The organism is Actinoallomurus vinaceus, from assembly GCF_039542055.1.
Lineage (GTDB): Bacteria > Actinomycetota > Actinomycetes > Streptosporangiales > Streptosporangiaceae > Actinoallomurus > Actinoallomurus vinaceus.
This window is the reverse complement of sequence record NZ_BAABHK010000004.1, coordinates 57,153-114,008: the sequence shown is the minus strand read 5'-3', so window position 1 is coordinate 114,008 and position 56,856 is coordinate 57,153. Positions and strand designations below refer to the sequence as shown.

Genomic DNA, 56,856 nt, shown 5'->3' with positions numbered 1-56,856 from the left:
CTCCGCGACCGGCACCGTCCGATCGCCGACCTCGACGTCGTACACGAATCGATCGGCGGCCGGTGCCGGCTCGGGCACACCACCGAAGTCGATCTCGTCGACGAGCCGGGCCGCCGCAGGATGGTCCGCCGAGTCGATCTCTGCTCGGCGGACCATCCCGGCGAACCCGCCGCTGCGGGTGACCGCAACCTTCACGCGATCTCCACGCCGACGGTCGTCCACGCCGCGCGTACGGCGTCGCTCTCCGCGCTGTTCACGCCGAAGAGCTTGCCCGCCGTCTCGTGGGTCATGCCGGCGAACGTCTTGAAATCCGCATCCGTGGGCACTCGGCGGCTGGTGAGGGTCTCGTACCAGACCCGCCCGGCCTTCTCCCACGCGTGACCGCCGATCGCGGTCGCGGCGAGGTAGAACGCGCGGTTGGGGATCCCGGAGTTGATGTGGACGCCGCCGTTGTCCCGCGACGTCTTGACGAAGTGCGCCATGTCGGCGGGTTGCGGGTCCTTGCCGAGGTTCGGGTCGTCGTACGCGGTGCCCGGCGCCTTCATCGAGCGGAGCGCGACGCCGTGCACCGTGGCGGCGAACATGCCCTGGCCGATCAGCCAGTCGGCCTGGTCCGCGGTCTGGCCGAGGTGGTACTGCTTCACCAGCGAACCGAAGACGTCCGACAGCGACTCGTTGAGGGCGCCGCTCTGCCCCGAGTAGTCGAGCCCGCCGGAGTACTGGGTGACCCCGTGGGTCAGCTCGTGGCCCGTGACGTCGAGCGGCCCCGTGAACGTCGTGAAGACCTGCTGGTCGCCGTCGCCGTAGACCATCTGGGAGCCGTCCCAGAATGCGTTGTCATAGTTGACGGCGTAGTGCACGGTCGCGACCAGCGGCAGCCCGGCGCCGTCGATCGAGTCGCGCCCGTACGCGCTGCGGTAGAAGTCGAAGGTGACCCCGAGCCAGTCGTAGATCTCGTCGGCGGACTTGTCGCCCGTCGCGGGGCCGCCCTCGGACCGTACGGTCTTGCCGGGCAGCGTCTGCTGGTGCTTGGCGTCGTGGATCGTCCGCTTCGGCGTCGCCGGCCCGGTGGTCGGCTCCGCCTCGGAGATCAGCTGAGCGGCCGCGCGCGTCTGGCGCTGCCCTCGGTCGATGACCAGGGTGCGCTGAGCGAGCTCGCGCAGCCGCTCCTCGTCGTGGTGCTCGGCGATGTGGTCCAGGACGTGTGGCGGGATGATTGCGCATCTCATGGGGCCACGCTCCCACGTGCACACCCTCCCGGCCACGAACTACACAGGCCGCATCCGGTCACCCTCCGTCAAAGGACGCCTCCGCTGTGAAACGGTGGGCGCTTCGTCACCAATCGCCCCCGTAGTCACCGTCGTAGTCGTTGTCCTCATGCACGACGTGCTCGATGACCTCGACATGCTCGTGATCGTCATCGTCGTCCAACAGTTCGTTGACGACCATGCCGCCGACGAAACCCGCCGCGCCCGCGGCCGCAACACTGCCGAGGCCGTACTGGCGGCGCCCGTGGTGGTCGTCGTAGTCACGGTCCGGGTAGCCATAGGCCTGCTGCGGGTATCCCTGCTGGTAGCCGTGCGGCTGGGGGTACCCCTGCTGCGGGTAACCCGGTTGCGGGTATCCGCTCTGCGCCTGGAGGTACTCCATCCAGCGCTGCGCGCACGCCGCACAGCAGCGTACTGGGCGCGGCGACCCCCACTGCGGCGTCCACGTGATCTCCTGGGTGGCCGGACCGTGTGAAGCGTCGAAGAAGCAGGTCAACGTTGTCTCCTGATACGTCGGTCATGCCCGGCCTCGCGGCCGGACCGTCAAGTTAACGACCTTGGACCGTAGCGGGTTCCTGCCGGTTCCACCCGGCATCTGCGGGACAATGGACGGGTGAGTCTCTATCGTGACGAAGGCGTCGTCCTCCGTACCCAGAAGCTGGGCGAGGCAGACCGCATCGTGACGATCCTCACCCGCCGCAGCGGGCGGGTCCGGGCCGCGGCCAAGGGCATCCGCAAGACCAAGTCCCGGTTCGGCGCCCGGCTGGAGCCGTTCACACACGTCGACCTGCAGCTGTACGAGCGGCGCTCCCTCGACCTGATCACGCAGGCCGAGACGCTCCGCCCGTACGGCGAGCGCCTCGTCACCGACTACCCGCGCTACACCGCGGGCACGGCGATGCTGGAGACCGCGGAGAAGCTCACGCCCATCGAGAAGGAACCGGCGCTCCGGCAGTTCCTGCTGGTCATCGGCGGGCTGCGTACCCTCGTGGAGGGCGGGCACGATCCCCGCCTCGTCCTCGACGCCTATTTCCTCCGCTCGCTGGCCATCGCGGGTTACGCCCCGTCGCTGGAGGAGTGCGCGCGCTGCGGCGAGCGCACCGGCCGGGCGTTCGCGATCGCGGCCGGCGGTATGGTGTGCGGGTCCTGCCGTCCCCCCGGGTCCGCCAGCCCCGCCGAGGCGACGGTCGGTCTGATGATCGCTCTGCTGCGCGGCGACTGGGAGCGCGCGGACCGCAGCGAGTCGCGGCATCGGCTCGAGTGCAGCGGCCTCGTCGCGGCCTATCTCCAGTGGCACCTGGAGCACGGGATCCGCTCCCTCAAGCACGTGGAGCGCGAGACGCCGAACGAACGGAGTGGTCGGCCGATGGACGAGGCCGGCCGCGGAGTGAGTGAGAAGTCGAGTGCGGCCGTCGGGCCCGGGCCCGGGCGCGAGACGCCGAGCGAGCCGAGGGACGAGGCCGCGCCCTTCCACGGCCGACGCTGAACATGACCATCGAGTGAGGAGAGCACCAGACCATGAGGGGCGTACAGCCGCCGGAGCCGCACAAGAGCGGCGCACGGCCGCCCGCCATCCCCAAGGATCTGACCCCCCGGCACGTCGCCGTCGTCATGGACGGCAACGGGCGGTGGGCGAAGGAACGGGGCCTGCCGCGCACCGAGGGTCACAAGATGGGGGAGTACTCCCTCTTCGACGTGATCATGGGGGCGATCGAGCTCGGTGTGCCGTACCTGTCGGCGTACGCCTTCTCGACGGAGAACTGGCGGCGGTCGCCGGACGAGGTGCGGTTCCTCATGGGGTTCAACCGCGACGTCATCCGCCGCCGCCGTGACCAGCTGAACGCCATGGGCGTCCGCGTCCTCTGGGCCGGGCGCCGCCCGAAGCTGTGGCGCAGCGTCATCAAGGAGCTCGAGGACGCCGAGCGCATGACCGAGCACAACAAGGTGCTCACGCTGCAGTTCTGCGTCAACTACGGCGGCCGGGCCGAGATCGCGGACGCCGCCGCGGCCATCGCCCGCGACGTCCAGGCCGGGAGGCTCCGCCCGGAGAAGATCAACGAGAAGGTCTTCGCGCGCTACCTCTACCGGCCGGAGATCCCGGAGGTGGACCTGTTCCTGCGCCCGTCGGGTGAGCGGCGCAGTTCCAACTTCCTGGTGTGGCAGTCGGCGTACGCCGAGTTCGTGTATCAGGACATCCTCTGGCCGGACTTCGACCGCCGGCACTTCTGGAAGGCGTGCGAGGAGTACGCCCACCGCGACCGCCGCTTCGGCGGTGCCCTGCCGAACGAGGTGTCCCTGCCCGAGGCGGGCCTCGACGACGAGGAGCCCATCTCCGTGCGCTGACCGACCCGCCCGCCCCCGACCGTCCGCATCGCACCCCTCCACACACGTGGGACGCTCGCGGCTGAGACCGCGCCGTGGCGGCGAGCGGTCCCGTTTGCACACAAACGGCCCGGCACGAGGATCACTACCTGCGGAAACGGCTGGCTGGGCGGGAGTTTGTGTGCGAACGGGTCCAGGAGACGGCTCGGCGAGCCCCCGCTGGCGCACCGCACGGTTCCGCGCGCCTCAGTCGTCCCCGGCGCTTGGCGCGGAGGGGTTCACGTCTGATCGGCGTGTCTCGGCCGTCTTCCGGCGCTCCTCGGCCGCCCCCCCCCGGCGAGCCTCAGCCGACGTCGGCGCTCGGCGAGTTCCCGCGTCGACGCACCGTGCCGTTCCGCGCGCCCCAGTCGTCCCCCGGCGCTCGGCGCAGAGGGGGTTCGCGCGTCATCGGCGCTCCTCAGCCGTCCTCCGACGCTCCTCGGCCGACGCCCGGTGAGCCTCGACCGGCGTACGTCGTGGGCTCGGCGCGAAGAGGTGCCCGCTTCCGGCTTGGGCTAGCGGTCACCGGCGCGGTGCCGTTCGCACACAAACGGTCTTGTACGGAGATGGGCACCTGCGGAAACGGCCGGTTGGATGGGAGTTTGTGTGCGAACGGGCTCGGGTCGGGGCGGAACTTCGGGAAGCCGCACGATCAAGCGGTGCGGACACCATCCTGGTCGCTCGTGGATCCCGTCGACTTCCTCACCGCGCACGGCGGCGTGGCCCATCGCCGTACGATGCTGGCCGCCGGAGTCTCGAAGTCCGCGTTGACGCGGGCTCTTGCCGACGGGCGCATCTTGCGTGCACATCAAAAGGTGTACTGCCTCGGGACGGCAGGCGGCGTTGGGGTCACCAGGCTGGCGGTGCTGGCGACCGGCGGTGTGATCTCCCATGACGCGGCCGCCGCCCTGCACGGCATCGAGATGGCGCATCGCCCGGACAGCCACGTCACCGTAGGGCGAAACCGTGCCCGCGTCGCCCATCCCGGGTGCTTCGTCCACCGCTCCGACTTGGGCCCATCCGAGGTCATGCGGGTCGACGGCCTTCCCGTCACCGCGCCGCTCCGTACGGTCCTCGACTGCGCCCGAACGCTCGAGCCGGCCGAGGTGGTGGTCATCGCCGACTCGGCCGTACGGCAGGAGCTGGTCTCGTTCGCGGACCTGCGGCATGCGGCACACGAGGTGAGGGGCCGCGGGGCAGGGCGGCTGCGCCGCGTGGTCGACTGCTGCGATCCGGGTTCAGGGTCGGTCCTGGAGTCCGCCCTCCGAATGCTGCTGATCGAGCACGGGCTCAAGCCGCCGCGAACCCAGTACGAGATGCGCGCGGCGAGCGGCCGTCACCTGGCGACGGTCGACTTCGCCTGGCCGGACCTGCGTGTGATCGTCGAAGCGGACGGCTTCGCCTATCACCGTGGCCGCAAGGCGTACCTTCGTGATCGCACCCTCGGCAACGCGTGCACGCTCGCGGGCTGGCGGCTACTGCGCTTCTCCTGGGAGGACGTCTTCCAGCATCCGGCGTACGTCCTACGCTCGACGCAACGCGTCCTCCACCTCGCGGCGGAGGCCACACGCCCGCCCGGCCGATGAGCGGTCCCGCTCGCACACAAACCCTCCGGCCGTACCATCGCCACCTGCGGAAACGGCCGCGTGGGCGAGAGTTTGTGTGCGATCGGGTCCAGGGTCGTGGCTCGACGACTCCCCGCGCCGCCAGGTGTCCCGCCGCAGCACCGCCCGGTGCGCCGCTCCGTCTCCGGCGCTCCACACCGAGCGGAGCCGCTGACCGAGTGGCCGGCCGCGCGCCAAGCTGCCGGCGAAGGTGAGGGCCGCGGGCAGGCTGATCTCGGTAGCGGTCGTCCAGGCCGACCACCTTCCATGACACAACACGCCAGATGAAAACGCGCGTCAGGCCGTTGGCTTGGGACGCGGACTTCGCGCCTGCCCTACCGCGGCGCGGAGGTCTGCCCGGTCGAGCCGGTGGAGTTCCGCAGAGCGGACTCGTGGCCGAGGAACGCGACCGGGAGCAGGTCGCGGTCGTCGGAGACGACGAGCGTGGCCGGTCGGGGCGAGGGTTCGAACAGGCGCGGCACGGGCGGGCGGAGGTCCTTCCAGCCATCGAGCAGGATCAGGTCCACCGGTCCGGGCGCGTCCGTGGTCATTCCAGGCCTTTCTTGCCCGGGGTCCAGAAGGGTTTGGTGAGCACCGCTCGCCGGGGCCAGCCGCGGTCGCGGACGAGGTGGTCGCGGACGGCCTGGACGGTGCGTGCCTCGCCGGCGACGTAGGCGGTGCCCGGCTCGCCGGGCAGGTCGAGCTCGCGGACGGCCGCCACGAGGGTCGCCGAGGAGGCGGCGGGCGCGCCCTCGCGGTAGCGCCAGGTCAGGCGGTCCAGCGGCAGCCGGTTCTCGAGCGCGCCGACCTCGATCCGGTCCTGGTGTGTGTCGACCTCGATGACGCCGTACACGGGAGCGTCGCCGAGCGCCCGGACCATCGGCCCGAAGGCGACCGACGCGGTCTCCTCTCCCACGAACAGGTGGTACGGCGACGGCCGCGTCACGAAGGTGCCCTCCGGTCCGCCGAAGACGACGTCGTCGCCGGGCCGGACCGTACGGGCCCAGCGGGTGCCGGGGCCCTCGCCGTGCTCGAGGACGCGCAGTTCGAGGGATGCGCCGTCGTAGTCCCAAATCGAGTACGTGCGGCGGGTCAGGAGCCCGTCGGCGGCTACGCGGATCTGCTGGCCGGGCGTCCAGGTCAGGCCGGAGGCGGAGACGGTGATCCGGCGCATCCGCCGGGTGATCTGGTCGACGTCCTCCACGGTGCCGCGGACGAACAGGCGGTCGGCCAGGGCGCGCCCGACGCCTCGGGCATGGCTGAGCGGCATGGTCTCACCTCCATACGAGATATATCGCGACTTTAGATCATTTCTCCGCCGGCCGGTACCAGAACGCGACCACGAAGGCGGCGGCCAGCACGATGAGAGCGATCACGCGGTACCCGGCCGCCATGGCGTCGGTGAACGCCGACACGACGCGGGCGTGCGCGTCCGGGCCGGACCGCGCGAGCGCCTGGCCGATCGTGCGGGCGTGTACGCCGGCCGGCAGCCCTGCGGCGAACCGGGTGCTGAGGATCGTGCCGAGCACGGCCACGCCGAGCGCGCTGCCCACCTCGCGTGCCGCGCCGTTCAGGCCGGAGCCGAGGCCCGCTCGCGCCGGCGGCAATCCGCCGATGACGGCGGTGGACAGGGCGGGGACGGCCAGCCCCATGCCGACCGACATCAGTACCAGGTAGGCGGCGTACCCGGCGTACGGCGTCTCGGGATCGACGGTCGACAGCAGGCCGAGGCCGCAGGCGACGGCCAGCATCCCGGCGAGGACGACGCGCCGGCCGCCGAACCGGGCCGCCAGCGCGACGCTGCGCCGCGAGACGACCATCATGCCGAGCGCGAGCGGGCCGATGGCCACGCCGGTCAGCAGCGGCGAGAAGCCCTTCACGTACTGCAGGTACTGCGCGTTGACGAAGAACAGCGCGAACAGGCCGAAGAACGTGACCGTGACGCCGGAGACGCCGGAGCGCAGCCGGGCGACCCGGAAGATCCGCGGATCGATCAGCGGGTGCGCGGCGCGCAGCGCGTACGCGACGAAGAGGCCGAGCACCAGTGCCGACGCGGCGAACGCGCCCAGCACCGGCGAGGACGACCAGCCGAGTTCCGGGCCTTCGATGATTCCGTAGAGCAGGGCGACGAACGCGAGGACCAGCACGCCGCAGCCGACGAGGTCGAGGTCGGCGGGGTGCCGTTCGGACCGGGGCGCGATCCGCGCGGACAGCGCCAGCAGGATCAGCATGACCGGCGCGACCGCCCAGAACAGCCCCTGCCAGGGCAGGTACTCCAGGACGAGACCGCCGCCGATGTTGCCGACGATCCCGGCGATGCCGGTGGCCGCGGTCCAGGAGGCGATCGCCTGTGCCCTCAGCCGCGGCGGAAAGGCCTGGACGGTGAGCGACAGCGTCGCCGGCATGACGAGCGCCGCGCCGAGTCCCGTGACGGCGCGGCCGGCGATCAGCGCGCCGACGTCCGGAGCCAGCGCGGAGGCGACGCACCCCGCCGCGAAGACGGCGAGTCCGGCGAGCAGGGCTCCCTTGCGGCCGTACCGGTCGCCGACCGCGCCCGCCGGGATGAGCAGGCAGGCGAAGACGATCACATACGCGTCGACGATCCAGAGCAACTGCGCGGCGGACGGGTGCAGGGAGCTCGCGGCGAGTTTCGGAACGGCCAGGTTGATGGCCGCCACGAGCGCGACGGTCATGGTCGCGCAGGCGGCCATCAGGGCGAGGATCAGCGTACGGCGGGGGTGGCCCTGGTCCGCGGGCGTGGGCAGGGCGGTCTGAAGGGTCATGTGACGAACCTCGGGTCGATGAGGACGGGAGGTTCGAGGCCTCGAACGAGGAACACGCTAAGCTGCGCGGGTACTTGCCATCAAATGCACTTTTTGCAGGTGATTAGTGCACGCAGCGCATTCCAAGCTCGACCTCAACCTCCTCGTCGCCCTCGACGCCCTGCTGGAGGAGGGCAGCGTCGGCGGCGCGGCCCTGCGCCTGCACCTGTCGAGCCCGGCGATGAGCCGTACGCTCGCGCGCATCCGCAAGGCGCTCGGCGATCCGGTGCTGGTGCGATCCGGGCAGGCGATGGTCCCCACCCCGAGGGCGCTCGCCATCCGGGCGGAGGTCCACGAACTGGTCGAACGCGCGGCTGCGGTGTTCTCGCCGCGCGATCTCGACCTGGCGGCCCTGGAGCGGACGTTCACCCTGCAGGCCGACGACTCGATCATCACGGTGGTCGGGCCCGCGCTGCTCGACCGGATCCGCCGGGACGCACCGGGCGCGGCCCTGCGATTCCTCCCGGAGGGACCGGAGGACACCTCCGGGCTGCGCGATGGCCGGGTCGACCTGGAGATCGGCGTCGTCGACGGCGCGCCGCCGGAGGTACGGGTCGAACCGCTCATCGAGGATCAGCCGGTCGGAGTGGTCCGTGCCGGGCATCCGCTCCTCGACGGCGAACCGACCGCCGAGCGGTTCGCCGCGGCCGACCACCTGACGGTGTCGCGGCGGGGCAGGCTCGAGGGGCCGATCGACGAACGGCTCGCCGAACGCGGCCTGCGCCGCCGCGTGGTGGCCTCGGCGCCGACGTTCTCCTCGGCGCTGGTCATGCTGGCCGAGACCGACCTCGTCGGACGGGCGGGCCGCCGCATGCACGCGCCCGTCCTTGAGCGGTTCGGGCTGGTCGCCTTCGACCTGCCCGTCGAGACGCCCTCCACAATGCTCGCCATGGCCTGGCACCGCCGGTACGAGGCCGACGCCGCGCACGCCTGGCTGCGCCGTTGCGTCCGCGGAGTCGTCGCCGGCGGGTACTGAGGCGCAGGTGCGCGTCCACCGCGGGCGGTCAGTGCGCTATCCGGGGGCCGCCGAGCCTACGTCCCGTCAGCGCCCCGTCGGCTGGACTCAAGAGCGGCTTCCATCATGTAAGCGGCCAGGGCCGCGGTCCGCTGGTCCGTGGGACCCAGGATCCGAACGGCGTCGGCGAGCGCTTGCTGGTACAGCTCGAACGCCCGCGGTAGGTCACCGGCGGCCCGACAGGCGTGGGCGAGGTTGCGGCGGGCGGTGAGCGTGTCCGGGTGATCGGTGCCGAGCACCCGCTCACTGTCGGAGACGACTCGTTCGTACAGCCCGATCGCCCGCTCCGCATCGGTCGCCTGACAGGCATGGGCGAGGTTGCCGCGGGCGGTGAGCGTGTTCGGGTGGTCGGCGCCCAACACCCGTTCGGCGTCGGCGAGGACCTGCCCGCACAACTCGATCGCCCGCTCGTTGCCGCACTTCTGATATCCGATGGCCAGGTTGTTCCGGGCGGTCAGTGTGGCGGGGTGTTCGGGCCCCAGCAGCCTCTGGCTGTCCGCGTGGGCCCGCTCGAGCAGCGGGAGAGCCTGCTCGATGTCATCGGCGTCCAGGTGGATACTGGCGAGATTTCCGCGCGCGATGAGCGTGTCCCGGTGGTCGACGCCCCGCACCCGTTCGTAATCGGCGAGCGTCTGCTCGTAAAGTGCGATGGCCTGCCGCAGATTCCCCGCCCGCCGGTAGGCACCGGCCAGATTGTTGCGCGAGGCCAATATGTCGGGGTGATCGGTGCGCAACATCTGCTCGCGGCCCGCGACCACCTGCTGGAGCAGCGGGACGGCCTGGTCCAGGGCACCGATCTCCGCGTAGGTGCTGCCGAGGTTGTGGCGCACGGTCAGCGTGGCAGGGTGATCGTCACCGAAATGGCGCAGGTAGATCTCGTGGGCGCGGCGGATGTACGCGATGGCGTGAGACGGAGCGCCTTGCATGTTGAGGAACAGACCGGTTCTGTTGAACAGATCTGCTGTGACGATCTCGCCGGTGTCGGGTGGCAGGCGGTCCAGCAGCGCGGCGACATGGGGGAGGAGAGTCCGCCAGGTCGGCCAGCCGGCAGGATCGAATGCATCCGTGGGCGCGGAGAGCTCCAGCAGCACGATGGCCCCATCGCGGGCGGTGGCGATGTCGGATTCTTGGCGGTGCGGGTCGGCCGGGTCGGGCGTGCGGGCGACGGCCTGGACGAGCCGGTGCACCGTCACCGCGTCCGCACCGAGGCCGATCATGTTGTACGCGGCCAGGCTCCCGAGAGCCTCCCGCAGCCGGGACGGCTCGGCGACACGGTCCAGCAGGCTCTGGGGGATCGCCTCCGCGCCGTACCAGGCGAGGATCCGCAGCAGCCCTCCGGCCAACGGGACATCGGCGAGCCGATCGAAGGTGGTCCGCCAGATCCGGGCGATGGTCCGCTCGGCGTCGGCGCCACGAGCGGCCTGATCGAACACCACCGCCGGCTGCTCGGCCAGCAACGCCAGGTACTCCCGCGGACTCAGGCGGGTCTGGTGCAGGTATGCGGCCGCCTGCTCGACGGCCAGCGGCAGGCATCCAAGGTCCCGGACCAACTCCACCGCGCCGTCCAGGCCCGTGCTGTCCAGGTCCGCGCCGGACCGGCCGTAGCCGGCGATCTGAGTGAGCAGGTCCACCGCCTGGCTTTCACTCAGCACGTCAAGGCGCACAAGAGGCGCGGCCAGCCGATGCCAGCCTTCGGCCAGCCGACTTGTGACCAGCACTCGCCCGGTGAGCGCGCGGCCCAGCAGCGGTGCGATGTCCGCCGGGTCGGTCACGTTGTCCAGCACCAGCAGCCATTCATCATGAGCGGCCAGCCAAGCGATCGCGCGCTGCGCCAGCGCCTCCGACGGCAGCAGCCGTGTCAGCTCCGGTTGCAGCCCGATCGCCAATGAGGCCAGCCCCGTCTCCACCGCCGAGGTCGAGTCGGCGGTGATCCACCACACCGGATTGAACCGTCGTGCGCACGCCGCGGCATAGTGAGCGGCCAGCGTGGACTTACCGACTCCGCCCAGCCCGTGAACCGCCGCGAGCACGACGCCCCCTGGTTCGGCCAGCGCCTCCTCCAACGCGGCCAGTTCCTCCTCGCGGCCCACGAACACCTGCGAGTGAAACGGCACGTTCACCAGACTCCGTGGTGCCGCCACCTGCTCGACCGGCCGGAGCGCTTCTGCCGGCAGCATCGCGAGAATGTTCTGGACGTTGGTCGAACCGGCGCCCAGCGACACGATCCCGGTGACATTTCCGTCCACGTATATCTGGGCATCGTTCGTCGTCGCATTCCCACCGCCGCCCGGGAGGCGCGGGTCACCGGATCCCGATGGTGCCGCGGACTCGACCGGGCCGGTGTTCCGCCGCCGACCGGAACGCCGGGTCATCTGTTCTGGCCGTTGATCGACCTGGCGACCGTCCCCGCCGCCACGACACCACGCGTGATCGCTGAGCTCATCCCGTCCCCCTAAGAGACAAGACCGCCATACTGATCCCTAGGTCAAGTAGCGTAGCTCGCACGCTTGACCGCTGCCCGGTGACAAAGGCGTTCGTATCCACGAAGACGACGACACCGAACGCCGCGACAGAGAACCAATGGCCGCGCTGACCGCTGTGCGCACCGGCACACGCCAGACCCTCAGTGCTCGGAGCAGGTGCCGAAGACCTCGACCGTGTGCGTGACGTCCTTGAAGCCGTGCTCGGCGCCGACCGCCGCAGCCCAGGTCTCGACCGCCGGCCCCTCGACCTCGACCGTACGGCCGCAGACGCGGCACACCAGGTGATGGTGGTGCTCGTCCGTCCGGCACGCCCGGTAGATCGCCTCGCCCTCGTCGGTGCGCAGCACGTCGACCTCACCGGCGTCGTTGAGCGCCTGCAGCGCCCGGTACACGGTGGTCAGGCCGATCCGCGAGCCGGCCGCCCGCAGGTCGGCGTAGATGTCCTGCGCGCTGCGGAAGCTCTCACAGCCGGAGAGCGCCCGGCGCACGTCCTCCCGGCGGCCGCTCACGATACGTCCGTTCGGCGCATACGGACCAGTCTTCCCGTTCCGACGGCGACCAGGAAGACGGCCATTGCCAGGAGCACGATCGTCGGGCCGGGGGCGAAGTCGGCGTCCACCGAGACCCACAGCCCGCCGACGGACGCCACGATGCCCACCACGACGGCGAGCCCGATCGTCGCCTTGAACCCGCGCGTGAGCTGCTGCGCCGCCGCGACCGGCACCACCATCAGCGCGCTGACCAGCAGCAGGCCGACGGCGCGCATCGCGACCACCACGGTCAGCGCGGCGGTCACCGCGATCAGCAGGGACAGGAACCGGACCGGCAGGCCGCTCGCGCGAGCCACCTCCTCGTCCTGGCACAGCACGAACAGCTCCCGCCCGAACAACAGCAGGATGACGATCACGGCGACGGCCAGGCCCGCGATGATGTACAGGTCGCCGGTGCTGACACTGCTGATCGAGCCGAACAGGTAGCTGCCGAGGTTCGCGCTGCCGCCGGACAGGTTGGCGAACAGCACGCCGCCGGCCAGCCCCCCGTAGAACAGCAAGGCCAGCGCGACATCGCCGCCCGTACGCGTCCGCACCCGCAGCAGCTCGATCGCCACCGCGCCCAGCGCGGACACGACGAGTGCGAGGATCGTGGGGGAGCTGCGGGTGAGCAGGCCCAGGCCGACCCCGGTCAGCGCGATGTGCCCGATGCCGTCGCCGAGCAGGGCGAGCCGCCGCTGGACGATGAACGTGCCGACCGCCGGCGCGGCGACGCCGACGAGGACCGCGGCGATCAGCGCGCGGCGCAGGAAGTCGTACGACAGGAGTTCGATCATGACAGCAGGTGCGGTTCCTCGGCCGGGGCGTGCGGGTGGACGTGGTCGTGGCCGGGCCGGGCGCACTCGCCCTGCGGCGTGGGCGGAACGCCTACGTGCGCGATCCGGCCGTTCTCCAGGACCACGGAACGGGTGATCAACGGCTCCATAGGCCCGAGCTCATGCGCGACGAGCACGACCGTACGGCCCTGGGCGACCTGCCCGCGGAGCGTACGGGCGAGGGTCTCCTGGCTGGCGGCGTCGACGCCCGCCGTCGGCTCGTCCATGACGAAGACGTCCGGCTCACCGGCGAGCGCCCGGGCGATGAGCACGCGCTGCTGCTGCCCGCCGGACAGCTCCTGAGCGGAGTCGCGCGCGCGGTCGGCCATGCCGACGGCCTCCAGGGCCCGGTCCACCGCCGCCCGGTCGGCGGCCGAGAACGGGCGGAACCGCGACTGCCGCGCGATCCGGCCCGACGACACGACCTCCCGTACGGTCGCGGGCACACCGCCCCCGACCGACAGCCGCTGCGGGACGTACCCGACGCGCTTCCAGTCCTTGAACCGGGCCGGCGGCACGCCGTACAGCTCGACCCGCCCGGCCGACAGCGGGATCAATCCCAGCAACGAGCGGATCAGCGTGGACTTCCCGGAGCCGTTCGGCCCCATCACGGCGAGCACCTCGCCCGGCTCGACGGTCAGGTCGAGGCCGCGCAGCACCGGCCGGCGGTCCAGCCGGACTTCGCCGCCGGTCATGCGGAACGGAACGGTCATCGGCATCCTAGGGCGGGTCGCAGCGTCGCCAGGTCACGGCGCATGATCGAAAAGTAGTCATCGTGCGACCCCGGCTTCACGCCTTCGGCGGGGTCGAGCACCTGCGTCCGTACGCCCGCCTCGGCGGCGAGCGTCTGGGCGGTCTTCGGGCTCACGAGCGTCTCGGTGAACACCGTGGTCGCCCCGGTCCGCCGGACCAGCTGGGTGAGGCTCGCCACCCGGGCGGGCGACGGCTCGGCCTCGGGGTCGAGACCGGTCACGCCGACCTGCGTCAGCCCGTACCGCTGGGCCAGGTAGCCGAACGCCGAGTGGCTCGTGACGATCTCCTTGCGAGCGCAGTCGCGCAGGCCCGTACGGAACTCCCCGTCCAGCGCGGTCAGCTTCGTGACGACCTGCGCGGCCCGCGCCCGGTACGCCGCGGCGTGGGCGGCGTCGATCGCGGCGAGGCGCTCGCCGAGAGCGGTGGCCACGGTGGCGAACCGGCTCGGGTCCAGCCACAGGTGCGGATCCTCGGCGCCGTGGACCTCCTCGTCCTGCGGGGCCGGAAGCGTTGCGACCAGCGACGCGGCGTCCAGGGAGTGCTTCTTGGCGTGCTCTCGCACGGCCTTGTCGACGGCCGACTGCACGCCCTTGATGTAGAAGGCCAGCTTGGACTCGCCCACGTCGATCACCTGGCGCGGGGTCAGCTCGAGATCGTGGGGCTCGGCGCCGGGTTTGGTGAGGTTCTGCACGGTGGCGTCGGGTCCGGCGACCTGCCCCGCCAGCCATGCCAGGGGATAGAAGGCCGCGACGATCTTCGGGCCGCCGTGGCCGTTCGCCCGCGCCCCGCAGGCGGTCGCGAGCAGCGCGGCGCCCAGCAGGACAGGCAGGAGTCGTCGGTATCGCACGTAACGAGTATGGATGAAAACGAAAATGATTGTCAAAATCAGGTATGTCCGAGTTGCCGGTCAGCTCACCAGCTTCCCGATCGCCACCGCCAGGACGACCAGCGGAACCACCAGCCGGACCACGCGATGCGAGGGACTCCGCACCGGCGCCGCCAGGAACGCGAACCACACCAGCAACGCCAGCACGACCAGCAGCATTCCGCCGACCACACCCGGGACGGCCAGCCCCGCGATCAGCAGCGCGGGCAGGACCACCAGCGGAACCCAGCGGGGAAGCTGATGGAGATAGACGAAGAAGACGGCGCTGCGCTTCTGGAGTTTGGAACCCACGCTCCCATCGTCGCGCATCGGCGTCCCGCGCGGGGAGATCGCCTCGCGTACCGGCATGATGGACGGGTGCTGGCCATCACCCGCTATCGCGTCCCCGAGACCGACGCCGAGACGTTCGTCAAGACCGCGCACGAGGTCCTCCGCTCCCTCGCCGACAGCCCCGGGCACCGTTCCGGCCGCCTGGCGCGCGCCGTGGACGACCCGGACCTGTGGGCGATGGTCACCGACTGGGACGGCGCCGGCTACTACCGCCGCGCACTCGGGGTCTACGAGGTGCGCCTCGCCCTCATCCCGCTGTCCGCCCTCGCCATCGACGAGGCCGGCGCGTACGAGACCGTCGACCCCGCCGAGTAAAACCCGAGACCGTTTCAAGGCGAAGATCTCCCCGGTCCCGCGCGCGCCGTACGGCCGCCGTGTTCCCCCTGCCGATCATCGGTCGTACGGACGACGATCGTTGGGGGACGCCATGCGACGTGCCATGCTGCTCGCCGGAATCCTCGGAACATTGATCGCAGGCGTACCGTCCGCCCAGGCGGACACCGACGTCACCCGGCGGGACCTGAGCCTCCCCGCATCGTCCGCCCGGACGGAATCGGACGTCCGCCACAAGGGTCTCCCCGTATCGCCCGCCCGGACGGAAGCGCGCGTCCGCTACGAGGGTCTGCGCCTGCCCGCGTCGTCCGCCCGGGCGGTGGACACGGACGTCCACTACCAGGGGCTGCGCATCCCCGTGCCGGCCGGCTGGGAGATCCACCGCCTCGGCCCCGGCTCCACCGACTGCCTCCGCTTCGACCGCCACGCGCTCTACCTCGGCCCGGCAGGTGGGAACCAGCGCTGCCCGGCCCACGCCGTCGGCCGCACCACGGCCCTCCACGTCGAACCCCTCACCGAACAGACCAGCGCCCTCGTGAAGGGCCTGCTGGCGGGCTCCGGCGGCGAGCGCACCGGGCGGCCACCGGGCCTGAGGGTGAAAGACCCGGCCGCCCACGAGATCCGCATCGCGGTCCCCGAGGCCGGTGCGCTGATCACCGGCTCGTACGGCCCGCGCGAGGAGGAACTGGAACGGATCCTCGCCCGCATCACCGTGGATCCGCCGCCGGCCGAAGGCACGGCAGGAAGTGCAGCGGGAGGCGCGGGGGGAGGCATTACCGGAGGCTCGGCCGAGCGCCGCAGCGGGGTCGCCCACCGGCGCCGCTGGATCAAGGGCGACGGCTTCGACACCTGCAACGCGCCGTCCCTCGACGCCATGCACGCCTGGCGCGGGGAGTTCGTCGCCGCCAACATCTACATCGGCGGCGTCTCCCGATCCTGCCCGGACGGCCGACTGACCCACGACTGGGTCGCCGCCGTACGGAGCATGGGCTGGCGGCTGATCCCGACCTACGTCGGCCCGCAGGCGCCCTGCGGGCCGCACCGCATCAACTTCACCCCGGACAGCGCGACCGACGACGGCAAGGACTCGGCCAAGGACGCCGTCCGTCGCGCCCGCCTTCTCGGCCTGAGCAGACACTCCCCGATCTACTTCGATCTGGAGGCGTACAGCCGGCACGACCCGGTCTGCCGCCAGGCGGTCCTTGCCTTCATCGACGCCTGGACCCGGAAGCTCCGCCGCCTCGGGTACGTGCCGGGCATCTACAGCAGCCTCACCTCGGGCATCCGCGACCTCGCGGAGGCGAAGGGCATCAGGAAGCCCACGGCCGTCTGGTTCGCCCACTGGGACGAGAAGGCCGACCCACGAGGCGACAAGGCCATGGAGCGCAAGTGGTGGCCCGGACACCGCCGGATCAAGCAGTACCGGGGCGACCACCTGGAGACCCACGGCGGCTACACGCTGAACATCGACAACGACGCCCTCGACGGCTACGTCCGCTGACCGAATCCGTCGAGCAAACGGACCGAAATGGGCGGCAGGGCGTAGGCCGCATGCGGTCACCGGCCGATTACCTGCGGATTCATAGCGTCAGGCCGGACAGGTAAGGACATTTCGGCTTCTGTGCTGTCGACATCACAGCCGGTCATTCTGTACCTTGACAACCCTTGCAGGCACGGGGGTGCACAAGTCAAGAAGGGGGAACCGGGCGAATGCCGCCGGAGAACAAAGGCGCGGAGCCGGGGTCGCAGTGGCCCAAGGGATGGATCGGTGGTGGCGACCCGGACGTCAAGTGGGCGCCAGAGAAGATCGGACACGCCGCTTCGATCCTCGAAGAGGCGCTGGCGGTCCTCGGCGGCAACGATGCCGTCAGCAAGCTGCAGAACGACCCCGTCACCGCAGCCGATCTTGGAGACTGGGACGCGGGCCGAGCCCTCGCCGTTACTACACAGGCCGCGCACGACCACATCACCTCTGTCTACCAAGAATGGGCCCTGGAGTACGCCGCAGCCGCCAAGATGCTGCGTAAGATGGCCGCGCGCTACACCGACACCGAGCACGCACTGACCAGCCACGCTCGGCAGGTCGGCGCGCAGGAGCGGCAGGCGACATCGAACGACAACCCGACCTGGCCTAACGTGCCGTCGGCCGATTGACGCGGGATACACCATGGCCGTTGAGCACAAGACGTACGTCATTAAGAGCGGCGGACGTCCCCAGGGTGCCAGCTCCTACGGCACCCCCGAAGACGTCCAGAAATTGATCGCCGGGACCAACCCGGGAACGATCAAAAACGCGGCCGTTGCCTACGACGAGATCGGTAACGCGATCATCAAAGCGCAGAACGCGTTGTGGGATGCGGCCAAAGTGCTAGCCGACCACTGGAGCGGTCCCGCGGCCGACTCCGCCCAACTGGCGCTGCGCCGCCTCTACGCGACGGCGGGTGAGCTCGTCGTCCGCAATACCGAGACCGCCAGGACCCTCCAGTGGTACGGCGGATCGATTCTGCCGATGTACCGGAACATCCAATGGCCTAAGAAGAACACCGACTCCCCGGCCGCGAAGGCCGCAGCCGATCAGGTCATGAAGAACCTCAACGAGCGCATCGCCCAGACCTGGGACGGCATGCCTTCCCAAATCGAGAAGAACCTGCCCAAGCTGGCCTACACCATCGACAAGGCTCCCGAGCAGCAGCCAAGTGGCGGCGCGCCGCTCGGCGGATCGGGAGGCGGCATCCCAGGGGGCGGCGGTGCGAAGGTACCGACAAGCCACCGTCCTGATCTGTCGATCCCCCACGGTGGTAGCCAAGCGCCGGTACAGCATTACCCCGGTGGGCATTCACCACTTCCGGGGCCGTCATTCCCTGGCCACGGTTCCAAGGGCACTGACCTGGCCGGTATCACACCAGACGGTGGCTCCACGGGCGGTGGTGGCGCGCACGGTCTGGGCGGCGATCCCGGAATCGGTACTTCGGGGCTGGGAGCACCAGCAGGGAACGGGATCGGTCCAGGAACGACCCCGCTGGGGGGCAATGGTGTCACTGGTACTGGTTACATGGGTGGACACCCAAGTGGACTGCAGGGTCGTGGAGTGTCCAACGGCGGGCGAGTCAGCGGGAACGAGATGCCATTCGCGTCGGGCTCGGGACGTAGCGATGAAAAGGAGCGGACGCGAACGACTTGGCTCTCCGAGGATGAGGATGTTTGGACCGGCGGTGAGGAGGCGGTCCATGGGCTAATCGGTGAGGCCCGGAACCGCGTCGCCGAGCGCGAGCACGACGCCGACGAGTTCCTTAGTATGGATGAGTTGCAGGAACTGCTGGACCTTGTTGGGGACGAGACAGGCGAGGAGACCGGTGGGCCTTTCAGCAAAGAATCCAGCGTCGATCTCGCGGATGACCCTCTCTCTCGGATCGTCGATGCGCGATTCGACGCGATGGCGGAAGAAGCAGCGGGCCCGCTCGTCACGAACGTCTCCGACCTGGATGAAACGACTCTGGGCACTTTCAGCATCGGTCGTGCTGATCTCGACGACATCGATGACTTGGGCAAGCGCGACTCCTAGTCCGCGTGAAGAGGAATGGTGGTTTGGGACCTGGGACATCCAGGACAAGGTTTGGTCGATCAGCAAAGGTCGTGGTGTAACGGTTGCACTGATCGACACAGGTGTTAATGCTGCGCTGCCCGATTTGCGGGGCGCCGTACTGCCCGGTACTAACATCGTCGGTCCGAAAGGCAACGGCCTAATCGACTCGGATAAGGGTTTCGGTCACGGCACCGCTATGGCGGCACTGATCGCCGGTCAGGGCACTGGTACCGGCATGGTGGGCATTGCGCCCGAAGCCAAGATAATCAGTATCCGTTCCGACGTAGAAGACCTTGTTCCCGCGATCGACTACGCCGTCAAGCGAGGCGCGAAGGTCATCAACGTATCGATGGGATTGCCAAGCACGCTTGCTGCTGGCGGTTGCCGTATCGAACTACAACGAGCAATCTCACGAGCCATCGAGAAAGACATAGTTCTTATTGCGGGCGCCGGGAACGATGCGAGCACGGGAGTCGTCCAGTCTGAGCCGGCGCTCTGTCCCGGTTTCATGGCTGTGGGTGCGGTAGATTACGAATTTCACCCTTGGTTCGATTCACAGCCAGCCCCATACGTAGTCGCAGCTGCGCCAGGCGTTCATGTCGGGTCCATCGGAAAGACCGGCACCTTTATACCTAATCTGGATGGAACAAGTGGATCATCGGCACTTACCACAGGAGTTGCTGCGCTCGTGCGCTCTAAGTACCCCGACATGCCAGCGCGTGAAGTCGTCCAGCGAATAGTGGCAACTACGCGTGACATCGGAGTTTCTGGTCGGGACGACAAGACTGGATACGGCCTAATTCGTCCTTATCATGCCCTTATTGATACTGTCTCGAAGAATGCCCCGAATCCGGTGTTTTCGGCTTGGGATAACTCGAAAAAAACTTACGAGGCGGCCCCTCGTCAATCGATTAGCGGATCGAATAAACAAAAATCCTCTTCCTCGGCGGAATCTGATTTCCCGTGGGCGCGTGTAGCAGTCCTCGTTGGCGCTATTGGATTTATAGTTATTGGTGTGCTCGTATTCTTGGTGCGCCGTCGCCCCGGCGATAGGTTGGAAATATAAGCCAATATTCTGGGCATCTATGGAAGAGGAATGGCTTGAAAGTCAAAAATACTGATCGCGCAACTATCGTAGTGTGGGGCACTATTGCAATTATTGATCTCTGCTTCGTTCTTCTGGTCTGGCTGAATGACCCGAACATCACCAAGGGTTTGCGCCTCGGTGTAGCGACTTCCTTCGTAGTTGCAGCAACTGCAATTTTGGTAACGGCAATCGGTGTACCGATGCTTGCTGGGTCGTTTCTTTCGCGTCGGAAGCGTTCTCTGCGATTTATCGTCAGAATTATGGCAATCGCCGTTGGTGTACTTGGCCTAGATAGCGCATTGAGTTATTGGGGTGGACCGTGGATGCTCCTAGTATTTGGCGGATTTGCAATGTATATGATGGTGCGGCATCCCGCTCCTAAGATCTCATCGGATGCGCGATATAATGACTGAGTTCTCTGAAGTAGCGCCCTTCGAGCTGCAGGTATCAGCTATCAAGCGGTTGATCGCCGAAGCATTCGAAAAGGCCCCACGGCGTAGCGAGGGTACAGACGATGCGGCCTCGGTTCGTGTTGTTCTTGGGGGAAATGGGTTGCCGGAGAGAATACAGGTAGTTGCCGATTGGAGAAATAGGGTCGCTCCTGAGAAAATCGGCGACGCTGTCGTCGATGCATTCCGAGCTGCTGTTCATAAGCGAGTGGTGACCTGGGCCGTAGCCCTAGAAGAGACCGGCTGGCAAAATAAAGCGAACCGCCTTCAGCAGTATCTCAATGACGATAATATCTCCATGCCTCGGGGTAGACTACCTGCTGCATTCAAACGAGAGCCTGCAGAAATAGTGCCACGCACACTGGAGGACGTCGCGGAGGGTTTCATTAAGGCGGCGGACAGGATCTCAAAAACGCCACTTCGTGTGAAAGTAAGACGTCAGAACATCGGCTGGGGCGCTGCTAAAAAGATTCGTCTAATACTGGATGATGACGGCATCAAGTCTTGCACTATCGATTGCGAGTGGGCAAGCGCAAGGACGGCGGCGGAACTCTCGGAAGGGCTTAGTAAAGCACTTGCAGTCGCTCGATTGAGCCTTGCAAAGAATCTGAAAGATAATGCTCCCAACGTAGGGTTGGAAGATCTCCTTGGGAGTGCTCTTGAGCTGTTCGTCAATCCGCATCGCTTTACAGAGTGATAAGGGTAAAAATGGTCGGGTCTAAGAATTGGTTCTCAGTTCACACTAAAGAACTGCGAAAGGAGGCGGGCGTCTGGGACAAGCAGAGTAGCGAACTAAAAGGTGTCGCCAATAAGAGTGAAGCGCTTCGTATCGATCGTTATGAAGCTGGTGTATTTCAGCTCTTCATAACTGCATACGGTGAGGCTGTCCATGAAATGATGGCTCGCTGCGAGGAAGGTCATCAACGGACTGCGGAGATCGCCAACGCCCTTCGTGAGGTCGCATCCGCGTACGATAAAGCGGAAAGCGAAGGCGAACAACTTTTCAAGAAAATTTTCTAAATCACGGAGAATGTCATGGGATTTAATCAAGCGCAGTATGATGCCGTTGTCGAGAAAGTTAGAACTGGGATAGCTCAGATTGGTGCGAAGAACCAGCAGGTTATTCCTGCTGCTACGCATGCTACTAGCCACTGGTATCTACCGGACGGCGTAAAATCGGCCGTGCTTTGGATGGCAAAAAAGCTCACCCAGCTTTCCGAGTGGCTTATTCGAAAGGCGGGGGAATTGCTGGCCGGATTTCTCGCGCCTGTCGGTTTCATGGAGGCCGGATGGAAATGGCAAGATGTAAAGGCGAAGGCGAGTACGATCGAAGGAGCGATCAACCCGGATCAGACTGCCTCGTCCGAGTGGGACGGATCTGCCAAGGATCACTACCGGACCTCGATCAAACCTCAGCAGTCTGCTGCTGGACGCATTAAGACAGTTGCCGGATCTATCTCTACTAGCCTGTATATTTGTGCTGGTGCGGGGTTGGCCTTCTATGCGGCGCTCGGTCTTATAACCTATCAATTTCTGACTACGCTTGGAGCGGCACTGGCTGCCCTGTTCTCCGGTGTTCTCTCCCTTCCGGGATTTGTGGCAGCTGTCGCTGACTGCGGCGTAACGGCTGCGGCTGTAATAACTGCGGTAGCGGGTCTTGGTGCTTTCCTGTCAGTGCAAGCTCAGCAAATGGGCTCACTTCATGGCGAAGCGAAAGATAATGCTTCATTTCCCGGCGGCCATTGGCCGAGGGCGGTACACAATGCTTAGTATTAGGGGTCACCTTCGAAACCACCGCCTGACCAGCCCAAACCCTGCGGCCCAGGCATCATGCCCCGCTTAGCATAGATTTTCCAGATTCGAAATCCCGCTGTCGAACGGCATTCCGAAGAGTGGCCGAAGGGCCATCGGCCCCCAGGAGGAAGGAGTCGTCTTGACACGTCGGCGCGTCCGTATTGCGCTGAGCGCCGCGCTGCTGATCGCGGTCGGTGGGTGCACGACCACCAGTTCTCACGGGGACATATCGTCGAGGGTCACCTCTGTGCCGTCTCCGGTGTTCCGGCCGGGCGAGATCCGGTCTGTCCCGGACCCCCGCACGTTGTTCAGCCCGGCCCTGCGTAAAGAGTTGCGGTTCGACGCGTACGACGGTTCGGAGTGTAAGAAGGACAAGCCCAACGAGGACATCGACGATTGGGTTTGCTACCTGTTCACCCCGCATCAGCCCAGGCGGAATACTGACCTGCTGGCCGTGCTGGTGGAATTGCATCACCCGACTCAGGTCCAGAACGCGACGGAGTTCGCCACCGGCGACTTCGCCGCGACCAGGCAGACCCTTGGCGGCGAGTGGTCTCCTGCCCAGCTGGGCGATGAAGCACTGCGGGGGGAGGCCAGCGGTGCGAGCAAGGTCCAGCTGCGGATCCGCAACGTCACGATGGAAGTCAGCGCGGACATCGGAGACCCGGCGCGGCGTACCGCCCAGGAGGAAGACCGCCGGGCCTGGCGGGCCGCCACGGAACTGACCCGCTCGATCACCAGACTCGCGCAGTAAGAGCCGCCCGGACCCAGGCGCCGATCGGGAGGGCATCGACGGCGGTCAGCGGGGGCGCAGCCCGTACACCGTCCGGTCAGTCGGATTGCCGCCGCACACAACGGTCACGATCTTGCCGGAGACGGCAACCCGCTCGGCGTCGGCAGCGTGGTAGCTCCACAGCAGACGCCCGGTCTGCGCCTCCAGCGCGTAGATCATGCCGTCGTAGAAGCCGTTTGCGTAGATGATGCCGTCGAAGGGACCCCACATGCCGCGGAAGTCCCTGCCCTCGAACTTCCAGCGCTGGGCACCGGTGCCGGTGTCCAAGGCCCGCAGGACGTCGTCGCTTCCGTCGATGACGTAGAGGGTCGTGTGATCGGCCACGGGAGCGGCCAAACCTTGCCCGACCGGGGACTTCCAACGCACGGTGCCGGTCATAGCATCCAGGGCGTACAGCGGTGAGGGCGTAGCGTCACCGTCACCGCCGACATACACGGTGTCGGTCGTGGCGGTCGGTCGGCCGACCAGGTGGCCGGCCGTGAACCGCCATCGTTCCTTGCCGGTGGCGACATCGAGGGCGTACACCTGCTGAGGGGCGGTGCTGTTGCCTTTCAAACCGTCGTAGAAGGCCACGACGGTGGAAGACACGCTCAACGCATTGGTGTCAGCGCTCGTGCTGACGCGGCGGGTCCATCGTTGCGTACCGGTGGCCGGGTCCAAACAGGACAGTGTCGGCGTGAGGTATGCGCTTCCCCTGAGCCATGCGGCCATGGCCCTGTCGGACACGGCGAGTTCACCGACGGACACTTCGGCCGACCAGAGCTGCCGGCCGTCGCTCGGATCGATCGCGTACAACTCGACCCCACAGGCATATATCGTGATCGCGTTCACGACCAGAGGGAAGATGGTTCCCACGGTAGGGTTCGTCCAGGACCAGCGTTGAGTACCGGTCGCAGGGTCCAGCGCGGACAGCACGTTACTTTTTGGACCGGGGACGGTCAGAACGGCATTCGTCGTGGCGGCAATGTCGTAGGTGGTGGATGCGTGCCACAGCGTCTTCGGTGGGTTGACCGCGCGTGCGCCGGCCGACTTACCGCTCCTGCGGTTCGAGTCGGAGAGCAGGGACGGCGCGCATATCGCGGCGGTCACGGCGACGGCCGCCGCACCGCCCGCAGCCAGGATGCGGCGACGGCTCGGCACCGCTGCGACGGGGAGGGTCTTGGTCTGCACCCGGGTGGCCGGGTGCTCGGCGATGGTCGGGGCGACCATGACCGGAGGTGTGACCGTGGCCAGGATCTGGCGGACGGCCGGCCGGGCGGCGGGCTTCTTGTCCAGGCATGCGGCGATCAGCGGCAGCAGGGAAGCCGGCACTCCGGTCAGATCGGGGGTGTTGTGGACGACGCGGTATAGCAACGCCGGGGTTGCGCCGGCCCCGAACGGTGATCGGCCGGTCGCCGCGTATGCCAGTACCGCGCCGAGGGAGAACACGTCGCTCGGTGTCTCCACCGCCTCGCCGTTGATCTGCTCGGGTGACATGTAGCCCGGGGATCCGATCGTCACGCCGGTGCGGGTCAGCGCGCTGGCCTCGGCCGCCCGTGCGATGCCGAAGTCGATGACCCGCGGCCCGTCACCGGCCAGCAGGATGTTCGACGGTTTCAGGTCCCGATGGACGAGCCCGGCGGCGTGGATCGCGCTGAGCGCATACGCCAAGCCCGAGGCCAGCCGGCGCAGGTCCTCCTCACCCATCGGCCCACCGTCGGCGACATGATCGGCCAACGACGGTCCGGGAATGTAGGCGGTCGCCAGCCAGGGCGACTCGGCATCGGGATCAGCGTCAAGGACCGAGGCGGTGTAACGGCCGTCGACCGCACGGGCCGCCTTGATCTCCCGGGCGAACCGGCGGCGGAAGTCTCGTTCATCGGCCAGCTCAGGCCGGACGACCTTGATCGCCGCCTGCCTCCCATCGGCGGCGCGGCCGAGATAGACCCGTCCCATGCCGCCGGCCCCCAGACGACCCAGCAACCCGTACGGGCCGATCTGCGCAGGATCTCCCGGCGCGAGTGACTCCACCACATCCCCCCACGCGCCGGACCATCTGCCCCAAGCGGACTTTCCGACCTATCTTAGCGATCACGGTGGGCCACCGCGCCGAGGCCGGATGACGCCAATACGGGCGGGCCGCAAGCGAGGATCGCTGCAGCGTCCGAACCGCCTCCCGTCCATCGATCTTTGCAAAGTCGATCCTGTGGTCGTTCTGCGTTCGCCGCGCGCCTTCCGGCGGACTGCGCTCGTTTCTCGTGAAATTGTGTGGGCTCGGTACCCGGGATGGCGGTGCTCGGTCATCCCGTGGAGTTCTTCGTGTTCTTCTTGGAGGACGCTAGAGGATGTTGTTCGATGGTTAGCTTGAGTGCGCCCGTTCGACTGAATACTTTCCAGATCTGGAAGGCGTTGCCTGACGGTTCGACGCATACACGGATGAGCGAGTCTCGGATTACGGTTACTTCTTGCGATGGGCTGCCAGTCCAATCGATGCGCGCTCGTATTACATGCCTGCCCGGTAGGACATCCAGAGACAACTCTTGGCCTGGTCTCAACTTGCCGCGCAGATGTCCGTCCACGTCGATGACGTACGACCCGAGTATGTTGCGAAAGCCCCATCTCGGGCGCCGAATGACGATTTTTGAGTAGTTACCCACGATCCAACATTCTCACAAGTAAGGTGGAGGGCGCTGGCCGACCGCGCGGAAACGCGGCATCGGTTGCCAGATATCTCGTGCGAATCGAAGCGCTCGCGGAGGAGGGTTCTACGTGGTCGAACCTGCCGTCGTGCTGCGTCCGTCGCGAGCCTTCCGGTGGGCTGCGCTCGTTCTCATGGCCGCCGGTCTGATCGTGTGGGCTCTCTATGTGGGCATGGCGGCGCTCGACCATGCATGGTGGCGCTTGCTGATTTCAGCGATGATCTTGGTGAACCTAGCGGGTCGGCCACTGCCTATACTGGTCGGCCGGACGACGGTCCGACCTGAAGAAGTTGTCGCGGTGCGGCCACCAGGGAAGACCGTCGTCATTCCGCAGGCGCAGGTCGCCCGAATCGAAGTCCGGCGGGGATGGCTTCTGGAGTGGGTCGTTCTGCATCGGCGCAAGGGCTCAGCCTTGCAGTTGTTCGGGCCGATGCGGCTTTGGTTTCGGCGCGACCCGTCGTTCGACCGCAGTCTGACGGAGCTGAGTTCCCTTGCCGGAGCGGGTACGGTCACACGATCGAAGTTCAGCTTGCGCTTCATGATCGCTGGCCCGATGTTGACGGCGACAGCGGTCATGCTCGTTCTCCTGGACGCGCCGTGGCAAAGTGACGCTTGGCCGGGGCGTTCACATGCGAAGTCCCTGCCTGACACCTGTCCGGCCCTGGCCGACATCGCGCGCCGGTCCGTCCCGGGAGCGCGAGTTGACGAACGTGGCCAAGGGATCGGGCAGACCTCCGGGCGACGTTCCTGCCGATGGACTGAGACGTCGGGCGGCGAGGGGCGAAACCATGACGGTGTCGGCGAGCTGACCGTCGAGTACGAGCTTTTTCACCGTATCGGCTGGAGTAGCGACGCTGATGAGGCCCGTGATCAGTTCGAGAGGGATTCTCGTCCGATTCACGACCAAGGGGCCGTACCGGTCTCCGGCATCGGTGATGAAGCGCGGCTACTCACCTCTGCCTCCGCTGAGCGGGACTTTGCCACGGTGGCCGTCATCGCCCGCCGTTGGAACGTCGTGGTGAACGTCGGCTACACGCTTGACGGTCCTCACCAGCAAGCGCAGGCAGCGCGTACGGCGTCCGATGCGGTCCGGGCCGCGCTGGCCGCCGTACGGTTCCACTGATGTGGCCGGACTGATCGCGCATCGGTGGATGTTGGGCGCGTGCGGTTTCGTACCCGCCTCGGCGAGATCCCTTCTGGTGAGGGCGGTGCGGCGGTGCACGGTCGATGCCAACGGCGGTGCGTATGCGGGGTCGCGGCCCGCCGCTCGCTCAGGGTTGTTTTCCGGTCCGCTCCCTCGAAGGTGACGGTCGATCACCGGACGCTTCGGATGGTCATGAGGCATGTTTCACACAGTCTTGACGGCGCGGTTGCGGTGCAAGATCATTCCGTGATATCGGGGATGTAGGGACGATCGGGGTGGTGTTGTGGCCGGACGGCGGGCCCTCGCGGGGGGTGGCCTGGTGGCCGTGGTAGTCGGCGTCGTCCTGTTCCTCGTCGGTTGCGGGGGCAAGTACCAGCGCACGGTCGTGAAGGATCCGTGTCGGCTGCTCGACCGTTCCCTCGTACGGCAGCTCACCGGTAGCGATCGGGGGACGGGTGGTGCGCCGAGCCCCGGCCAGTGGGGATGCGATTGGCGGTCCGGCGATGGGATCTCCCTGACCGTGGGAGTGACGGTCTTCAAGTCGCGACGGTACGGCGACGACGTGCACGCGGCACGGCGCTCGTACGAAGGAATGAGGCGTCAGGAGGTCGGCCAGACCCGCTTGATCCCCATCAAGAACGTCGACGGGAAGGCCTGCTGGCACGCCCGGCCGGGGACGATGGAAGTGCTGGTGCACCGCTACGACGTGGTCGCGCGCGTGACGTACACCGGGACGCGGCCGGCGGCGAACCGGCACGTCAAGCGCGAACAGATCGCTCGGTTGCTGGCCGAGAACCTGATGCATCACCTCTGACGGATCAGACGCCGGAGAGCTCCCGACCAGGCACCCCTTCGCTGCCCGCGGCGGTGATCTCGATCGCCGTACGGACCAGGCGGGCGATCGGGGTGGAGCGGATGCCAGCGCGCCAGGCGATGCCCAGCAGGTACGGGCTGGCGTCCTGTACGGGGCGGTAGGCGATGTCGGCTCGGGAGTTCCGCTGGGCGAGGGAGCGGGGGATCAGCGCGACGGCCTGGCCGAGTGCGACGGCTTCGAGGAGTTGGGCGCTGTCGTAGACGGTGGGTCCGGTCGCCGAGGCCTCGTCCATGCCGTCTTCCGTACGGGCCGAGGCGATGTCGCGGCCGCTCCAGTAGGCGTAAATCGCTGCGCTGGATGTGGGGCAGCGGGGGACGGGGAGGTCGGCGATGTCGTGGCAGCTCAGGGTGGTGCGGTGGGTGAGTTCGTGGCGTACGGGGAGGGCCGCCACACGCGGTTCGGAGAGGAGCGGCTCAACGTCCAGGCCCTTGTCGTCGAAGGGGGATCCGACGATGGCCAGGTCCGCGCGTCCGTCGCGCACCATCGTCGCCTGCTCACCGAAGCCGCTCAGGACGATCTCCGTGGCGGGAGCGTCGGGCTGTGTGGCGTACGTGTCGAGGATGCGACGGAGTAGATCGGTGGCCACGCCCGGTTTCGCGGTGACGACGAGGCGGGGTGCGGTCTGGGCGGCACGGCGGGTTCGTCGGGTGGCGGCGGAGATCGCGTCGAGTACGCGTGCCGACTCTTCGAGGAGGGTCAGGCCGGCGGGGGTCAGTGTGACGTGGTGGGTGGTGCGCTCGAAGAGTGGGACGCCGAGTCGGCGCTCCAACTAACGGATCGCGCGGGACAGCGGCGGCTGGGCCATGCCCAGGCGTTCCGCGGCCCTGGAGAAGTTGAGCTCCTCGGCGACGGCCCGGAAGTAGCGCAACTCGCGTACCTCGAGATCATCGGTCATACCCGTACGGTATGGCCGTCGACCGTACTGGTCTTTCCCCCAAGACAGGGTGCGCTGCTGAAGTTGACGCGAATGATCGATTCCTCAGAGAGGGACACCTTGTCTGATCAGCAGCGGAACAAGCAGATCGTCCGGGACTTCGCCGAGCTGGCGTTCAACGCGAAGCGGCCGGCCGAGGCCGTCGCCGCGTACATCGGGCCCCGGTACGTCCAGCACAACCCGGAGGCGCCGGACGGGCCGGAGGCGTTCGTCGCGTTCGTCACCGGGTGCGGTGAGCGGTTCCCGAAGCTCAGCCTCGACGTCAGGCGGGTGATCGCGGAGGACGACCTGGTCGTCCTGCACAGCCTGTTCACGACCTCGCCCGAGGACCGGGGGACGGCCGCGGTGGACATCTTCCGATTGGAGGACGGCAAGATCGTCGAGCACTGGGACGTCGTGCAGCCGGTGCCCGAGACGGCGGCCAACGGCAACGGCATGGTGTGAACCGTGAGCCGCGCCGGCGCGCCCGGACTGGCGGGCGCCCCGGCGCGTAGCGGGGTATTGGAGCGCGGGACCGGCGGAGGTGTCCTAAGCTGAGAAACACCAGGCGCCGTGGCCGGACCCCGTAGGGCGGCCGCTGGCGCCGTACGTCATATTCGCGCGGAACCCGCCGACCGCCAGCCGGATGGAGATCACTCATGGCCCGTCGTTCCGAATTGATGGAGACCATCGTCAACCTCAGCAAGCGCCGAGGCCTGGTCTTTCCGTCGAGCGAGATCTACGGCGGACTCCGCGCGTCCTGGGACTACGGCCCGCTCGGCGTCGAGCTGAAGAACAACGTCAAGCGCCAGTGGTGGAAATCCATGGTGCAGGGCCGGGACGACGTCGTCGGCCTCGACTCCTGCGTGATCCTCGCCCGTGAGGTGTGGGAGGCCAGCGGCCACGTCAGGGAGTTCGTCGACCCGCTGACCGAGTGTCAGTCGTGCCACAAGCGGTACCGCGCCGACCACCTCACCGAGGCGTACGAGGAGAAGCACGGCAGGGCACCGGAGAACGGCCTCGCCGACATCGTCTGCCCCAACTGTGGCACCCGGGGCGCGTTCACCGAGCCGAAGATGTTCAACGGCCTGCTCAAGACCTACCTCGGCCCGGTCGAGGACGAGTCCGGCCTGGCCTACCTGCGGCCGGAGACCGCGCAGGGCATCTTCATCAACTACGCCGCCGTGCAGCAGGCGGCCCGGCGCAAGCCGCCGTTCGGCATCGGCCAGATCGGCAAGTCGTTCCGGAATGAGATCACGCCGGGCAACTTCATCTTCCGTACGCGCGAGTTCGAGCAGATGGAGATGGAGTTCTTCGTCGAGCCGGGCACGGATGAAGAGTGGCATCAGTACTGGATCGACACCCGTCTCCAGTGGTACGTCGACCTCGGCATCTCGAAGGACAACCTCCGGCTGTACGAGCACCCGAAGGACAAGCTGTCCCACTACTCGAAGCGCACCGTGGACGTGGAGTACCGCTTCAACTTCCAGGGCAGTGAGTGGGGTGAGCTGGAGGGCATCGCCAACCGGACGAACTTCGACCTGTCCACGCACTCGAAGCACTCCGGTGCCGACCTGTCCTACTTCGACCAGGACAAGGAACAGCGGTACGTCCCGTTCGTCATCGAGCCTGCGGCCGGTGTCGACCGGTGCGTGCTGACGTTCATGATGGACGCCTACAACGAGGACGAGGCGCCGAACGCCAAGGGCAAGATGGAGAAGCGCGTGGTCATGCGGCTCGACCACCGGATCGCTCCGGTCAAGGTCGCGGTGCTGCCGCTGTCGCGCAACGCCGACCTGACGCCGAAGGCGAAGGACCTCGCCGCGCAGCTGCGCCGTAACTGGAACGTCGAGTTCGACGACGCGGGTGCGATCGGCCGCCGCTACCGCCGCCAGGACGAGATCGGCACGCCGTACTGCGTCACCGTCGACTTCGACACCCTCGAGGACAACGCGGTGACGATCCGCGAGCGCGACTCGATGGCCCAGGAGCGCATCGGCCTCGACCAGGTCGAGGCCTTCCTCGCCACCCGCCTCCTCGGCTGCTGACCCGCCCCGAGCGGTTTACGGCCTGGGCGAGTCCGTTCCGTACGTGGCCGTACGGTGAGCCTGCGATGTGAAGAGCCCCTGTCCGGGAACGGACAGGGGCTCGATCCTTGCCAAGCGCTGGTGGCGGAGCATCGTCCTGGCGATGACGAGCATGATGCTCGCCGTGGCCCCTGCTTGCGGCCCAGCGCGTAACCGCACCGGATCAGCCGTAGGGTCCTCTCTCGTGAACAGTGACACGGCAGGAGAGCGGCTGCATGCCATGGCCAGTACCGCCGGATACGGCGAGGCGGCCGAGGCTCTGGCCGAGCAGTACGAGAGCGTGACCTTCACCGAGGTGCACCGCGAGGTGCTGCATCTGTTCCCGTCACGGCCCAGCTCGATCCTGGACGTCGGCGCGGGCAGCGGGCGCGATGCGGCGGCGCTGGCGGCTCAGGGGCATCGGGTCGTCGCCGCCGAACCCACCGCCGAGCTCCGCTCGCTGGGTCGGCGCATCCATGCCGACCAGGAGATCGGGTGGGTCGACGACGCCCTCCCCAGACTGCCGGTCCTCAGCGCACGGCGGCAACGCTTCGACCTCATCCTGTTGACCGCCGTCTGGATGCACCTCGACGAAGGACAGCGCACGACCGCAATGCCCCGCCTGGTCGGCCTGCTGAACGCCGACGGCCAAGTGATTCTCTCCCTGCGCCATGGCCAGGCCCCGGCGGGCCGGCGCATGTTCTCCGTCTCCGCAGAGGAGACCATCGACCTCGCACAGAGCTGCGGGCTCGATGTCGCCCACCTTGCGCAGCGCGAGGACCCGCACGGACGCCCGGGAGTGACCTGGACCTATCTCGGGCTACGACTCGGCGTCCGACCAGCGGCCCCCGATGATCCGCAAGGGTTCACGGTTCCTTGAAAGTCCGCAGGAGTCAGCCGAGCTTCGGCTCCCGCCGACCGGGCGCGGAGGTCAGGATGGTGATCTCGACGCAGTCGCCGCCGGTGTGGCCACTACGGCTGCTCTTTCGCCAGACGGTGATCTCGACGCAGTCGCCGCCGGTGTCGCCGCTTCGGCTGCTCTTTCGCCAGGGGGAGGTCGACGGGCTTGGCGTGCTCATAGGCTCTCCAATACCTCGTGGAGCAGTTTCAGGGAGTCGTCGGTGGAGATCGCCGCGCCCCTGATCAGATCGTAGATCCGAGCGTACTCTCGGACTGCGGCCCCGTCGCCGGTGATCTGACCGCCCACATAGCCTTCGGTGTACACCAGGTCAGGGCCCTCCTCGAACCCCAGAATGGTGAACGCGCCCAGGAGTCCGGGGTACGCGCCCGTGTCGCTCGGGACGATCTGCAGGGTGACGTGGGGGTGTTCCGCCACCTCGATGAGACGGCCGAGCTGCCCCCGCATGACCTGCCTGCCGCCGACCGCGCGGCGTAGGACCCCTTCGTCGAAGACCGCGACGATACGCGGCGACCCCGGTCGGCGCAGGATCTCCTGACGCTCCATGCGCTTGGTCACGAGCTGCTCGACCTCGTCCGCGGTGCGGCCGGCCTTCAGCACCTCGTGGGCGTACTCGGGTGTCTGGAAGATGCCCTTGACCATGTTGGGCTCGAAGACGTACATCCTCGACGCCTCGGCCTCGCGGGCGACGTAGTCGGCGAATCCCGGAGGCAGGACGGCGAGGTGGCGGGTGTCGTTGATCAGTTTCCATAGGCGTACGAAGACGCCGTTGGTGTCGAAGTACGTGTCGGTGTCCTCGGCGAACTTCTTCGAGGGGATGTTCTTGCCGGCTTCGAGCTGGCCGATCAGCTGTGGCGTGTACCCGAGCGCCTCGGCGAGTTCGGCCTTTGACAGGCCTGCGATGCGGCGCCAGACCTCCAGCTCTGCGGCGAATGCTCGGATGGCGGGGGATTCGTACGGGTCGCGTCGTGCCACCATGGCGGGCCTCCGGGGGGGTAAACCGCGTCCGGGTCGGGTCGATCGGCCGCGGGGTTGTGCCGCGGTGTAGAGCGGTTCGTCGCAAAGCGTAACCGAGCGTGTGAGCGTGGTCACGCAATTCGGAGGATGACCGTCGATGGCGGCCTTCCCCGGCAAGACCACGATCGAGGAGGACGGCGGGATGTCAGCGACACCAGGCACCGAAGAGGAAGACGGGGAGGCGGCGCAGCGGTCTGAGGTCTACCGGCTTCCGCTCCCGCCGCATCCGATAGCCGCCGAGCAGGCCCGCGTCTTGACGAAGCTCGCGCTGGCCGACTGGTGCCTCTCGGAGATCACCGACAACGCCCTGCTCATCGCCGCCGAACTCGTCACGAACGCCATGAAGCTCGGCGATGTCTTCAGCATCGCCCTCTCCCGCCAGGGCGCTGCCGTTCTGATCGAGGTCAACGACAACAGCGAGGCGTCACCCGACCGCCGATCGCCGGCCCTCGATCGGGTGGACGGGCGAGGCCTGCTCCTGGTCGCGGCCTGTTCGAAGGGCTGGGGATGGAGGCTGGACGAGCAGGGCGGCAAGACGGTCTGGGCCATCGTCGGCGGCTGCGCTGAATCCGCCGTCGTATGAAGTCCAGGGCCTGGACGGCTGATCATCCTGGGGGCGGTAGGTCTGAGGTTGATGTAGGAGCGTGCTTCGTCGAACTATACTTCGACGAAACGTACTCCTACATTACGAGGCGATCGTGATCGCGAAGCCGGAGCGCCTGTTCGATCGAGACTTCGAGTGGCGTCACCTGACGACGTTCGTGTCGCGGAGACCGGATCGCCCGCAGCTCGGCGTGGTGAGCGGTCGCCGGCGGCAAGGGAAGACGTACCTGCTCGAAGCTCTCACTCGGCAGTGCGAGGGCTTCTACTTCGGGGCGACAGAGGCGACCGAGACCGAATCGCTGACGCTCTTCGCCGACGCGCTGGCCGAGTATCTCGCCGCGCCCGTACCCATGCGGTTCACCGGGTGGGACGAGGCCATCACGTATCTGTTCTCCATCGCAGACTCCCTGCAGGGGCCCGTCGTCATCGACGAATTCCCTTACCTCAGCAAGGCGTCGCCCTCGCTTCCCTCGATCCTGCAGCGTGAGCTGGATCGCGGGGTGTCACGGCGAACGCCGATCTCCCTCTTGCTCTGCGGCTCCGCGATGTCGGTGATGGGTGGGTTGCTCGCAGGAAGCGCGCCTCTTCGCGGGCGCGCGAACCTCGAGCTCGTCATCCGGCCCTTTCCCTACCCGCTGGCGGCGCGGTTCTGGGAGGTCACCGAGCCGCGACTCGCCGTGCTTCTCCATTCGATCGTGGGAGGGACTCCGGCCTATCGCCGGTTCGTCAACGACCAGAGCCCGGCGGGGCTCGATGACTTCGACGACTGGGTGCTGCGCACTGTGCTGGACCCGGGCACGCCGCTGTTCCGTGAAGCCCGCTATCTCCTGGAGGAGGAGGCCGACGTCCGTGATACGGCTTTGTACCACTCGATCCTCGCCGCCGTCGCGAACGGCAACAACACCAGAGGTGCCATCGCGGGCTACATCGGCCGTAAGGCCGCCGACATCGGACACCACCTCAACGTCCTGGAAGATTGCTGCCTGCTGCGCCGGGACGCGGATCTGTTCCGTAGCGGACGATCTCGGTACCGCATCGCGGAGCCTTTGATCGTCTTCTACGAGGCCGTCATGCGGCCGCGGTGGGGTCTCCTGGAAAGCGGTAGGGCCGCACCGATCTGGGCGGACGCGAAGCCTCGTTTCCTCTCGCAAGTGGCCGGACCGCACTTCGAGCAACTGTGCCGGGACTTCGCAATGCTCGCGCCGAGCCATGTCTTCGGTGATCTCCCTGGTGACGTGGGCTCAGGAGTGGTGACCGGAGCCCGGGAGCAGATCGAGGTGGACGTCGTCGTCCTCGGGCCTGCGGTTCCCGGCGAACCGCGCCGTGTGCTGTCCCTCGGCGAGGCCAAGTGGGGCGACGTCATGGGCGTTCGTCATGTCGACCGCCTGCGCCGCGCCCGGGACCTGCTGGGTGATCGCGGCTACGACGTGCGGGACACCGTTCTGGCCTGCTACAGCGGGGCCGGCTTCGACGAACGGCTCCGTGACGACTCGGGCCGGATCGCATTGATCGGCTTGGATGAGTTGTACGACGTGTCCTGACCGCGACCGCCGATCGGCGCTCCGGCTCCGATCGAAAACGAGCCACCCCGGGAGCACCGCCGCGATGACCACGCCGCACGTTGATCCGCAGCTCGGCCGCGAGGAGTCGGACGCCGCCGAACGGCGACTCCTGCACACCGCCGCCACCGGAACACCCGTCGACCTGCGAACCGGTGACGCGCGGCTCGACGATCCCGCGAACGCGGCGGCGTGGGCGGCCGAGCGGACCGTACGGGCCGGGGTGCTGATCGACCTACTCACCGGAGAACGGGCACCGGACGGCGGCCGGCTGCGGGCGGTGAAGCTGCGCGGTGCCCGCGTCACCGGCGAACTCGACCTCGAGGCGGTCGAGCTGGCCTGCCCGCTCTTGCTGGCCGACTGCCGTTTCGAGCAGCCGGTCAATCTACGGGAGGCGTCCGCACCGGCCATTCGCCTGCCCGGCTGCCACCTGCCGGGGCTGAACGCGGACCAGCTGCGCACCGTCGGCGATCTCAACCTCGACGGCCTCGTCTCCGAGGGGGCCGTCACCCTGCGCGGTGCCCGCATCGGCGGGAGCCTGTCGTTGAAGGCGGCCCGGCTCAACGGTCCCGGCGCGTACGCGCTGCGCGCCGAGGCGCTCACCGTCGCCGAGAGCATGTGGTGCCGGGACGGCTTCACGGCCGTCGGTGAGATCCACATGCCCGGCGCGCGGATCGGCGGCCGTCTTTCCTTCGTCGGTGCCGAGCTGTCGAATCCGGGCGGGCGGGCGCTGACCGGCGACGGCCTCACCGTCGAGCAGAACATGACGTGCCGGAACGGCTTCACCACGGAAGGCGAAGTGCGCCTGCCCGGAGCGCATCTTGGTCGGCTGTCCTTCATCGGCGCCCGGTTGTCCAACCCGGGAGGCGACGCTCTGATGGCCGACGGCCTGACCGTCAAGCAGAACCTGGACGGCCGGGACGGGTTCACCGTCGAGGGGGAGGTCCGGCTGGTCGGTGCTCGTATCGGGGGTTGGTTGTCGCTGACCGGGGCGACTCTTACCAACCCCGGCGGCTGCGCGCTCCGGCTCGACAGAGTCACCGTCGACCAGAGCCTCGACTGTGACCAGACGTTCGTCGCCGAAGGAGAAGTACAGCTCACCGGCGCTCGCATCGGCGGACAGCTCACCCTCGACGGCGCCCGGCTCACGAACCCCGGCGGGATCGCGTTGCTCGCCGACTCGCTCACCGTCGAGCGGGGCATGTCCTGCCGGAACGGGTTCACCGCCCTGGGCGAGGTCCGGATGCTCAGCGCCCGTATCGGTGAGGTGTTCTCCCTGGAAGGCGCCACCATCTCCAACCCGGGCGGCCGGGCCCTGTACGCCTTCCGGCTCACCGTCGAGAACGACCTGTACATGCGCGGCGGCTTCACCGCGGAAGGAGAGGTCCAACTGTCCGGCGCCCGGATCGGCGGCCTGCTCCACCTGGCCGGATCCGTCCTGTCCGCGCCGGGCGGGCAGGCGCTCGACTTCGAGGGCGGCAGGGCCATAGCGCTGTTGCTCCTGCCCCGCGAACGACCTGACGGCGTCGTGAACCTCACCAACGCGCAGGTCGGCATCTTCGAGGACGACGAGCGAACCTGGCCCGCCACCGTGCGACTGCACGGATTCGTCTACAACGCGCTCGCGAACGACACGGTCGACGTACGGGCCCGGCTCCGCTGGCTGACTCGTCACCCCGGCGGTTACGTCCCCCACATCTACGACCAGCTCGCCGCCGCCTACCGCCGCGCCGGCCGCGAGGACGCCGCCCGGCAGGTGGCGCTCGCCAAGCAGTGGCGCCGCCGCCGGGTACTGGGCCCGTCCGGGAAGCTGGCCAACTGGCTGCTGTACCTGACCGTCGGCTACGGCTACCGCACCTGGCTGGCCGCCGTCTGGCTGGCCGGTCTGCTCGCCCTCGGCACCTGGGTGTTCACGGACGCCCACCCGCACGAGCTGACCCGCGTCGACGCGCACGCGCCGGGCTTCAACGCGCTCGGCTACACCCTCGACGTGCTGCTGCCGATCGTGGACCTGGGCCAGCAGAAGGCCTGGCAGGCCCACGGCGCCGCCATGTACTGGTCCTGGGCGCTCACCGCGGCCGGATGGGTCCTCACCACCGCCGTGGTGGCCGGGCTGACCGGCATCCTCAAACGCGATTGACCGCAGCTCCGGGTAGTTAAGGGGGTGCCTCTTCTGGAGAGATACGGGGCTGCTGTAGCAGCCGAGCGCGGGACCTGACGGCCTGACTGAGGAGGGCCAGCCGGATGGCATCGGTCCGGCATCGGTCAGCGCACGGCTTTGAGCAGCTGAGGCCGCGGGCCGAAGCCACGTCGCTGGAGCAGGCTGCGGCCACTGCGGACATCGTGCTGAATGCGCTCAACTACCAGGCCGTCGATGAGGTCCTCGCGGCCACGGCCGCACACCTGGCTGGAAAGATCGTCATCGACGCGAGTAATCCCATGGGCGTCTCCGCGGACGGACGGATCATTTCGACGCTCGCCTCGGGCCTGACCGCCGGAACCCGCACTGCCCAGCGCCTGCCGCAGTCGACGATCGTCCGTGCCTTCTCCCACGTGATGGACGAGTCCCTCGCCTATCGGGGCTCTGCCCAGCCGGGCTTTTGGGCCATGGCGGTCGCCGGGGACGATCCTGAGGCCAACGGAATCGTTCACGCGCTGGTGCGAGCCACCGGTTTCGTGCCCGTCCATATCGGGACCCTGGCCGAGTCGGCGCCCTTGGATCCAGGCGGCGTTCTGTTCCCCCATATGTTCACCCCGGCGGACCTGACCGCTCAGGTCTCGGCGAGTACAGCTCCTGCCCCCACCGCAACTCCCGGCTGACGTGAGGCCATGCCTGGCCGGCTCGTCCCAGCGGCTGTGGGACAAGCCGGCCAGGGGCCGGTGAAAGAGCGTGCCTACCAATCACGTCGCCGAGGATGCCGAAGCCGGCGCTGCCTTCGCCGTCAGCAGGCCGGGATCTTGCCTGCGCTACGAGGGTGACCGGCCCGGCCGGCACGCCTCTCGGGCCTGGTGGGGCTGCGGCTTGGGGGCCGGTCCGGACGCGGTGGCCGCGGTCGCGGCGGTGGCCTCGCGGCGTTCGGGCAGGTGGATGAGGCGCCAGGCGATCACGGCCCCGGCGAGGTAGGCGGCGCCGACGAGGAGGAACGAGAGGGCCGCTCCGGCGGTCCAGCCGGAGGTGACGGCCAGGACGGCGCTGATGGAGGCGATGCCGATAAGGGAGCCGATCTGCCTGTTGGCGTTGAGGACCGAACCGGCGGTGTTGGCGTGCCGGGTGCCCGCCGCGTTCACCGTGGCCGCCGTCATGGCGGGAGAGATGAAGCCGCCCGCGATGCTGGTCAGGCCGAGGGCGACGGCCAGCATCCAGTACGGGGTGGAGGGCGACAGCGCGACCAGGGCCAGCGAGGCGGCCCCTGCGACCAGGAAGGAGACAGCGAGGAGCGGGCCGGTCGCGACGCGCCCGGAGATGCGGGCGAAGGCGATGTTGCTGACCGGGATGAAGATCGTGAGAGGCAGGATCTCCAGCCCGGCGTGGAGCGGGCTCGCGCCGCGAGCGTGCTGGACGTACAGGCCGATCATGAACAGCGAGCCGTAGAAAGCGGCGTTGAACAGAAAACCCACGGCGTTGGCGCCGGCGAAGCGAGCGCCGCGGAACAGCGTCCAGGGCATCACCTGGTTGTCGGTGCGGCGCTCGCGACCGATGAGCAGGACGGCGGCGAGCGCCGCGGCGGCGATGGCGCCGATCACCGGGGCCGAGTTCCAACCGAGCTGCGGCCCCTCGATCAGCGCGAAGCTGATGGCGGCCAGCCCGACGATGACGGCGGCGTGCCCGGGAGCCGCCAGCGGCCGTGCGTCGCCCTCCGTCCCGATGATGTAGCGGCGGGTCAGGAGCATGCCCGCGATGCCGACCGGCAGGTTGATCAGGAAGATGCTCGGCCAGCCGAACGCGCCGACCATGATGCCGCCGACCGTCGGGCCCAGCGCCATGGACGAGGAGACGATCGCCGACCAGACACCCAGCACCTTGGTGCGTTCGCGCGCGTCCGGGAAGGCCTGCACCAACAGCGCGAGCGAGCTCGGCATGAACAGCGCCGCTCCGGCCCCCTGCAGGAGCCGCGCCGCGATCAGGACCCCGATGCCCGGTGCCAGCGCGCAGGCCAGCGACGCGCCACCGAAGATCGCCATGCCCCACAGGTAGACCCGTCTGGCGCCCACCCGGTTCGCCAGGCCGCCGGCCAGCATCAGCAGGGCGGCGAAGGTGAGGACGTAGCCGTCCACGGCCCAGGTGAGCTGGGAGAGGGAGGCGTGCAGGCGTTCCTGGATCGTGGCTCCGGCGACCTGCATCACCGTGGTGTCCAGGCTCGCCATGACGAACCCGGCGGCCAACGCCGTGATCTTCAGCGGGCCGGACGGAACCTTGGGCATGATCAACCCCCGTTTTCCGAAGAACTGGACGGTAGGCGTCCGGATCAAGACGCTAGCGTAAGTGGACGCATTGCGTCCACTTAAATCGGACTAGATCCGTCCACTTATTGCTAGGCTGGCCGCATGACGGCAACAGCGCCTGCGGTGGACCGGCTCCTGGACGACGGTTCGGGCCGACGTCCGCGCGCCGACGCCCGGCGCAACGTGGAACGCCTCGTCGTCGCCGCTCGCCAGGCCGCCGTCGAGGGCGGCGAGATCACCGCCCATGAGGTCGCGCGCCGCGCCGGTGTGGGCATCGGCACGTTCTACCGCCGGGTCGGCTCCCTCGAGGCCCTCCTCGAGGCGGTCCTCGGCGAGGTGCTGGGGGAGATCGTCGCCAAGGGCGACGAGGGGATGGCCGATCCGGACCCCTGGGCGGGCTTCACGAGGTTCGCCCTTTCCTACATTCACCTCCGCAACGAGCTGTGTGACGTCAACAAGCGCCTCGGCGACGTTCTGGACCACTCCCGGGCAGAACTGCGCGACCGCATCCGGCTCCTGGTGGAGCGAGCCCAGCAGGCCGGAGTGATGCGTACGGACGTGGCCTGGGAGGACGTGGCGTTCCTCATGGTCGCCGCGTCCTCCACCGGACCCCACACCCTGGGCCTCCAGGCGGGCGCCCGCCAGTGGGACCGCAACCTCCAGGTCGTCCTGGACGGCTTGCGCACCCCCGATCCCGGCACCCTCCCCGGCGAACCGCCCGCTCTGGCCCCCTGACCGCAGCCGGGCCATCTACGTCAACATCAGCGCCGAACCCGTCGCAGCCCTCGCCCAGCCGGATGCTGGTGATCGCCGGGACGGTGCGTGTCACTGAGGCCGCCCGTATCCTTCCTGGTTGTCCCTATTCCGGTTCCGGCGGAAGCGGTGCCCGCCGTGCGGTCATCGGTTACGGTTGCTCCAGGAAGATCATCAGCGGCAGAGGGGCGGGCGTGAACGAGCGCGTGACCCGTGGCCTCCGCGTCCTGGTCCTTCTCCTCGGGGCCCTCGGGTTCGCCCTTCCCGCCGGGGCCGGTACGGCGTCGGCGTACGCGACGTCGGCCGAGACCCTTTCGGCCGTTTCGGCATCGGCATACGCCCCCGCGGCGACGGTGTCGAGCGCCGCCGCCCTGGCCACGAAGAAGAGCACGCTCCGTACCTGGGCCGCCGCCGGCGCCTCGGCGTCGTCCTCATCGCAAGCGGTGGCCGTCGTGCCCGGTCGTACGGCGACCGGTGCGTCCTGGCGTCGGCTCGGGACGGTCGCCGAGCTTCCCGCGGCACCGCGTCAGGTTTCGGCACTCACTCCGCGCGGCCGTGGGCCGCCTTCCATCACGGGTTCCTGACCATCACCCGCCACGCATGACGCGTCGCGGGACCCGCCACCGGCGCGTGCTCCTGGCCTCAGCGGAGCGGGCGGCGTCGTTGCGCCGTGGATTGCCGTTGCTGAGACCACGAAGAGTCTCGGCGAAAGCTCGCGGAGATACGTGACGCGGCAGCTTCGGCGGCCTCGGCGGTCGCGTGTGACGTGCGTGGCGGGGTCCACCCGTAGGCCCGGTCTTCCGGGCCGGCCCGTATGGAGGCATCCCATTTCTCGTGCCACGGCGGTGCGAGCGCTACTGGCGTTCGCCGTGATCGCCGCCTCACTGTTCATCACCCTGACCACCTCTCCGCGCCTGGGCCTGGACCTGCGCGGGGGCACCCAGATCGTGCTGCAGACCCACGACTCCCCGTACGCGAAGGCCGATCGGGGGGCCACCGACCGTACCGTGGAGGTGTTGCGCAAGCGGATCGACGCCCTGGGCGTCTCGGAGACGGGGCTCACCCGCTCCGGCGACAACCGCGTCATCGTCGAACTCCCCGGAGTGCAGGACTCCGGAGAGGCCCTCGGGGTCATCCGCCGTACGGCGCAGTTGTCGTTCCACTCCGTGGCGGACACCGGCGGCCGCGCCATGCTCGACGAGAAGGGCCGGCCGCTGAACGTCGGCCCGGCCGCGCTGTCCGGGAAGGACGTCGGCAAGGCCCAGGCCGGCTTCGACCCGCAGAACCTGCGCGGCTGGTTCGTCACGGTCGGCTTCCGTCATGACGCGGCATGGCAGCGGCTGACCGCGAAGGCGGCCTGTGCCGCGCCGGGCGATCCGGTGCGCCGGATCGCCATCCTCCTCGACGACAAGGTGATCTCGTCGCCGCAGGTGGATCCGAGCGTCCAATGCGGCACCGGCATCCCCGGTGGATCCACCCAGATCACCGGGGAGTTCGGGGAGAAGGAGGCCAAGAACCTGGCCGCGCTGGTCCAGGGCGGCGCCCTGCCGGTGCCGGTCGACGTCGTCGAGCAGCGTACGGTCGGGCCGACGCTCGGCGCGGAGGCGATCGACGCGAGCGCCCGGGCCGCGGTCATCGGGGTCGTCCTCACGGCGCTCTTCGTGATCTGGGTCTACCGGCTGGTGGGCGTGATCGCCGCGGTGGGCCTCGCCGCGTACGCGCTGATCTCCTATGCCGCGCTGGCCGCCATGGGCGCCACGCTGACCCTGCCGGGGCTGGCCGGGTTCGTCCTGGCCATCGGCATGGCGGTCGACGCGAACGTCCTGGTCTTCGAGCGGGCGCGCGAGGAACAGGCCGCGATGCCACGCCGGGGCGTACGGGTGGCGCTGGTCCGGGGCTTCCATAACGCGTGGTCGGCGATCGCGGATTCCAACATGACCACCCTGCTCGCCGCGGGCCTGCTGTTCTTCCTGTCCTCCGGGCCGGTCCGCGGGTTCGGCATCACGCTGTCGATCGGCGTGCTCGCCTCGTTCGTGTCGGCGCTGCTGGTGACACGGGTGCTGGCCGAGTGGGCGACCGGTCGCCGGGCGGTGATGGCACGGCCGTCCCTGACGGGGCTGGCCGGTGCCGGGCGGGTCCGGCGCTGGATCGAGCGGCGTGATCCGGACCTGATGCGGCGGCGTCGTCTGTGGCTGTCCGTCTCCGGCGTCGCCGTCGCGCTGGCGGTGACCGGGATCGTCGTACGCGGCCTGAACCTGGGGGTGGAGTTCACCGGCGGCCGGCTCGTCGAGTACTCCACGAGCCGGTCCGTCGACGCGGACACCGCCCGCCGCGCCGTCTCCGGGGCGGGGTTCCCGCACGCCGTCGTCCAGGCGTCCGGCCGGGACGACGTCTCCGTCCGTACGGGGAACCTCACCGACGACCAGGAGCACCGGATCCGGGAGGCCCTCCAGCGCCACGGTGGCGTCGTCACCAAGCAGCGCGACGAGCGGGTCGGGCCGAGTCTCGGCAATGAGCTGCGGGAGAAGGCGGTGATCGCGCTGGGCGCCGCGCTGGGCGGGCAACTGGTCTACCTGGCGGTGCGGTTCCGCTGGACGTTCGGCGCGGGGGCGGTGCTGGCGATGCTGCACGACGTCGTCATCGTGACCGGGCTGTTCGCCTGGTCGGGCCGGCCCGTCGACGGGGTGTTCCTCGCGGCGCTGCTGACCATCATCGGCTACTCCGTGAACGACTCCGTGGTGGTCTTCGACCGCATCCGGGAGCTGTGGCGGGCCGACCCGAAGGAGCCGCTCGCCCGGTCGGCGAACCGCGCGGCCCTGCAGACCGTGCCGCGTACGGTCAACACCGGCATGGGCGCGCTGTTCATCCTGGCGGCGCTGGCCCTGCTCGGCGGTGATTCGCTCACCGACTTCGCGGTGGCGCTGCTGGCCGGGATCCTCGTGGGCACCTGGTCGAGCGTCTTCACGGCGACCCCGACGGCGCTCGTCCTGGAAGGCCGCACATCGGCGATCGCGGCCCGGCGTCAGGCGCACGCAGTACGGCGTTAGGCGTACGCGGCCCGGCGTCAGGCGTATGCCGCGTGGCCTCCGCTGCCGGTGGGTCGGCAGCGGAGGCCACCGCCCGGTACTCATCCGATTGAGATCTACGGCGGCGGCCTTGCGCAGCCGCTCGGGCTGCTCCTTGGGAGACGTCGAACAGCCCGTCACCATGAGCGCGGCCGCCAGCGCGCCGGCGGCGATCGGGGTCGGTCTCATCGGCCGTCGCCCTCCTTGGTGGAAGCGGGCTCAGGGGCTGGACGGTGGATCTTGGCTGCGAACGCGGACGACGACGTCGAAGCCGGTCGAGGTGGGCATGCCGGGGACGGGGGTCACCGTGACGGGGTAGGTGCGGCCGAAGCTGAACCACCCGTGGAGGACGGTGCCAGCCGGGAAGTCGATCTTTCCGGATTCGCCTGGGTGCAGGGTGAGCCTTTCCCCGGGGAACGGGGAGCGGTGACCGCTCGCGCAGACGCCGGCCCGCCCCAGGCACAGCGTCACCGGACGGTCGGTCAGCCGGTCGACGAAGACGACGGGGAAGCGGACCGTCTCCACGCAGCGCTGGGACACGCCCCAGGAGGTGATGACGACCTGTTCCGGTTGTACCGACCCCACGGGAGGGGAGCAGTGCGCCCGGTGGAAGTACGGGTCGTCGGATCGCTCCCCGCTGTAGCCGGCGCATGAACTGACGACCGTCAGGACGAGCGCCGCCACGGCGAGGAACCCGAACAGACAACAGCCGCAACCCTCAGAGTCGAGGTCGCCCTCGGACACGGTGCGCCTCCGGAGAGCCGGTCCACCCGCGATGCTCCGGCATGCGGAACCGACCGCCGCGCCCAGCAGGAGATGGATGCGGCCCGGTGTCCGGGTGAACCGGAGACCGGGCCGCCGGGGCCTGGCGGGGCCGGACCCCGACCGTAGGATTCGCGGTTCTGTGCGGTCAATGCCCGCTTATGGCCGCAACTAAGCCCTTTCTGAGGCTTTGCGAAATCTGTTATGTTCGAGAATTCGGCCCTTTCCAGCCGGGTCCGGAGACGAACCCGGCCGGCGGCGGTCAGATCATCGGGACCTCGCGCTGCGCCTGCTCGGCGCGGATCACGTGCATCACCGCGTTGATCAGGGCGAGATGGGTGAACGCCTGCGGGAAGTTGCCCAGGTGGCGGCCGCTGTGCGCGTCGATCTCCTCGGCGTACAGCTGCAGAGGGCTGGCGTACGACAGCAGCTTCTCGCACAGCGCTTTGGCACGGTCCAGTTCGCCGATCAGCACGAGCGACGAGACGAGCCAGAACGAGCAGATCGTGAAGGTGCCCTCCTCGGAGTCGAACCCGTCGTCCGTCTCCGTGGCGCGGTAGCGGAGGACGAGGTCGTCCTGGGTGAGCTCGTCGGCGATCGCGAACACCGTCTCGCGGACCCGCTTGTCGTCCGGCGGCAGGAAGCCGAGCATCGGGATGAGCAGCACCGACGCGTCGAGCGCCTTCGTGCCGTAGTGCTGGACGAAGACGCCGCGCTCGTCGACGGCGTTCTCCAGGATGTCGGCGTGCATCTCGTCGGCGGCGTCCTGCCAGCGCTCCGCCCGCTCACTGTCGCCGCGGACGTGGGCGAGCTGGGCGCCGCGGTGGGCGGCGAGCCAGCAGAAGAGCTTGGACGAGGTGAAGTGCTGCGGCTCGCCGCGCACCTCCCACATGCCCCGGTCGGGGAGGCGCCAGTTGGCCAGGGCGGCCTCGACCTGCTTGACGATTATCGTCCAGAGCCGGTCGTCGAGGCGGTCACGCTTGCGGACGTACAGGTAGATGGAGCCGATGATCGCGCCCCAGACGTCGTGCTGCTCCTGGACGTACGCGCCGTTGCCGATGCGCACGGGACGCGCCCCGTCGTAGCCGTGGAGGTGGTCGAGCGTGGCCTCCTCCAGCTCAGCACGGCCGTCGATGCCGTACATGATCTGCAGGTGCCCGTTGGCGGCCTCGGCCATGTCGGTGATGAAGTGGAAGAAGTCGTTGGCCTCCCAGTCGAACCCGAGCGTGTAGAAGGCCCACAGGGCCATCGTCGAGTCGCGGATCCAGGTGTAGCGGTAGTCCCAGTTGCGGTCGCCGCCCGGGGTCTCGGGCAGGGAGGTGGTCGCCGCCGCCGCGACCGCGCCCGTCGGCGCGTACGTCAGGCCCTTGAGCGTGAGCGCGCTGCGCTGCAGGTGCGCCCGCCAGGGGTGGTCGGGGAAGCGGCCGCGGTCCAGCCAGTGCTGCCAGTGGTGGACGGTCCAGGTCAGCCGCTCGTGGGCCTCCTCGTACGACTGCGGCGGCTGGTGCTCGCTCCACGACAGCGCGACGAAGCGGGTGTCGCCCTCCTTGAGGAGCGTACGGGCGGTCGCGAGGGAGCCTTCGAACCCGATGTTCAGGTCGCTGGTGAGCCGCAGCTCCAGGCCGTTGCCCTTGGCCACAGCCTCGTGGTAGCCCGCACCCGTGTGCTCCCATCGGGCGGCGTCCCGGCCGTAGTCGAAGATCGGCATGCAGTCGAGGCGCACCTGCGCCTGGCCGTTCACACAGCGGATCATCCGCAGCAGCACGTGGTCGGCGTCGTAGTCGGTCGGGGCGCGGCGATGGGTGTGCGACCGCTGGTCCTCGTGGTGCCACGGCCCCATCAGGAAGGTGTCGAGGACGACGAGCCAGCCGCCGGGGGTCCACCAGGTGGTCTCCAGCACCATCGTGCCGGGGATGTAGCGGCGGGCCGCGGGCACCTCGACGCCGGCGGGCCCGACCCGGAAGTAGCCCGCGTCGCGGTCGAGCAGCGAGCCGAACACGCTGGGGGAGTCCATGCGCGGCAGGCACATCCACTCGATGTTGCCGCTCGGGGCCACCAGCGCGGTGGTCTCGGTGTCGGACAAGAACCCATAATCGGCGATCGGCGCGAACGCCTCGCCTGCCCCAGGATTGGTCACCGGCCTCATCGGCACATCATCCCCCAGCCGTGCGGCGGTACGCACATCTGGACGGCCGAGGTGCCGCCCCCCGAGGGCTATTGGGCGGAATGGGGGGAATGTCGGTATTGGAATAGACCACTCTAGGGGTGCTGAGCTGCGCAAACGCCGACGGACGCTGACAGTGACGATCGTCTCACCGAGAGCTGGGTAGAGTCGCCGCATTCAGCGTGGACCGGAGGAGAAAAGAGCGTCCCATGCCGAAGTACGTGTTCGACTTCACCGAGGGCAACAAGGACCTGAAAGACCTGCTGGGGGGCAAGGGCGCGAACCTGGCCGAGATGACCAATCTCGGCCTTCCCGTCCCGCCGGGGTTCACGATCACCACTGAGGCGTGCCGGCACTACCTCGAGCACGGAGCCGTTCCGGACGGGCTGGACGACGCGATCGACCGCTACCTCGCGGCGCTCGAACAGAAGATGGGCAAGCGCCTGGGCCAGGCCGACGACCCGCTGCTCGTGAGCGTACGGTCCGGCGCGAAGTTCTCCATGCCGGGGATGATGGAGACCGTCCTCAACGTCGGTCTCAACGACGAGTCCGTGCACGGTCTGGCCGAGCGGGCCGGCGACGAGCGCTTCGCCTGGGACTCCTACCGGCGGCTCATCCAGATGTTCGGCAAGACCGTGCTCGGCATCGACGGCGAGCACTTCGAGGATGCACTTGAGGACGCCAAGCGCGCCAAGGGCGTCGGCAACGACCTCGACCTGGACGCCGCCGACTTCAAGGGCCTCGTGCAGACGTTCAAGGGCATCGTCCGCGAGCAGGTCGGCCGCGACTTCCCGACCGACCCGCGCGAGCAGATGGACCTGGCGGTCAAGGCGGTGTTCGAGTCCTGGAACGCCCCCCGCGCCATCCTGTACCGCCGCCAGGAGCGCATCCCCGCCGACCTGGGCACCGCGGTCAACATCGTCGCCATGGTCTTCGGCAACCTGGGCATGGACTCCGGCACCGGCGTCGCCTTCACCCGCGACCCCGCGAGCGGCCAGCAGGGCATCTACGGCGACTACCTCCAGAACGCCCAGGGCGAGGACGTCGTCGCCGGCATCCGCAACACCGTGCCGCTGGCGGAGCTGGAGCGCATCGACAAGCGCTCCTACGACGAGCTCCTGCAGATCATGGAGACGCTGGAGAACCACTACCGCGACCTGTGCGACATCGAGTTCACCATCGAGCGCGGCAAGCTGTGGATGCTGCAGACCCGCGTCGGCAAGCGCACCGCCGCGGCGGCGTTCCGCATCGCGTGCCAGCTCGTCGAGCAGGGCCTCATCGACGAGGACGAGGCGGTCAGCCGGGTCACCGGCGAGCAGCTCGTGCAGCTGATGTTCCCCCGGTTCGCCGACGACGCGAAGGCCGAGAAGATCGCCCAGGGCATGAACGCCTCGCCCGGCGCGGCGGTCGGCAAGGCCGTCTTCTCCTCCGCCCGCGCCGTCGAACTCGCCGCGCAGGGCGAGGACGTCATCCTCATCCGCCGCGAGACCAACCCCGACGACCTCGACGGCATGATCGCCTCGCGCGGCATCCTGACCTCCCGGGGCGGGAAGACCTCGCACGCCGCCGTCGTCGCCCGGGGCATGGGCAAGACCTGCGTCTGCGGGGCGGAGGAGCTCGAGGTCGACGTACGGGCCGGGAAGGTGATCGGGCCCGCCGGCGTGACGATCTCCGAGGGCGACGTCATCTCGATCGACGGATCCTCCGGCGCGGTCTACCTCGGCGAGGTCCCCGTCGTCGACTCCCCGGTCGTGCAGTACTTCGAGGGGACGCTCTCCCTGGAGGACGGCGACGAACTGGTCGCGGCCGTCCACCGGCTCATGACCCACGCCGACGCGCGCCGCCGCCTCGACGTACGGGCCAACGCCGACACCGCGGCCGACGCCGCACGGGCCGGGAGGTTCGGCGCCAAGGGGATCGGCCTGTGCCGTACCGAGCACATGTTCCTCGGCGACCGGCGGCGGCTCGTCGAGGACCTCATCCTCGCCGAGGGCGAAGAGGACCGGCAGGCCGCCCTCGACGCGCTCAAGCCGCTGCAGAAGCAGGACTTCGCCGAGATCTTCGAGGCCATGGACGGGCAGCCGGTGACGATCCGGCTGATCGACCCGCCGCTGCACGAGTTCCTGCCCGACCTGACCGAGCTGTCGGTCAAGGTGGCCACCGGCGACGCCTCCGACGACGAGCGCCGTCTCCTCGACGCCGTACGCCGGCTCCACGAGGAGAACCCGATGCTCGGCCTGCGCGGCGTACGCCTCGGCGTCGTCATCCCCGGCCTGTTCGCGATGCAGGTGAGCGCGATCGCCGAGGCGGCCGCGGAGCAGAAGGCCGCCGGCCGCGACCCGCGTCCCGAGATCATGATCCCGCTGGTCGTCGCCGTCCAGGAGCTCGAGCTCATCCGCGACCAGGCCGAGGAGGTGCTGCGCGAGGTCGGTGTCGAGGCGCCGATCGGCACCATGATCGAGCTGCCGCGCGCCGCGCTCACGGCCGGGCAGATCGCCGAGGCGGCGGAGTTCTTCTCCTTCGGCACCAACGACCTCACCCAGACGACGTGGGGATTCTCACGCGACGACGTCGAGGCGGCGTTCTTCAGCCGCTACCTGGAACTGGGCATCTTCGGTGTCTCGCCGTTCGAGACCCTCGACGTCGACGGCGTCGGGCGCCTCGTCCGCGTCGCGGCGGAGAAGGGCCGCAAGACCCGCCCGGACCTCAAGCTCGGCATCTGCGGCGAGCACGGCGGCGACCCGGACTCGGTGCACTTCTTCCACGAGGTCGGCCTGGACTACGTGTCCTGCTCGCCCTTCCGCGTCCCGGTGGCCCGGCTGGAGGCCGGCCGGGCCGCTATAGAGTCGGCGGAAAGCGACAGCCGCTAGGGGGGCGTCCGGTGGATCCACCGGAAACCTCCTAGAACCACCGACCCGTCCGACGGCGTCTAACGGGTCGTGCGAGACGGAGGAGCGATCACCGAGCGGTCTGACGGCGTCGAGCCCACGGTCGAGCTCGGCCGGGACGCGTCCGGCGTCCCGGCCGAGTCGCCGCGCACCCGCAGCGACCTGCCGAAGTGGCGGCCGGACCCCACGCGTCAGGACCTGCCCGGCCGCCCGCGCGCGGGCGGCCCCCAGGATGCGTCGGACGACGAGACGAGTGTCCTCGGGCGCCCCTCGGGTGGTACCGCCGCCGACGACGAGCCGTCCGAGACGAGCGTCTTCGAACGCCCCTCGGGCGGCCGTACGGCCGACCAGGAGCCGTACGAGACGAGTGTCCTCTCCGGTGGCGCGGCCGGCGAGGAGCCGTCCGAGACGAGCGTCCTCCAGCGACCCTCGCGCGGCCGTACGGGGCGCGCCGAGCCGTCCGGCGACGGTTCGGGCGGCGGGGGAGAACCGCCGCGGCGTCGCTCGCGCTGGCGGTGGGTGCGCCGGACCGTCTATCTGCTCCTGGTACTGATCATCGGGACGCCGCTGTTCGCCGGATTCCGCGTCTGGTGGGTCGCGCGGCAGGACGACCACCGGCACTCCGACGCGATCATCGTGCTGGGGGCGGCGCAGTACAACGGCGTGCCCTCGCCCGTCCTGGAGTGGCGGCTGCTGCACGTGCTCAAGCTGTACCGCGAGGGCGTCGCGCCGCACATCGTGACCGTCGGCGGCAAGCAGCCCGGCGACAACTACACCGAGGCCGGCACCGGCAAGGCGTGGCTCGCCAAGCACGGCGTGCCGAGCAACCGGATCGTGGCCGTGCGCAGCGGCAGCGACACCCTGCAGAGCATGATCGACGTGGGGAAGGAGTACAAGCGGCAGGGCTGGCACACCGCCGTCATCGTCACCGACCCCTGGCACGCGCTCCGCAGCCGGACGATGGCCGACGACAACGGGATCAAGGCGGTCACCTCCCCGACCCGCAGCGGACCGACCGTCGGCAGCCGCGACACCCAGTTCAACTACATCGTCCGCGAGACCGGCGGTTACCTGTACTACGTCTTCATCGGGCGCTGGCGCGGCGACTCCTGATTGACCTCAAGCCTGCTCGAGGTTCTAGCGTCGGGGGCATGGTCTTCACCGACAGGGAACGCGCATATCTGACCGGACAGGGGCTCGGCCGCCTGGCGACCGTCGCCCCTGACGGCACCGTCCAGGTACGGCCGGTCGGCTTCCGGCTGAACGACGACGACACGATCGACATCGGCGGCCCGAAGCTGAGCGCCAGCCAGAAGTACCGCAACGCGCGGTCCAACCCCGTGGTCGCGTTCGTGGTCGACGACATGACGCCCGACGAGCCGGGGGCGGTCAAACCCGGCTGGGGGCGGGGCGTCGAGATCCGGGGCCGCGCCGAGACGCTCGCCGTCGAGGAGCCTCCCCTGGCGCCGGGTTTCTTCAGCAATGAGGTCATCCGGATCCACCCACGACGGGTCAACAGCTGGCACATCGACCCGGACCACCCGGACCTGCTCGCCCGGAACATCGACTGATCACCCGAGGTGCCGCGTTTCGGACCGCTCGATCAGGCATTCCGGTCACGTCGTCGGTGCTCTGGTCTAGCCACTGACGAGCGGTCCGCCGGCACCGTTCCATAACTAAAAGGAAACTTTCTTAAGAGTATTGACGGGCGTCGTTCACATCGGGTCCACTCGGAGCGACTGCCGCTTCACGTAAGGCGCAGGCGTACGCCGCCGGGGGCTCGCCCGACGACAGCGACAGGGTTCCTACTGCCGGACGCGACCCCGCCCGCGCCTGTGCGCGGGTGCCCCGCAAGGAGGACCCGTGCGTGCTCGCCCACGTGCCCTGACCATCCTCGCCGCCTGTCTCCTCGTCCTCGGCGTCGTCAGCCGCGGACCCGCCCGAGCCGCCGGAACGCTCACCGCGACGTTCGCCAAGACGTCCGACTGGGGCAGCGGCTATCAGGGCCAGTTCACGATCAAGAACAATGGTTCGTCGGCGATCAATGGGTGGTCGGTGGCGTTCGATCTGCCCTCGGGCTCGTCGGTCGGTACGTACTGGGATGCGTTGCTGACCCAGTCCGGCTCGCATTACACGTTCAAGAACCGGGACTACAACGGTGCGATCGCGGCGGGTGCGTCGACGACGTTCGGGTTCGTGGTCTCGGGCAGTGGCACGCCGACCGGCTGCACGCTGAACGACGGCTCGTGTGACGGCGGGGGCGGCGGTTCGGACACGCAGGCGCCCAGCACTCCGTCCGGGTTGACGGTGACCGGGCACACGTCCTCGAGCGTGTCGTTGTCCTGGACGGCCTCCACGGACAACGTCGGTGTGACCGGCTATGAGGTCTATCAGGGCGCGTCTTCGGCCACGACGGTGTCGGGGACCAGCGCCACGGTCACGGGGTTGAGTGCCTCGACCTCGTACTCCTTCAAGGTGCGGGCCAAGGACGCCGCGGGCAACGCGTCGGCGTTCTCGGCGACCGTCACCGCCACCACCGACGCCGGCGGGACCACGCCGTCCGGAGGACTGCGGGCGGCCCCGTACTTCATGCCGCTCGACAACGACCCGCAGCCGATCTCCGCCATCGTCTCCGGCAGCGGCGTGAACTCGCTCGTCCTCGCGTTCGTGCTCGCCCCGAACGGCGGCGGCTGCACCCCGACCTGGGACGGCGACGCGGCGCTGACGGTGTCCTCGGACACGGCCGTGAAGGCGCAGGTGGACGCCGTACGCGCGGCCGGCGGCGATGTCGCCGTCTCCTTCGGCGGCTACAACGGCCTCGAACTCGGCGCGGCCTGCTCCGACGCCTCATCGCTGGCCCAGGCGTACCAGCAGGTGATCGACAAGTACACGCTCACCCACGTCGACTTCGACATCGAGGGCGACGACCTGGGCGACGCCGCGGGGGAGACCCGGCGTTTCCAGGCCATCAAGATCCTCAAGCAGAACGCCGCGGCGGCAGGGAAGAAGCTGGAGGTCTCCCTGACGATGCCGGTCACGACCGTCGGCCTCAGCGACCTCGACAAGGCCGAGATCCAGCGGGCCAAGGACAACGGCGCCGACATCGACATGTACGCGGTGATGGTGTTCGACTACGGAGGCCCGGCCGCGTCCATGGCCGCCGACGTCCAGAAGGTCATGGAGGCCGCCCACGCCCAGCTGGCGACGCTGCGCCCCGACCTGTCCGACGCCACCGTCTACGCCCGGACGGGCCTGATCCTGATGAACGGCCACACCGACCAGCCCAGCGAACTGTTCACGCAGGACACCTTCCGCACGCTGCTCGGCTACGCGCAGCAGCACCATCTCGGCCGGCTGTCGTTCTGGGCGCTGAACCGCGACCGCCAGTGCACCGGCACCACGGGCTGGGTGGACGGCAAGTGCAGCGGCGTCACCCAGCAGCCGTACGACTTCGCCAAGATCATCGGCCAGTTCACCGGTTGAGCGCCGGCTCCCGGTCGTTGTCACCCCGCCGACGCGGCCGGGAGCCGGACCATCCCACGAGAGAGGTTCCCCGCCTTGAAGAGATCTCAGATCGCGTCCCTGATCTTCGGGATGCTGCTACTGCCCTTGGCCGTCCTGCTGACGGCCGTGCCGGCGTACGCGGCGGCGAACACCGCGACGTTCGCCAAGACGTCGGATTGGGGGAGCGGCTATCAGGCACAGTTCACGATCACGAACAATGGCTCGTCGGCGCTGAACGGGTGGTCGGTGGCGTTCGATCTGCCCTCGGGGTCGTCGGTGGGCACGTACTGGGACGCGTTGCTGACCCAGTCGGGGTCGCATTACACGTTCACGAACCGGGATTACAACGGCTCGATCGCGGCAGGTGCCTCGACGACGTTCGGGTTCGTGGCCTCGGGCAGCGGCACGCCGACCGGCTGCACGCTCAACGGCGCGGCCTGTGGCGGCGGGGGCGGAGGCGGTGGCTCCGATACACAGGCGCCCACCACGCCCACCGGACTGACGGTGACCGGCCACACGTCGTCGAGCGTGTCGCTGTCCTGGACGGCCTCGACCGACAACGTCGGCGTCACGGGCTATGACGTCTACCAGGGCTCTTCTCTCGCCACGACGGTGTCCGGGACCAGCGCCACCGTCACCGGGTTGAGCGCCTCGACCTCGTACTCCTTCACGGTGCGGGCCAAGGACGCCGCCGGGAACCTCTCGGCCTCCAGCGCCTCGGTCAGCGCCACCACCGACAGCGGCGGCGGGGGCGGTGGCGGCGCCGGCGTGTTCTCGCCGTACGTCGACATCACGATGGCCACCCCGACGTTGAAGGACGTGGCCACGGCGACCGGCCAGAAGCACTTCACCCTGGCGTTCGCGCTCGCGGACAGCACCGGCTGCAACCCGTCCTGGGGCGGCACGATCGCCCTCAACGACTCCCGCGTCATCGGCGAGGTCAACGACCTCAAGAGCGTCGGAGGCGACGTCACCGTGGCCACCGGCGGCGCCAACGGGCCGTACCTGGAGAACACCTGCGGCAGTTCCGCCGCGCTGCTCGCCGCGTACAAGAAGGCCCTCGACGCCGTCGGCAGCAACCACATCGACGTGGACGTCGAGGCGTCGATCCCGGTCGCGCAGGTCAACACCGCGCTCAAGCAACTGCAGAGCGAACGCGGGACCACCGTCACGTACACCCTGCGGGTGCAGGCCCAGGACTACGGCGTCGACCCGTTCTCGGTGCAGATCCTGCAGGACGCCGCCTCCCGTGGCCTCAACGTCACCGTCAACCCGATGCTCATGGACTTCGGGTACTCCGGGTCGTGGGGCGACGCCCTGATCTCGGCGGCGAACGCGACGCTCGGCCAGATGAAGCAGATCTGGACCGGCAAGAGCGACGCCGACCTCAAGCGGATGCTCGGCCTGACCCCGATGATCGGTAAGAACGACACCGGCCCGACCACCACCCAGGCGATCGCCCGCCAGGTGCTGAGCTACGCCCAGACCAACCACGTCGGGTACATCGGCTTCTGGTCCGTCGGCCGCGACAACGGCGGCTGCCCGAACGGCTCGGTCTCGCCGACGTGCAGCGGCATCAGCCAGAGCACGTACGAGTTCACCAACATCTTCAAGGGATTCACAGGCTGACGCGGAGGCCACCGAGGAGGGAGAGCCCCACGGCCGTTCCCGCCCCGCCGCCCAGGGCGGGAACGGCCGCCGGGGAGTCAACTCCGGGTCAGGAAGCGGCCGGAATCCGGGCAGCCGAATCCCTTGCGGACAGGGCTTCCCGCAGGCATTGTGTATCCGTCGCGTCAAGATCATTTTGGTCAGACCGGCCTTGCTCGCCTACCTCTGGGGCGATCTTCGAGCGCGCCACAGTGGGTCGGGTGATCACTGCCGGACGGAGTGATCGGTGACCCGATTCCCGAGATCCCCGACAGGAGGGAGAGGCAAATGCGCCTGCGTACGGCAGCCGTGAGCGCCGGGCTCGCCATCGTGGCGGTCGCCGGTCTGAGCGCACCTGCTCAGGCGGCTGACTGGAAGGCCGTCGCGCGTTACAACTCGCAATCCCAGTGCATTGATGCCGGCCAGCAGTATCACCGCGAGGGCTGGGCTTACATGTGCACGCACGACGGCGGCGCCCCGCCGTACATTCTCTGGATCAAGCCCATCTGACGGTGTTCGTGAGCCCCGGGTGTGGTCGGGCGGCCCGACCGCACCCGGGCGCGTCAGAACGATTCTCTGAGGTATCGAGGTCCGTGATGCGGATCTGCGACCTTTGGCAGAATTGCTCCGTTGCCCGCTCTTAAGAGGCTCAGCCCGAGAAGCGGCCGATGAGGATGGCCAGGCGCTTGTCGTGATCCTCGCGGCGGAGGCGGCCGCTGCGCATCAGCGTCATGAGCCCGTGCAGCCCGCTCCAGAACGTCTCGGCCAGCGCCGGGAGATCGTCGTCACCCGCCAGCGGCCGGACCACCTCCAGTAGCTCGCCGAACGCCGCCTTCAGGGCGGGCGGCGCCTCGGGGGTGGCGAACGGCAGGTCGACGGCGTGCGTGAACATCGCGTCGTACAGTGCGGGCCGCCGCTCGGCGAAGGCCGCGTACGCCGCGCCGACGGCCGCCAGAGCCTGCCGCGGATCGGGCGCCGCCGTACGGGCCGCGCGCAGCTCGGCGGCCATGTCGGCGAAGCCCTCGACCACGACGGCGGCCATGATGGCGTCCTTGCCCTTGAAGTGGCTGTAGAGGACCGGCTGGCTGTACTCGATCTCGGCGGCCAGCCGGCGAGTGGTCACCGCGTCCCAGCCCTCGGACTCGGCCAGTTCCCGGGCCGTCGTGACGATCAACCGTTCCCGCTCTGCCCGCTCGCGCTCCCGGCGCGTCTGGATCGACATGACCCGAATTCTAGCACCGCTAGCCAAGCTGCCAACGCTCTGCTAGTGTCGATCTCGTTCCTAGCGCTGCTAGCAAAAACGGAGATCCTCATGCTCACCCCCATCGCCTACGGACTCGCCATCGTTCTCGTCGCCCTCATCACCTTCATCGGCCTGCGGTTCCTGGTGGTCCCCCGGCCCGCTGCCGCCGGCTACGGCGTGCCGGCCAAGGAGGACGGCGACCCCGCGTACCTGACCATCAAGGGGGTGCGCGACTTCACCTACGGCGCCATCGGCGCGGCCCTGCTCGCCTTCTCGAACGCGCACGCCGTCGGCTGGTACATGCTCGCGGTGGCGATCGCTCCCCTGGGCGACACCCTCATCGTCCTGCGCCACGGCGGAACCAAGGCCGCGGCGTTCGGCATCCACTTCGCCACCGCCGTGACCGTGCTCATCAGCGCCGCCCTGCTGTTCGCCGTGTGAGACCTTCCAACCCGCCCCGAAGAGGAGAAAGCCCCATGTCCCTGATCACGCCCGACTTCAATGAGGCCGTCGTCGTCCGCTCCGCCGAGGCCGAGGTGATCGGCCAGGCCCCCACCACCATCCGGCTGCTGGCCGACAGCAGCTCCACCGGCGGCGCGCTGTCGACCCAGCGGGTCACCCTGGCGAACGGCGCGGACGGCGCCAAGCCGCACCGGCACGGAAAGTCCGCGGAGCTGTTCTACATGCTCGACGGCACCGCTCAGCTCCTGTCGGGCGACCAGGTCGTCACCGCCGAACGCGGGGACCTGGTGGTCGTGCCGCCGGACGCCCCGCACGCCTTCGCCGCGGCGCCGGGGGAGGACGCCGACATCCTCATCGTCATCACGCCCGGCGTCGAGCGGTTCGAGTACTTCCGCCACCTGGAGCGCATCGCCTACGGGAAGGTGCCGCCCCAGAGCCTCCTGGAGGTCCAGGAGCTCTACGACACCTACTTCCTCTCCAGCCCGGTGTGGAACGACGTCCGGTCATGAGCGGCGAGGGCATCGGGGGCCCTGCCCCCGGACGCCCGTCAGGCCCCTACTCCGGCGGGTGGCGGCACCATCCCGCCGGAGACCGGCGCCGGCGCGGACGCGGGGGTGATGCCGAGGCGCATCAGGCCCTCGTAGAGAGCGTTCACCTGACCGGGATCGTCGACCGCGCGCCGTACGAGATCGGTCAGGTCGACCTCGGCGCCGTTGCCGTCGAGCAGGCGGGCGACGTCGGACCAGGAGAAGGTGTAGCGGGCGCGGCCCGCCTGGATGAGCAGGCCCTCGAAGGCGCGGGCGACGACGCGGGCCACGAGGGCGGGAGTGCCGTCGCCCTGCCAGCCCGCCATCCGCAGGCGGGTGCCGAGGTCGCCGGAGCCGCCGCCCGCGAGGATCCGCAGCACCGTGTCGACCGTCGGCTGCGGGGTGTTCGCCGCCTGGGCCGCCGCGGTGAAGACGTCCTTCATCGCCTCGGCGTTCGCCCCGGTGAACAGGCCCCGCTCGACGATCTGCGGCCACTCCAGGACGGGCAGGCGCAGCGCCTCGTCGGTGAGCATCGACGCCTGCGTGGCGACCGCGGCGCGCTGCGGGTCGGCCAGCAGCGCCAGCGCCGGGCGCGGGTCGGGACGGACGTGGGGCTCCGGCAGCACCGCGATCGCGGCGAGGCGCTCGGCCAGGCTCGGATGCGAGTCGTACGGCGAGCGCTCCTCGGGGGCGTTCAC

The 56,856-nt window shown here is 68.8% G+C and carries 54 protein-coding genes and 2 pseudogenes (2 of these 56 running past the window's edge); 34 read left to right on the top strand and 22 right to left on the bottom strand.

What is annotated here, in order from left to right; translation table 11 throughout:
* The 3 genes from ABEA24_RS15700 to ABEA24_RS15690 form a co-directional block, all read right to left on the bottom strand.
* Positions 1–195: the 5' portion of a protealysin inhibitor emfourin gene (locus ABEA24_RS15700; protein WP_345431559.1), read on the bottom strand. Its footprint begins 60 nt before the window's first position; 195 of the gene's 255 nt are visible here — the first part of the coding sequence; its start codon is at positions 193–195; its stop codon lies off the left edge, out of view.
* Positions 192–1,229 carry a M4 family metallopeptidase gene (locus tag ABEA24_RS15695; RefSeq protein ID WP_345431558.1) on the bottom strand — a complete coding sequence of 346 codons (1,038 nt, stop codon included), beginning with the start codon at positions 1,227–1,229 and terminating at the stop codon, positions 192–194. The genes ABEA24_RS15700 and ABEA24_RS15695 overlap by 4 nt, the downstream gene beginning before the upstream one ends.
* Before the next feature lie 106 nt (positions 1,230–1,335).
* The gene (locus ABEA24_RS15690; protein WP_345431557.1) at positions 1,336–1,764 is read right to left on the bottom strand and encodes a hypothetical protein; all 429 of its coding nucleotides are present in this window, start codon (positions 1,762–1,764) and stop codon (positions 1,336–1,338) included.
* Between the two features lie 117 nt (positions 1,765–1,881).
* On the opposite strand from ABEA24_RS15690, the pseudogene recO reads away from it, so the two are divergent.
* The 3 genes and pseudogenes from recO to ABEA24_RS15675 form a co-directional block, all read left to right on the top strand.
* A pseudogene (recO, locus tag ABEA24_RS15685) lies at positions 1,882–2,604 on the top strand (DNA repair protein RecO); the annotation flags it as partial.
* A 182-nt stretch (positions 2,605–2,786) separates the two neighbouring features.
* Positions 2,787–3,611 carry an isoprenyl transferase gene (locus ABEA24_RS15680; protein ID WP_345431556.1) on the top strand — a complete coding sequence of 275 codons (825 nt, stop codon included), beginning with the start codon at positions 2,787–2,789 and terminating at the stop codon, positions 3,609–3,611.
* Between the two features lie 677 nt (positions 3,612–4,288).
* Positions 4,289–5,215, top strand: a complete 927-nt coding sequence (locus tag ABEA24_RS15675; protein ID WP_345431555.1) for a DUF559 domain-containing protein — start codon at positions 4,289–4,291, stop codon at positions 5,213–5,215.
* Between the two features lie 353 nt (positions 5,216–5,568).
* On the opposite strand, the gene ABEA24_RS15670 is transcribed toward ABEA24_RS15675, so the two are convergent.
* The 3 genes from ABEA24_RS15670 to ABEA24_RS15660 are packed head-to-tail and all read right to left on the bottom strand — an operon-like array spanning position 5,569 to position 8,016.
* A complete protein-coding gene (locus ABEA24_RS15670; RefSeq protein WP_345431554.1) occupies positions 5,569–5,784 on the bottom strand; it encodes an O-methyltransferase in 216 nt (71 codons plus the stop codon).
* The gene (locus ABEA24_RS15665; RefSeq protein ID WP_345431553.1) at positions 5,781–6,503 is read right to left on the bottom strand and encodes a siderophore-interacting protein; all 723 of its coding nucleotides are present in this window, start codon (positions 6,501–6,503) and stop codon (positions 5,781–5,783) included. Before ABEA24_RS15665 ends, ABEA24_RS15670 begins: the two co-directional genes overlap by 4 nt.
* Before the next feature lie 37 nt (positions 6,504–6,540).
* Positions 6,541–8,016 carry an MFS transporter gene (locus ABEA24_RS15660; RefSeq protein WP_345431552.1) on the bottom strand — a complete coding sequence of 492 codons (1,476 nt, stop codon included), beginning with the start codon at positions 8,014–8,016 and terminating at the stop codon, positions 6,541–6,543.
* Positions 8,017–8,122: 106 nt separating this feature from the next.
* Here ABEA24_RS15660 and ABEA24_RS15655 point away from each other — a divergent pair, with 106 nt between their 5' ends.
* A complete protein-coding gene (locus ABEA24_RS15655; RefSeq protein WP_345431551.1) occupies positions 8,123–9,031 on the top strand; it encodes a LysR family transcriptional regulator in 909 nt (302 codons plus the stop codon).
* A gap of 56 nt (positions 9,032–9,087) precedes the next feature.
* Here the strand turns inward: ABEA24_RS15655 and ABEA24_RS15650 are convergent, their stop codons facing one another.
* The 6 genes from ABEA24_RS15650 to ABEA24_RS15625 form a co-directional block, all read right to left on the bottom strand.
* Positions 9,088–11,316 carry a tetratricopeptide repeat protein gene (locus ABEA24_RS15650; RefSeq protein ID WP_345431550.1) on the bottom strand — a complete coding sequence of 743 codons (2,229 nt, stop codon included), beginning with the start codon at positions 11,314–11,316 and terminating at the stop codon, positions 9,088–9,090.
* Positions 11,317–11,693: 377 nt separating this feature from the next.
* Complete coding sequence (locus ABEA24_RS15645) at positions 11,694–12,062, bottom strand: Fur family transcriptional regulator (RefSeq protein WP_345431549.1); 369 nt, start codon at positions 12,060–12,062, stop codon at positions 11,694–11,696.
* Positions 12,059–12,880: a metal ABC transporter permease gene (locus ABEA24_RS15640; RefSeq protein ID WP_345431548.1), complete on the bottom strand. Its 822-nt coding sequence runs from the start codon at positions 12,878–12,880 to the stop codon at positions 12,059–12,061. Before ABEA24_RS15640 ends, ABEA24_RS15645 begins: the two co-directional genes overlap by 4 nt.
* Entirely contained in the window at positions 12,877–13,632 is a 756-nt protein-coding gene (locus ABEA24_RS15635) for a metal ABC transporter ATP-binding protein (protein WP_345431547.1), read from the bottom strand. The genes ABEA24_RS15640 and ABEA24_RS15635 overlap by 4 nt, the downstream gene beginning before the upstream one ends.
* Positions 13,629–14,519: a metal ABC transporter substrate-binding protein gene (locus ABEA24_RS15630; RefSeq protein ID WP_345431546.1), complete on the bottom strand. Its 891-nt coding sequence runs from the start codon at positions 14,517–14,519 to the stop codon at positions 13,629–13,631. The genes ABEA24_RS15635 and ABEA24_RS15630 overlap by 4 nt, the downstream gene beginning before the upstream one ends.
* A gap of 60 nt (positions 14,520–14,579) precedes the next feature.
* Complete coding sequence (locus tag ABEA24_RS15625) at positions 14,580–14,867, bottom strand: DUF6703 family protein (protein ID WP_425551202.1); 288 nt, start codon at positions 14,865–14,867, stop codon at positions 14,580–14,582.
* Positions 14,868–14,915: 48 nt separating this feature from the next.
* Between ABEA24_RS15625 and ABEA24_RS15620 the strand changes: the two genes are divergently transcribed.
* From ABEA24_RS15620 to ABEA24_RS15575, 10 genes are all read left to right on the top strand, one after another.
* Entirely contained in the window at positions 14,916–15,203 is a 288-nt protein-coding gene (locus ABEA24_RS15620) for an antibiotic biosynthesis monooxygenase family protein (protein ID WP_345431544.1), read from the top strand.
* Between the two features lie 112 nt (positions 15,204–15,315).
* Positions 15,316–16,722: a DUF1906 domain-containing protein gene (locus ABEA24_RS15615; RefSeq protein ID WP_345431543.1), complete on the top strand. Its 1,407-nt coding sequence runs from the start codon at positions 15,316–15,318 to the stop codon at positions 16,720–16,722.
* A 209-nt stretch (positions 16,723–16,931) separates the two neighbouring features.
* Positions 16,932–17,375, top strand: a complete 444-nt coding sequence (locus ABEA24_RS15610; protein ID WP_345431542.1) for a hypothetical protein — start codon at positions 16,932–16,934, stop codon at positions 17,373–17,375.
* A gap of 13 nt (positions 17,376–17,388) precedes the next feature.
* On the top strand, positions 17,389–18,783 hold the full coding sequence (locus ABEA24_RS15605) for a hypothetical protein (RefSeq protein ID WP_345431541.1): 1,395 nt from the start codon (positions 17,389–17,391) through the stop codon (positions 18,781–18,783).
* Entirely contained in the window at positions 18,737–19,870 is a 1,134-nt protein-coding gene (locus ABEA24_RS15600) for a S8 family serine peptidase (RefSeq protein ID WP_345431540.1), read from the top strand. Before ABEA24_RS15605 ends, ABEA24_RS15600 begins: the two co-directional genes overlap by 47 nt.
* A gap of 35 nt (positions 19,871–19,905) precedes the next feature.
* Complete coding sequence (locus ABEA24_RS15595) at positions 19,906–20,304, top strand: hypothetical protein (protein ID WP_345431539.1); 399 nt, start codon at positions 19,906–19,908, stop codon at positions 20,302–20,304.
* Positions 20,285–21,037: a hypothetical protein gene (locus tag ABEA24_RS15590; protein WP_345431538.1), complete on the top strand. Its 753-nt coding sequence runs from the start codon at positions 20,285–20,287 to the stop codon at positions 21,035–21,037. The genes ABEA24_RS15595 and ABEA24_RS15590 overlap by 20 nt, the downstream gene beginning before the upstream one ends.
* An 11-nt stretch (positions 21,038–21,048) precedes the next feature.
* The gene (locus tag ABEA24_RS15585) at positions 21,049–21,360 is read left to right on the top strand and encodes a type VII secretion target (protein WP_345431537.1); all 312 of its coding nucleotides are present in this window, start codon (positions 21,049–21,051) and stop codon (positions 21,358–21,360) included.
* 15 nt (positions 21,361–21,375) lie between these two features.
* On the top strand, positions 21,376–22,110 hold the full coding sequence (locus ABEA24_RS15580) for a hypothetical protein (RefSeq protein ID WP_345431536.1): 735 nt from the start codon (positions 21,376–21,378) through the stop codon (positions 22,108–22,110).
* 163 nt (positions 22,111–22,273) lie between these two features.
* Positions 22,274–22,888, top strand: a complete 615-nt coding sequence (locus ABEA24_RS15575; RefSeq protein WP_345431535.1) for a hypothetical protein — start codon at positions 22,274–22,276, stop codon at positions 22,886–22,888.
* 45 nt (positions 22,889–22,933) lie between these two features.
* On the opposite strand, the gene ABEA24_RS15570 is transcribed toward ABEA24_RS15575, so the two are convergent.
* Positions 22,934–24,937, bottom strand: a complete 2,004-nt coding sequence (locus ABEA24_RS15570) for a protein kinase domain-containing protein (RefSeq protein ID WP_345431534.1) — start codon at positions 24,935–24,937, stop codon at positions 22,934–22,936.
* A gap of 738 nt (positions 24,938–25,675) precedes the next feature.
* On the opposite strand from ABEA24_RS15570, the gene ABEA24_RS15565 reads away from it, so the two are divergent.
* Together ABEA24_RS15565 and ABEA24_RS15560 are read left to right on the top strand one after the other, a co-directional pair.
* Entirely contained in the window at positions 25,676–26,728 is a 1,053-nt protein-coding gene (locus tag ABEA24_RS15565; RefSeq protein ID WP_345431533.1) for a hypothetical protein, read from the top strand.
* Between the two features lie 340 nt (positions 26,729–27,068).
* Complete coding sequence (locus ABEA24_RS15560) at positions 27,069–27,563, top strand: DUF3558 domain-containing protein (protein ID WP_345431532.1); 495 nt, start codon at positions 27,069–27,071, stop codon at positions 27,561–27,563.
* A 4-nt stretch (positions 27,564–27,567) separates the two neighbouring features.
* On the opposite strand, the gene ABEA24_RS15555 is transcribed toward ABEA24_RS15560, so the two are convergent.
* Positions 27,568–28,284, bottom strand: coding sequence for a LysR family substrate-binding domain-containing protein (locus ABEA24_RS15555; RefSeq protein ID WP_345432180.1), 717 nt, complete (start codon positions 28,282–28,284; stop codon positions 27,568–27,570).
* Between the two features lie 51 nt (positions 28,285–28,335).
* Positions 28,336–28,518 (bottom strand): annotated as a pseudogene (locus tag ABEA24_RS15550) (helix-turn-helix domain-containing protein); the annotation flags it as partial.
* Positions 28,519–28,617: 99 nt separating this feature from the next.
* Between ABEA24_RS15550 and ABEA24_RS15545 the strand changes: the two are divergent.
* The 3 genes from ABEA24_RS15545 to ABEA24_RS15535 all read left to right on the top strand — a co-directional run bounded on the left by ABEA24_RS15545 (position 28,618) and on the right by ABEA24_RS15535 (position 31,482).
* Complete coding sequence (locus ABEA24_RS15545; protein ID WP_345431531.1) at positions 28,618–29,001, top strand: nuclear transport factor 2 family protein; 384 nt, start codon at positions 28,618–28,620, stop codon at positions 28,999–29,001.
* Between the two features lie 194 nt (positions 29,002–29,195).
* Entirely contained in the window at positions 29,196–30,584 is a 1,389-nt protein-coding gene (locus tag ABEA24_RS15540) for a glycine--tRNA ligase (RefSeq protein ID WP_345431530.1), read from the top strand.
* Between the two features lie 223 nt (positions 30,585–30,807).
* On the top strand, positions 30,808–31,482 hold the full coding sequence (locus tag ABEA24_RS15535) for a class I SAM-dependent methyltransferase (RefSeq protein ID WP_345431529.1): 675 nt from the start codon (positions 30,808–30,810) through the stop codon (positions 31,480–31,482).
* 13 nt (positions 31,483–31,495) lie between these two features.
* Here the strand turns inward: ABEA24_RS15535 and ABEA24_RS15530 are convergent, their stop codons facing one another.
* Together ABEA24_RS15530 and ABEA24_RS15525 are read right to left on the bottom strand one after the other, a co-directional pair.
* Positions 31,496–31,681 carry a DUF397 domain-containing protein gene (locus ABEA24_RS15530; RefSeq protein WP_345431528.1) on the bottom strand — a complete coding sequence of 62 codons (186 nt, stop codon included), beginning with the start codon at positions 31,679–31,681 and terminating at the stop codon, positions 31,496–31,498.
* Positions 31,678–32,499, bottom strand: coding sequence for a helix-turn-helix domain-containing protein (locus tag ABEA24_RS15525; protein ID WP_345431527.1), 822 nt, complete (start codon positions 32,497–32,499; stop codon positions 31,678–31,680). Before ABEA24_RS15525 ends, ABEA24_RS15530 begins: the two co-directional genes overlap by 4 nt.
* 136 nt (positions 32,500–32,635) lie before the next feature.
* Here ABEA24_RS15525 and ABEA24_RS15520 point away from each other — a divergent pair, with 136 nt between their 5' ends.
* The 4 genes from ABEA24_RS15520 (at position 32,636) to ABEA24_RS15505 (ending at position 37,520) form a co-directional block, all read left to right on the top strand.
* Positions 32,636–33,121, top strand: a complete 486-nt coding sequence (locus tag ABEA24_RS15520) for an ATP-binding protein (protein ID WP_345431526.1) — start codon at positions 32,636–32,638, stop codon at positions 33,119–33,121.
* 115 nt (positions 33,122–33,236) lie between these two features.
* Entirely contained in the window at positions 33,237–34,682 is a 1,446-nt protein-coding gene (locus ABEA24_RS15515; RefSeq protein WP_345431525.1) for an AAA family ATPase, read from the top strand.
* 64 nt (positions 34,683–34,746) lie between these two features.
* Positions 34,747–36,840, top strand: a complete 2,094-nt coding sequence (locus ABEA24_RS15510) for a hypothetical protein (RefSeq protein WP_345431524.1) — start codon at positions 34,747–34,749, stop codon at positions 36,838–36,840.
* Between the two features lie 104 nt (positions 36,841–36,944).
* On the top strand, positions 36,945–37,520 hold the full coding sequence (locus tag ABEA24_RS15505; protein ID WP_345431523.1) for an NADPH-dependent F420 reductase: 576 nt from the start codon (positions 36,945–36,947) through the stop codon (positions 37,518–37,520).
* Positions 37,521–37,667: 147 nt separating this feature from the next.
* Here ABEA24_RS15505 and ABEA24_RS15500 read toward each other — a convergent pair whose 3' ends face one another.
* Positions 37,668–39,122, bottom strand: a complete 1,455-nt coding sequence (locus ABEA24_RS15500) for an MFS transporter (RefSeq protein WP_345431522.1) — start codon at positions 39,120–39,122, stop codon at positions 37,668–37,670.
* Between the two features lie 123 nt (positions 39,123–39,245).
* Here ABEA24_RS15500 and ABEA24_RS15495 point away from each other — a divergent pair, with 123 nt between their 5' ends.
* The 3 genes from ABEA24_RS15495 (at position 39,246) to secD (ending at position 42,943) form a co-directional block, all read left to right on the top strand.
* Entirely contained in the window at positions 39,246–39,878 is a 633-nt protein-coding gene (locus ABEA24_RS15495) for a TetR/AcrR family transcriptional regulator (RefSeq protein ID WP_345431521.1), read from the top strand.
* A gap of 212 nt (positions 39,879–40,090) precedes the next feature.
* The gene (locus ABEA24_RS15490; protein WP_345431520.1) at positions 40,091–40,480 is read left to right on the top strand and encodes a hypothetical protein; all 390 of its coding nucleotides are present in this window, start codon (positions 40,091–40,093) and stop codon (positions 40,478–40,480) included.
* 261 nt (positions 40,481–40,741) lie between these two features.
* Positions 40,742–42,943: a protein translocase subunit SecD gene (gene secD, locus ABEA24_RS15485; RefSeq protein WP_345431519.1), complete on the top strand. Its 2,202-nt coding sequence runs from the start codon at positions 40,742–40,744 to the stop codon at positions 42,941–42,943.
* 237 nt (positions 42,944–43,180) lie between these two features.
* Here secD and ABEA24_RS15480 read toward each other — a convergent pair whose 3' ends face one another.
* A complete protein-coding gene (locus tag ABEA24_RS15480; protein ID WP_345431518.1) occupies positions 43,181–43,705 on the bottom strand; it encodes a hypothetical protein in 525 nt (174 codons plus the stop codon).
* 280 nt (positions 43,706–43,985) lie between these two features.
* Positions 43,986–45,869 (bottom strand): glycoside hydrolase family 15 protein, encoded by a 1,884-nt coding sequence (locus tag ABEA24_RS15475; RefSeq protein ID WP_345431517.1) that lies wholly within the window; start codon positions 45,867–45,869, stop codon positions 43,986–43,988.
* A 227-nt stretch (positions 45,870–46,096) separates the two neighbouring features.
* On the opposite strand from ABEA24_RS15475, the gene ppdK reads away from it, so the two are divergent.
* From ppdK to ABEA24_RS15445, 6 genes are all read left to right on the top strand, one after another.
* Positions 46,097–48,757 carry a pyruvate, phosphate dikinase gene (gene ppdK / locus ABEA24_RS15470; RefSeq protein WP_345431516.1) on the top strand — a complete coding sequence of 887 codons (2,661 nt, stop codon included), beginning with the start codon at positions 46,097–46,099 and terminating at the stop codon, positions 48,755–48,757.
* Between the two features lie 69 nt (positions 48,758–48,826).
* Entirely contained in the window at positions 48,827–49,888 is a 1,062-nt protein-coding gene (locus ABEA24_RS15465) for a YdcF family protein (RefSeq protein ID WP_345431515.1), read from the top strand.
* Between the two features lie 38 nt (positions 49,889–49,926).
* Positions 49,927–50,346 carry a PPOX class F420-dependent oxidoreductase gene (locus ABEA24_RS15460; RefSeq protein WP_345431514.1) on the top strand — a complete coding sequence of 140 codons (420 nt, stop codon included), beginning with the start codon at positions 49,927–49,929 and terminating at the stop codon, positions 50,344–50,346.
* A 292-nt stretch (positions 50,347–50,638) separates the two neighbouring features.
* Positions 50,639–52,258: a cellulose binding domain-containing protein gene (locus ABEA24_RS15455; protein ID WP_345431513.1), complete on the top strand. Its 1,620-nt coding sequence runs from the start codon at positions 50,639–50,641 to the stop codon at positions 52,256–52,258.
* Positions 52,259–52,333: 75 nt separating this feature from the next.
* Complete coding sequence (locus ABEA24_RS15450) at positions 52,334–53,908, top strand: cellulose binding domain-containing protein (protein WP_345431512.1); 1,575 nt, start codon at positions 52,334–52,336, stop codon at positions 53,906–53,908.
* Positions 53,909–54,214: 306 nt separating this feature from the next.
* Positions 54,215–54,436, top strand: coding sequence for a hypothetical protein (locus ABEA24_RS15445; RefSeq protein WP_345431511.1), 222 nt, complete (start codon positions 54,215–54,217; stop codon positions 54,434–54,436).
* A gap of 139 nt (positions 54,437–54,575) precedes the next feature.
* On the opposite strand, the gene ABEA24_RS15440 is transcribed toward ABEA24_RS15445, so the two are convergent.
* Positions 54,576–55,148 (bottom strand): TetR/AcrR family transcriptional regulator, encoded by a 573-nt coding sequence (locus tag ABEA24_RS15440; RefSeq protein ID WP_345431510.1) that lies wholly within the window; start codon positions 55,146–55,148, stop codon positions 54,576–54,578.
* 90 nt (positions 55,149–55,238) lie between these two features.
* On the opposite strand from ABEA24_RS15440, the gene ABEA24_RS15435 reads away from it, so the two are divergent.
* Positions 55,239–55,610: a DUF4267 domain-containing protein gene (locus ABEA24_RS15435; protein ID WP_345431509.1), complete on the top strand. Its 372-nt coding sequence runs from the start codon at positions 55,239–55,241 to the stop codon at positions 55,608–55,610.
* 35 nt (positions 55,611–55,645) lie between these two features.
* The gene (locus ABEA24_RS15430; RefSeq protein ID WP_345431508.1) at positions 55,646–56,140 is read left to right on the top strand and encodes a cupin domain-containing protein; all 495 of its coding nucleotides are present in this window, start codon (positions 55,646–55,648) and stop codon (positions 56,138–56,140) included.
* A 38-nt stretch (positions 56,141–56,178) separates the two neighbouring features.
* Here ABEA24_RS15430 and ABEA24_RS15425 read toward each other — a convergent pair whose 3' ends face one another.
* Positions 56,179–56,856: the 3' end of a M48 family metallopeptidase gene (locus ABEA24_RS15425; protein WP_345431507.1), read on the bottom strand. 843 nt of this gene lie beyond the right edge of the window; the window shows 678 of its 1,521 coding nt (coding positions 844–1,521); its start codon lies beyond the right edge, outside the window — the gene reads right to left on this strand; its stop codon occupies positions 56,179–56,181.

What these genes read in the sequence shown, in the direction of transcription:
- ABEA24_RS15430 (WP_345431508.1), top strand. Translation starts at nt 55,646, where the DNA reads ATGTCCCTGATCACGCCCGACTTCAATGAGGCCGTCGTCGTCCGCTCC.
- ABEA24_RS15610 (WP_345431542.1), top strand. Translation starts at nt 16,932, where the DNA reads ATGCCGCCGGAGAACAAAGGCGCGGAGCCGGGGTCGCAGTGGCCCAAG.
- ABEA24_RS15640 (WP_345431548.1), bottom strand. Translation starts at nt 12,880, where the DNA reads ATGATCGAACTCCTGTCGTACGACTTCCTGCGCCGCGCGCTGATCGCC.
- ABEA24_RS15445 (WP_345431511.1), top strand. Translation starts at nt 54,215, where the DNA reads ATGCGCCTGCGTACGGCAGCCGTGAGCGCCGGGCTCGCCATCGTGGCG.
- ABEA24_RS15460 (WP_345431514.1), top strand. Translation starts at nt 49,927, where the DNA reads ATGGTCTTCACCGACAGGGAACGCGCATATCTGACCGGACAGGGGCTC.
- ABEA24_RS15695 (WP_345431558.1), bottom strand. Translation starts at nt 1,229, where the DNA reads ATGAGATGCGCAATCATCCCGCCACACGTCCTGGACCACATCGCCGAG.
- ABEA24_RS15505 (WP_345431523.1), top strand. Translation starts at nt 36,945, where the DNA reads ATGGCATCGGTCCGGCATCGGTCAGCGCACGGCTTTGAGCAGCTGAGG.
- ABEA24_RS15540 (WP_345431530.1), top strand. Translation starts at nt 29,196, where the DNA reads ATGGCCCGTCGTTCCGAATTGATGGAGACCATCGTCAACCTCAGCAAG.
- ABEA24_RS15660 (WP_345431552.1), bottom strand. Translation starts at nt 8,016, where the DNA reads ATGACCCTTCAGACCGCCCTGCCCACGCCCGCGGACCAGGGCCACCCC.
- ABEA24_RS15525 (WP_345431527.1), bottom strand. Translation starts at nt 32,499, where the DNA reads ATGGTGGCACGACGCGACCCGTACGAATCCCCCGCCATCCGAGCATTC.
- ABEA24_RS15585 (WP_345431537.1), top strand. Translation starts at nt 21,049, where the DNA reads ATGGTCGGGTCTAAGAATTGGTTCTCAGTTCACACTAAAGAACTGCGA.
- ABEA24_RS15475 (WP_345431517.1), bottom strand. Translation starts at nt 45,869, where the DNA reads ATGAGGCCGGTGACCAATCCTGGGGCAGGCGAGGCGTTCGCGCCGATC.
- ABEA24_RS15440 (WP_345431510.1), bottom strand. Translation starts at nt 55,148, where the DNA reads ATGTCGATCCAGACGCGCCGGGAGCGCGAGCGGGCAGAGCGGGAACGG.
- ABEA24_RS15670 (WP_345431554.1), bottom strand. Translation starts at nt 5,784, where the DNA reads ATGACCACGGACGCGCCCGGACCGGTGGACCTGATCCTGCTCGATGGC.
- ABEA24_RS15680 (WP_345431556.1), top strand. Translation starts at nt 2,787, where the DNA reads ATGAGGGGCGTACAGCCGCCGGAGCCGCACAAGAGCGGCGCACGGCCG.
- ABEA24_RS15665 (WP_345431553.1), bottom strand. Translation starts at nt 6,503, where the DNA reads ATGCCGCTCAGCCATGCCCGAGGCGTCGGGCGCGCCCTGGCCGACCGC.
- ABEA24_RS15500 (WP_345431522.1), bottom strand. Translation starts at nt 39,122, where the DNA reads ATGCCCAAGGTTCCGTCCGGCCCGCTGAAGATCACGGCGTTGGCCGCC.
- ABEA24_RS15510 (WP_345431524.1), top strand. Translation starts at nt 34,747, where the DNA reads ATGACCACGCCGCACGTTGATCCGCAGCTCGGCCGCGAGGAGTCGGAC.
- ABEA24_RS15495 (WP_345431521.1), top strand. Translation starts at nt 39,246, where the DNA reads ATGACGGCAACAGCGCCTGCGGTGGACCGGCTCCTGGACGACGGTTCG.
- ABEA24_RS15590 (WP_345431538.1), top strand. Translation starts at nt 20,285, where the DNA reads ATGCGCGATATAATGACTGAGTTCTCTGAAGTAGCGCCCTTCGAGCTG.
- ppdK (WP_345431516.1), top strand. Translation starts at nt 46,097, where the DNA reads ATGCCGAAGTACGTGTTCGACTTCACCGAGGGCAACAAGGACCTGAAA.
- ABEA24_RS15625 (WP_425551202.1), bottom strand. Translation starts at nt 14,867, where the DNA reads ATGCGCGACGATGGGAGCGTGGGTTCCAAACTCCAGAAGCGCAGCGCC.
- ABEA24_RS15635 (WP_345431547.1), bottom strand. Translation starts at nt 13,632, where the DNA reads ATGACCGTTCCGTTCCGCATGACCGGCGGCGAAGTCCGGCTGGACCGC.
- ABEA24_RS15530 (WP_345431528.1), bottom strand. Translation starts at nt 31,681, where the DNA reads ATGAGCACGCCAAGCCCGTCGACCTCCCCCTGGCGAAAGAGCAGCCGA.
- ABEA24_RS15520 (WP_345431526.1), top strand. Translation starts at nt 32,636, where the DNA reads ATGGCGGCCTTCCCCGGCAAGACCACGATCGAGGAGGACGGCGGGATG.
- ABEA24_RS15435 (WP_345431509.1), top strand. Translation starts at nt 55,239, where the DNA reads ATGCTCACCCCCATCGCCTACGGACTCGCCATCGTTCTCGTCGCCCTC.
- ABEA24_RS15580 (WP_345431536.1), top strand. Translation starts at nt 21,376, where the DNA reads ATGGGATTTAATCAAGCGCAGTATGATGCCGTTGTCGAGAAAGTTAGA.
- ABEA24_RS15605 (WP_345431541.1), top strand. Translation starts at nt 17,389, where the DNA reads ATGGCCGTTGAGCACAAGACGTACGTCATTAAGAGCGGCGGACGTCCC.
- ABEA24_RS15615 (WP_345431543.1), top strand. Translation starts at nt 15,316, where the DNA reads ATGCGACGTGCCATGCTGCTCGCCGGAATCCTCGGAACATTGATCGCA.